Annotated in this window: 40 protein-coding genes and 7 pseudogenes (2 of these 47 cut by a window edge); 19 read left to right on the top strand and 28 right to left on the bottom strand. The window is 61.1% G+C overall.

Features of this window, described 5'->3' with window-relative positions; all coding sequences use genetic code 11:
* On the bottom strand, window positions 1–1,828 hold the 5' portion of the coding sequence (locus RA167_RS12775; RefSeq protein WP_139337171.1) for a hybrid sensor histidine kinase/response regulator. Its footprint begins 632 nt before the window's first position; 1,828 of the gene's 2,460 nt are visible here — the first part of the coding sequence; it begins with the start codon at window positions 1,826–1,828; the stop codon falls past the left edge of the window.
* A 384-nt stretch (window positions 1,829–2,212) separates the two neighbouring features.
* Between RA167_RS12775 and RA167_RS12770 the strand changes: the two are divergent.
* A pseudogene (locus RA167_RS12770) lies at window positions 2,213–2,308 on the top strand (thiosulfate sulfurtransferase); the annotation flags it as partial.
* Between the two features lie 47 nt (window positions 2,309–2,355).
* Here RA167_RS12770 and RA167_RS12765 read toward each other — a convergent pair.
* Window positions 2,356–2,628 carry a hypothetical protein gene (locus tag RA167_RS12765; protein WP_076787990.1) on the bottom strand — a complete coding sequence of 91 codons (273 nt, stop codon included), beginning with the start codon at window positions 2,626–2,628 and terminating at the stop codon, window positions 2,356–2,358.
* 96 nt (window positions 2,629–2,724) lie between these two features.
* Between RA167_RS12765 and RA167_RS12760 the strand changes: the two genes are divergently transcribed.
* Window positions 2,725–3,369: an IMPACT family protein gene (locus RA167_RS12760; protein ID WP_083706157.1), complete on the top strand. Its 645-nt coding sequence runs from the start codon at window positions 2,725–2,727 to the stop codon at window positions 3,367–3,369.
* Window positions 3,370–3,449: 80 nt separating this feature from the next.
* Here RA167_RS12760 and RA167_RS12755 read toward each other — a convergent pair whose 3' ends face one another.
* The 3 genes from RA167_RS12755 to RA167_RS12745 are packed head-to-tail and all read right to left on the bottom strand — an operon-like array spanning window position 3,450 to window position 5,686.
* A complete protein-coding gene (locus RA167_RS12755; RefSeq protein ID WP_076787989.1) occupies window positions 3,450–4,139 on the bottom strand; it encodes an amino acid ABC transporter permease in 690 nt (229 codons plus the stop codon).
* A gap of 2 nt (window positions 4,140–4,141) precedes the next feature.
* On the bottom strand, window positions 4,142–4,870 hold the full coding sequence (locus RA167_RS12750; RefSeq protein ID WP_076787988.1) for an amino acid ABC transporter permease: 729 nt from the start codon (window positions 4,868–4,870) through the stop codon (window positions 4,142–4,144).
* A gap of 3 nt (window positions 4,871–4,873) precedes the next feature.
* Window positions 4,874–5,686 carry an ABC transporter substrate-binding protein gene (locus tag RA167_RS12745; RefSeq protein ID WP_076787987.1) on the bottom strand — a complete coding sequence of 271 codons (813 nt, stop codon included), beginning with the start codon at window positions 5,684–5,686 and terminating at the stop codon, window positions 4,874–4,876.
* Between the two features lie 689 nt (window positions 5,687–6,375).
* On the opposite strand from RA167_RS12745, the gene RA167_RS12735 reads away from it, so the two are divergent.
* Complete coding sequence (locus RA167_RS12735) at window positions 6,376–7,089, top strand: MgtC/SapB family protein (protein ID WP_076788591.1); 714 nt, start codon at window positions 6,376–6,378, stop codon at window positions 7,087–7,089.
* Window positions 7,090–7,375: 286 nt separating this feature from the next.
* On the opposite strand, the gene corA is transcribed toward RA167_RS12735, so the two are convergent.
* Window positions 7,376–8,353, bottom strand: a complete 978-nt coding sequence (gene corA, locus RA167_RS12730) for a magnesium/cobalt transporter CorA (RefSeq protein WP_076788590.1) — start codon at window positions 8,351–8,353, stop codon at window positions 7,376–7,378.
* A 465-nt stretch (window positions 8,354–8,818) separates the two neighbouring features.
* Between corA and RA167_RS12725 the strand changes: the two genes are divergently transcribed.
* From RA167_RS12725 to RA167_RS12710, 4 genes and pseudogenes are all read left to right on the top strand, one after another.
* Window positions 8,819–9,028: a hypothetical protein gene (locus tag RA167_RS12725; protein ID WP_076787985.1), complete on the top strand. Its 210-nt coding sequence runs from the start codon at window positions 8,819–8,821 to the stop codon at window positions 9,026–9,028.
* A 580-nt stretch (window positions 9,029–9,608) separates the two neighbouring features.
* Window positions 9,609–9,734: pseudogene (locus RA167_RS12720) on the top strand (alkylhydroperoxidase); the annotation flags it as partial.
* 266 nt (window positions 9,735–10,000) lie between these two features.
* Window positions 10,001–10,258: an AbrB/MazE/SpoVT family DNA-binding domain-containing protein gene (locus RA167_RS12715; protein WP_076788588.1), complete on the top strand. Its 258-nt coding sequence runs from the start codon at window positions 10,001–10,003 to the stop codon at window positions 10,256–10,258.
* Window positions 10,255–10,656, top strand: coding sequence for a type II toxin-antitoxin system VapC family toxin (locus tag RA167_RS12710; RefSeq protein WP_076787984.1), 402 nt, complete (start codon window positions 10,255–10,257; stop codon window positions 10,654–10,656). Before RA167_RS12715 ends, RA167_RS12710 begins: the two co-directional genes overlap by 4 nt.
* Before the next feature lie 77 nt (window positions 10,657–10,733).
* Here RA167_RS12710 and RA167_RS12705 read toward each other — a convergent pair whose 3' ends face one another.
* From RA167_RS12705 to RA167_RS12685, 5 genes and pseudogenes are all read right to left on the bottom strand, one after another.
* A complete protein-coding gene (locus RA167_RS12705; protein ID WP_076787983.1) occupies window positions 10,734–12,374 on the bottom strand; it encodes an AMP-binding protein in 1,641 nt (546 codons plus the stop codon).
* A 132-nt stretch (window positions 12,375–12,506) separates the two neighbouring features.
* Window positions 12,507–12,788 (bottom strand): annotated as a pseudogene (locus RA167_RS12700) (RidA family protein); the annotation flags it as partial.
* Between the two features lies 1 nt (window position 12,789).
* Window positions 12,790–13,080: pseudogene (locus tag RA167_RS12695) on the bottom strand (enoyl-CoA hydratase); the annotation flags it as partial.
* The gene (locus RA167_RS12690) at window positions 13,073–13,426 is read right to left on the bottom strand and encodes a MarR family winged helix-turn-helix transcriptional regulator (RefSeq protein ID WP_370643019.1); all 354 of its coding nucleotides are present in this window, start codon (window positions 13,424–13,426) and stop codon (window positions 13,073–13,075) included. The pseudogene RA167_RS12695 and the gene RA167_RS12690, both read right to left, overlap by 8 nt.
* Window positions 13,427–13,572: 146 nt before the next feature.
* Window positions 13,573–14,033, bottom strand: a pseudogene (locus RA167_RS12685) (SDR family NAD(P)-dependent oxidoreductase); the annotation flags it as partial.
* 594 nt (window positions 14,034–14,627) lie between these two features.
* Here RA167_RS12685 and RA167_RS12680 point away from each other — a divergent pair.
* Entirely contained in the window at window positions 14,628–15,794 is a 1,167-nt protein-coding gene (locus RA167_RS12680) for a glycosyl hydrolase (protein WP_237574357.1), read from the top strand.
* Between the two features lie 301 nt (window positions 15,795–16,095).
* Here RA167_RS12680 and RA167_RS12675 read toward each other — a convergent pair whose 3' ends face one another.
* From RA167_RS12675 to RA167_RS12645, 6 genes are all read right to left on the bottom strand, one after another.
* A complete protein-coding gene (locus RA167_RS12675) occupies window positions 16,096–16,602 on the bottom strand; it encodes a hypothetical protein (protein ID WP_139337170.1) in 507 nt (168 codons plus the stop codon).
* Between the two features lie 464 nt (window positions 16,603–17,066).
* Complete coding sequence (locus RA167_RS12670; protein WP_076788585.1) at window positions 17,067–17,891, bottom strand: arylamine N-acetyltransferase family protein; 825 nt, start codon at window positions 17,889–17,891, stop codon at window positions 17,067–17,069.
* Between the two features lie 87 nt (window positions 17,892–17,978).
* Entirely contained in the window at window positions 17,979–18,320 is a 342-nt protein-coding gene (locus RA167_RS12665) for a hypothetical protein (RefSeq protein WP_076787978.1), read from the bottom strand.
* Between the two features lie 273 nt (window positions 18,321–18,593).
* The gene (locus RA167_RS12655) at window positions 18,594–19,511 is read right to left on the bottom strand and encodes an alpha/beta fold hydrolase (RefSeq protein WP_083706104.1); all 918 of its coding nucleotides are present in this window, start codon (window positions 19,509–19,511) and stop codon (window positions 18,594–18,596) included.
* Entirely contained in the window at window positions 19,508–19,750 is a 243-nt protein-coding gene (locus RA167_RS12650) for an H-NS family nucleoid-associated regulatory protein (protein WP_076787977.1), read from the bottom strand. The genes RA167_RS12655 and RA167_RS12650 overlap by 4 nt, the downstream gene beginning before the upstream one ends.
* A 141-nt stretch (window positions 19,751–19,891) precedes the next feature.
* The gene (locus RA167_RS12645; protein WP_076787976.1) at window positions 19,892–20,224 is read right to left on the bottom strand and encodes a polysaccharide deacetylase family protein; all 333 of its coding nucleotides are present in this window, start codon (window positions 20,222–20,224) and stop codon (window positions 19,892–19,894) included.
* A gap of 507 nt (window positions 20,225–20,731) precedes the next feature.
* On the opposite strand from RA167_RS12645, the gene RA167_RS12640 reads away from it, so the two are divergent.
* The 4 genes from RA167_RS12640 (at window position 20,732) to RA167_RS12625 (ending at window position 24,309) form a co-directional block, all read left to right on the top strand.
* The gene (locus RA167_RS12640; RefSeq protein ID WP_235091147.1) at window positions 20,732–20,881 is read left to right on the top strand and encodes a hypothetical protein; all 150 of its coding nucleotides are present in this window, start codon (window positions 20,732–20,734) and stop codon (window positions 20,879–20,881) included.
* 4 nt (window positions 20,882–20,885) lie between these two features.
* Window positions 20,886–21,668, top strand: a complete 783-nt coding sequence (locus tag RA167_RS12635; RefSeq protein WP_237574358.1) for a glycosyltransferase family 4 protein — start codon at window positions 20,886–20,888, stop codon at window positions 21,666–21,668.
* Window positions 21,669–21,983: 315 nt separating this feature from the next.
* A complete protein-coding gene (locus RA167_RS12630; RefSeq protein ID WP_076787973.1) occupies window positions 21,984–22,346 on the top strand; it encodes a hypothetical protein in 363 nt (120 codons plus the stop codon).
* A 754-nt stretch (window positions 22,347–23,100) separates the two neighbouring features.
* Window positions 23,101–24,309 carry a hypothetical protein gene (locus RA167_RS12625; protein ID WP_175972473.1) on the top strand — a complete coding sequence of 403 codons (1,209 nt, stop codon included), beginning with the start codon at window positions 23,101–23,103 and terminating at the stop codon, window positions 24,307–24,309.
* 2,029 nt (window positions 24,310–26,338) lie between these two features.
* On the opposite strand, the gene RA167_RS12620 is transcribed toward RA167_RS12625, so the two are convergent.
* From RA167_RS12620 to RA167_RS12605, 4 genes and pseudogenes are all read right to left on the bottom strand, one after another.
* Window positions 26,339–26,413, bottom strand: coding sequence for a hypothetical protein (locus RA167_RS12620; RefSeq protein ID WP_353647135.1), 75 nt, complete (start codon window positions 26,411–26,413; stop codon window positions 26,339–26,341).
* A complete protein-coding gene (locus RA167_RS12615) occupies window positions 26,410–26,595 on the bottom strand; it encodes a hypothetical protein (protein ID WP_217697115.1) in 186 nt (61 codons plus the stop codon). Before RA167_RS12615 ends, RA167_RS12620 begins: the two co-directional genes overlap by 4 nt.
* Window positions 26,596–27,198: 603 nt before the next feature.
* Window positions 27,199–27,343: pseudogene (locus tag RA167_RS12610) on the bottom strand (helix-turn-helix domain-containing protein); the annotation flags it as partial.
* A gap of 115 nt (window positions 27,344–27,458) precedes the next feature.
* Complete coding sequence (locus RA167_RS12605; protein WP_175972467.1) at window positions 27,459–27,623, bottom strand: hypothetical protein; 165 nt, start codon at window positions 27,621–27,623, stop codon at window positions 27,459–27,461.
* A 256-nt stretch (window positions 27,624–27,879) separates the two neighbouring features.
* On the opposite strand from RA167_RS12605, the gene RA167_RS12600 reads away from it, so the two are divergent.
* A complete protein-coding gene (locus RA167_RS12600; protein ID WP_422393166.1) occupies window positions 27,880–30,180 on the top strand; it encodes a patatin-like phospholipase family protein in 2,301 nt (766 codons plus the stop codon).
* Window positions 30,181–30,394: 214 nt separating this feature from the next.
* On the opposite strand, the gene RA167_RS12595 is transcribed toward RA167_RS12600, so the two are convergent.
* Both RA167_RS12595 and RA167_RS12590 read right to left on the bottom strand, forming a co-directional pair.
* Complete coding sequence (locus RA167_RS12595) at window positions 30,395–31,102, bottom strand: response regulator (RefSeq protein WP_076787967.1); 708 nt, start codon at window positions 31,100–31,102, stop codon at window positions 30,395–30,397.
* A gap of 647 nt (window positions 31,103–31,749) precedes the next feature.
* A complete protein-coding gene (locus RA167_RS12590; protein WP_237574360.1) occupies window positions 31,750–32,583 on the bottom strand; it encodes a hypothetical protein in 834 nt (277 codons plus the stop codon).
* Between the two features lie 133 nt (window positions 32,584–32,716).
* On the opposite strand from RA167_RS12590, the gene RA167_RS12585 reads away from it, so the two are divergent.
* Window positions 32,717–32,854, top strand: coding sequence for a hypothetical protein (locus tag RA167_RS12585; RefSeq protein ID WP_237573992.1), 138 nt, complete (start codon window positions 32,717–32,719; stop codon window positions 32,852–32,854).
* A 591-nt stretch (window positions 32,855–33,445) separates the two neighbouring features.
* On the opposite strand, the pseudogene RA167_RS12580 reads toward RA167_RS12585, so the two are convergent.
* A pseudogene (locus RA167_RS12580) lies at window positions 33,446–33,799 on the bottom strand (2-aminoethylphosphonate ABC transporter substrate-binding protein); the annotation flags it as partial.
* A gap of 95 nt (window positions 33,800–33,894) precedes the next feature.
* Here RA167_RS12580 and RA167_RS12575 point away from each other — a divergent pair.
* Window positions 33,895–34,833 carry an NAD-dependent protein deacetylase gene (locus RA167_RS12575; RefSeq protein WP_083706102.1) on the top strand — a complete coding sequence of 313 codons (939 nt, stop codon included), beginning with the start codon at window positions 33,895–33,897 and terminating at the stop codon, window positions 34,831–34,833.
* Window positions 34,834–35,120: 287 nt separating this feature from the next.
* On the opposite strand, the gene RA167_RS12570 is transcribed toward RA167_RS12575, so the two are convergent.
* Complete coding sequence (locus RA167_RS12570) at window positions 35,121–35,597, bottom strand: GNAT family N-acetyltransferase (RefSeq protein ID WP_076788579.1); 477 nt, start codon at window positions 35,595–35,597, stop codon at window positions 35,121–35,123.
* A gap of 305 nt (window positions 35,598–35,902) precedes the next feature.
* Window positions 35,903–37,816: a propionate catabolism operon regulatory protein PrpR gene (gene prpR, locus RA167_RS12565; protein ID WP_076787958.1), complete on the bottom strand. Its 1,914-nt coding sequence runs from the start codon at window positions 37,814–37,816 to the stop codon at window positions 35,903–35,905.
* A 223-nt stretch (window positions 37,817–38,039) separates the two neighbouring features.
* Between prpR and prpB the strand changes: the two genes are divergently transcribed.
* From prpB to prpF, 4 genes are read left to right on the top strand one after another with little or no spacing between them, the layout of a single operon-like run.
* Window positions 38,040–38,936: a methylisocitrate lyase gene (gene prpB, locus RA167_RS12560; RefSeq protein WP_076787956.1), complete on the top strand. Its 897-nt coding sequence runs from the start codon at window positions 38,040–38,042 to the stop codon at window positions 38,934–38,936.
* 23 nt (window positions 38,937–38,959) lie between these two features.
* Entirely contained in the window at window positions 38,960–40,129 is a 1,170-nt protein-coding gene (prpC, locus tag RA167_RS12555; RefSeq protein ID WP_076787954.1) for a bifunctional 2-methylcitrate synthase/citrate synthase, read from the top strand.
* Between the two features lie 5 nt (window positions 40,130–40,134).
* Complete coding sequence (gene acnD / locus RA167_RS12550; protein ID WP_076788578.1) at window positions 40,135–42,732, top strand: Fe/S-dependent 2-methylisocitrate dehydratase AcnD; 2,598 nt, start codon at window positions 40,135–40,137, stop codon at window positions 42,730–42,732.
* A gap of 15 nt (window positions 42,733–42,747) precedes the next feature.
* Complete coding sequence (prpF, locus tag RA167_RS12545) at window positions 42,748–43,944, top strand: 2-methylaconitate cis-trans isomerase PrpF (RefSeq protein WP_076787952.1); 1,197 nt, start codon at window positions 42,748–42,750, stop codon at window positions 43,942–43,944.
* Window positions 43,945–44,193: 249 nt separating this feature from the next.
* Here the strand turns inward: prpF and RA167_RS12540 are convergent, their stop codons facing one another.
* On the bottom strand, window positions 44,194–44,691 hold the full coding sequence (locus RA167_RS12540) for a hypothetical protein (protein WP_076787948.1): 498 nt from the start codon (window positions 44,689–44,691) through the stop codon (window positions 44,194–44,196).
* A gap of 559 nt (window positions 44,692–45,250) precedes the next feature.
* Window positions 45,251–57,671 carry the 3' portion of a non-ribosomal peptide synthetase gene (locus RA167_RS12535; protein WP_076787945.1) on the bottom strand. It continues 4,268 nt past the right edge of the window, so only the last 12,421 of its 16,689 coding nucleotides appear in the window; its start codon lies off the right edge, out of view — the gene reads right to left on this strand; its stop codon occupies window positions 45,251–45,253.

The raw sequence follows: 57,671 nt of genomic DNA, 5'->3' as shown, positions 1-57,671 counted from the left end.
CAGACGTAAACACGATCTTCAACCGTGGTCGCAGGCGCAACGCAACGCGCGCAAGCTCGGGACTGCGGATCGAGCCCGGTATCACCACATCCGACAACAGCACGTCGGCATGCACGCCGCTGCGGATCAATGCCAGTGCCTGATCTGCGTCGTCCGCGCACAGCACCCGGTAGCCGAGTCCCATCAACGTCTCAGCCACGGTAGCCTGCACCGCCTGGTCGTCCTCGACCACCAGGATCGTCTCGTTGCCGCCCTGCGGCGCTACACTCGGCGGCGCCAGCACTGTATCGGCCGTCGCCGTGGAGCGCGGCAGGTAGATGCACACGGTCGTGCCCTGTCCCGGCTCGCTACGGATCAGGATATGCCCACCGCTTTGCTTCACGAAGCCGTACGCCATGCTCAAGCCTAGCCCCGTTCCCTGCCCTTCCGGCTTAGTCGTGAAAAATGGATCAAACGCCCGCTCGATCACGCTGGACGGCATGCCGGTGCCGGTATCCGTGACCGCCAACATCACATACTCACCCGGACGCAAATCCGGAATGCCAGCCACCGGTTGCGGGCCGAGCGCCGCATTGGTCAGCGCCAGCATCAGCCGGCCGCCTTCGAGCATCGCATCGCGGGCGTTGATGGCCAGATTCAGGATCACATTCTCGAGCTGGTGGCTATCTACGAGGGTGTTCCAGAGCCCGTCGGCCACCGTCGTCTCGATATGGATCGTCTCTCCGAGCACGCGTCGCAACAAGTCGTCCATGCCGTGCAGCACACCGCTGAGGTTGACGACCCGGGGCTTGAGTGGCTGCTGACGAGCCAGCGCCAGCAATTGCGCGGCCAGCTTGGCTCCGCGGCTCACCGCGTCAATGGCCTTGGCGAGCCGCTCACGGCTCCACGCATCGCCGCCATGGCGATTCTCGAGCAGTTCGAGGTTGCCACGCAGCACCTGCAGCACATTGTTAAAGTCATGCGCGACACCGCCGGTCAATTTGCCGATCGCCTCCATTTTCTGCGACTGGAACAGCGCGGTACGGGTTTCCTCCAGCGCCTGGGCCGCCTCGCGCCGCTCGGTGATGTCGCGCGTGATCTTGGCAAAGCCGATCAACTCGCCGTCATCGTCGCGAATGGCATCGAGCACCACGTGCGCCCAAAAACGTGAGCCGTCGCGCCGAACGCGCCAACCTTCCGACTCCCAGCGCCCGTCGCGCGCCGCCACGTCGAGGCCGCGTTGCGGCACCCCGGCGGCAGCCTCCTGTGGCGTGTAAAAGCGGGAGAAATGCAAGCCGATAATCTCCTCAGCCTGGTAGCCCTTAATGCGTCGCGCACCCTGGTTCCAGTTCGTGACAATGCCCTGTGGCGACAGCATGAAGATCGCATAGTCAGTCACGCCCTGAACGAGCAGCCGGAAACGCCGCTCGCTCTCCATCGCCACATCGTGCACTTTTTTCTTGTCGCTCATGTCGCGCACAATCTTGCCGAAGCCGAGTAGCTGGCCGTGCGCACCATGCAGTGGCGTCATCACGACGCTGCCCCAGAACGTCGTACCGTCGCGGCGCATGCGCCATCCCTCGCTCTCGTAACGGCCCTCGCGCGCCGCCGTGCGCAGCGCGGCCGCGGGCGCGCCGGCCCGGCGGTCCTGGTCCGGATACAGGTCGCCAAGCATGCGCTGCAGGGCTTGCTCTCGGGTGTACCCGTAGATACGCTCGCCGCCGGCATTCCAGCTCAGTATGCGGCCATCCGGCGACAACGCGAATATCGCGTAATCAGCAATTGTTTTAACCCACAACATCGGCCAGACGGACGTCAGGTTGTCGAGGGCAGGTCCGCGGTTCGTCATCGGCACATGGCTCTTTGCAATAGGCTCGATTACAGCGTGACAAATCGTACATCGAAACCGCGCAACATGGCATCGCGCGCACTGCCCTGCGCGCGGCCGGCGCGTGGCCCATCGCGCGACGGCCAGCAGCCGATGTGGCTCATTCTATCCCAGCGTGACGCCCTTGCATCCGCTCGCGGCGCGTTAGCAGGCCAGCACTTTAAAATCCACCGCTTTACTTATTAAAATCCGCCGCATTAATTGCCTTATTGGAAGCGGTAGATATAAATATCAAACAATGCGCCCCTACAGGGATTGAACGTGTCAGGCGTCGAACTTGTACTGCGCGCGTGCATTGGTGCCGACCCGTCCACGCGCGTCATCGCGGTATGCACGACTGATGTGCAGGCGCGCTATGTGACGCCCGAAGTCGCCGCGCTGACCGGCAAGCCGGTTTCGGTGCTCACCGGCGGCACAGCAGCATGGATCGACGCAGGTCTTGCCACCGAGATCGACAAGGTGCGCACCACCCGGCGCGACGGCGGGCGCTATGTGCCGAACGGGTCGTCCGGACGCGCCACTTCGCCCGCCAGATTGTACTCCGCCCGCATCGCCGCCAGCACCGCGGCAATATCTTTCTCGTAGCCAACCGCATGGCTGAAGTGCCCGAGCGTCCAGTTGCATCCGGATGCGTCGGGCGGTTGCATATGCGGCCGCGGCACGCGGATCTTCACGCCGTCGTCGGCAATGTGATAAAGCCGGTGGAGTCGGCGCTCGAACTCCTGCTGCAGCCGCGTCGCATTCAACGTCTTTCGAATCATGAGCCATTCGGCAGCCGCCGGCGCAAGCCAGTGCGCCAGCGGCTACCGCCTTCGTGGAACTCATCGAGTATGATAGCCGAACGGCAGCCGGCCACGATGTCGCCGGCACGGCTGCTGGCAAACCCTGCCTATCCCCGAAAGTCCTGTCAATTGCCGACCTACACGCTCGCCGCTGCCGTCCACGCGGAACTGGATATTCGCAAGAGTCGCTTTATCAGCGCCGTCGTGCCAGTCGAAAACCGCGATACCGCGATGACCGAAGTCCATCGCCTGCGCACCGTCCATCCGGATGCGACGCACGTTTGCTGGGCGCTGCTCGCCGGCGGCCAGTCTGGCATGTCCGACGACGGCGAGCCGTCCGGCACCGCCGGCCGCCCAATGCTGGAGGTGCTGCGCCATCAAAACCTGGACGGCGTGCTCGCGACGGTGATGCGCTACTACGGCGGCATCAAGCTCGGTGCGGGCGGACTCGTGCGTGCGTACACGGACGCGGTTGCGACGGCGCTGCAGCACGCGCAGCGCATTGAGCGCATCGCCCAGAGGCACTTGACCATTGAGGCCGACTATGCGGATGAGGCACGTATCCGACACTGGATCGCGCAACAGGGCCATGTGCTCGCCGACAGCCAGCATGGCATGCGTGTCACACTGACCATCGTACTGCCGCAGGATGCGCTGGACGCCGCCCAGCAAGCATTGCGCGACCTGACCCACGGGCGTGCCGCGCTCGCGCCGCACTAAAGCGCGCTACGGCATTCGCTCATCGCATTTTGTGCCGTTGTGCCGTTGTGCCGTTGCGCCGTTGCGCCGTTGCGCCGTAATCAGCGTAACGGCCGCGGCGTCGCCACGGCGACCAGCCGCGACGCAATCGCATCGAATGCGGTACAGATTAGTACATAGATGAAGGCGACCAGCGCGAAAATCTGGGCCGGATAGACCATCAACCGGTTGTTGACCTGCGTGGCGAGCAACGACAATTCCGGCACGCCGACGATGTACGCCAGCGACGTGTCCTTGATCAGCGACACCCATTGGTTGATAAACGACGGCGCCATGATCCGCAACGCCTGCGGCAGCACCACGAAGCGCAGTGTCTGCATCTGCGTGAAACCCAGCGACAACCCGGCCTGCAGTTGAGCAGCGCCCACCGCGCGGATACCCGCATGCACCGCATGCGACAGGTATGCGCCGCCGATCAGCGACAGCGCGCAGACGACGGTTAGCTGACCGGGTGCATCGATATGCAGCACGACGGGCAGCAGAAAATATGTCCAGAACATCAGCATCAGCACGGGAATCGCGCGGAAGAACCCGAGCACGGCGAGCAGCGCCATATGAACGGCGCCGTGCGTCACCGCCAATGCAATGCCAGCGGCGAGCCCGAGCACGCCGGAGGCGAAGGCCGACGTCAGCGCGAGCACCAACGTCAACGCCACGCCGCCAAGCGGCCCGTTCGGGAACGTGCCGACCAGCAAGTATGGCAGATTATCCAACAGGATCGAGATGTCCATCGTCACCCCGCGCGGGCAGCCGGGTGACGCCGCTGAACCACGTGCGCGAGCGCCTCGATCACCGCGATCGTGCCGATATACAGCACCGTCGCCACGCCGAATGCGGCAAACGTCTTGAACGTCTCGGTCTCGACTTGGCGAGACGCATACGAGAGCTCGGCTAAGCCGATCGCCATCGTCAACGACGAGTTCTTCACGATGTTCATGTATTGGCCGAATAATGGCGGCATCGCGTTGCGGGCCGCCTGCGGCAGCACGACATGGCAGAACGCCTGCCAACGCGTGAGCCCGAGCGCGGCGGCGGCCTGACGTTGTCCGCCGGACACGCCCCGCAGGCCGGCGCGAAATTCCTCGCTGACGAATGCGCACGAGTAGAACGTCAACCCGAGCCAACCGGCGACGAATTCAAATGGCGGCCAGCGCAGCGACAATGCGCCGGCTTGAATCGTATGTGGCGTGTTCAGCCACTGCATCAGCCCATCGGGCAGCAATGTCGCCGCGCCGAAATACCAAAACATCAATTGCACCAGTAACGGCGAATTGCGAAACACCAGCACGTAGGCCGCGGCAGCGCGACGCACCGGCCACGTATCGGCGCTATGCGCCATCGCCAGCGCGAAGCCGCTCGCAGTGGCGGCGACGATCACCGTCGCGGCCAGCGCTAACGTGACACCGAAACCCTGCAGCAGCCAGCCGACGTACTTCGGCGCCAGGATCCACTCCTGCGGCACAGCTCAGACCTTGTCGCCGATCTTGAACAGGCGCGGCAGCGGCGTGCTCGTGTGCGGGCCAAACCAGCGATTGTAGATTTGTTCGGCCGCGCCACTCTTCTCCAGCCCGCGCAGCGTATCGTTGACGAACGCGATCAGCCGCGTCTCGCCTTTCGGAATACCCACGCCCATATAGTCGTTGGAAATCGTAAAGGCCGGGATTTCGTAGTGCTGCTTGTCGGGCACGTTGGCGAGCAGGCCGACCAACTTTGGACCGTCCTGCGTGATCGCCTGCACGTTGCCGGCCCGAAGCGCGGCGAACGCAAACGGCGTGTCGTCGTACGCGACAATGGTGGCCTGCGGGAATTTCTCGCGCAGCGTGATTTCGTTGATGGTACCCTTGTCCGCGCCGACCCGCAGACCGTTGAGCTGCTCGGCCGACTTGAGCACGCCCTTCTTGGCGAGGAACTGCTGGCCGGATGCAAAATACGGAATACTAAAGTCCACTTGCTTGGCACGCTCCTCGGTAATCGTGAAGTTGGCCAGCACGAGATCGACCTTCCTGGACGTGAGGAACGGAATCCGATTCGCCGGATTAGTCGGCTGCAACTTGAGCTTCACGCCGAGCTTATCGGCTAGCGCTTTAGCGTAATCGACGTCCAAGCCGACGATGTGATGCGTCTTCGCATCGACGAAGCCGAATGGCGGATTGCTGTCGAACGTCGCCACCCGCAACACGCCCGCCTTCTTGATGTCGTCGAGCCGGTCAGCGTGAGCAACGCCGGCCGCGACGATCAGCAAGCCGGCCAGCAGCGTGGAAAACACTGTCGATTTCATATCTTGTGAACTTTTTGATTGAGCGGCGCGTGCACCAGATCAGTGACGCGAGGTCGCTTAACATAGCATTGGTAGGACGATTTTCAAACCAATAAATGTTGCACAGCATAGAACGCCCCGGAATAATGCCTGCATGGGTTTTCAGCCATGCCATGCGGCAATGCAGCACACCGGCCTCGTGCCACACTTTGGCGTATGGCTGTTCTGTGCCGATCAAGTCGCTGCGCCGGAGCCGACCCGGATGTCTACCTTACGGCCGCACACTCGCTTAACGTTGCCCCGACGCAATGCATCGTGGTCGAGGACAGTGCCACGGGCGTCGTCGCGGCATCGTCCGACGGGTTCAACGGGAGACAGACATGACAAGCGTCACGCTGAAGAACACCGCCAAGCACTACGATGATGTACCGGTGCTGCGCAATGTGAAGCGTGGATCGCGGGCATCGCGCCCGTGCTGCTGCGCCGGCAAGCATTACCGGACGCGAACCGGCATCATCGGACACGAATGCGCAGCCGTATCACGGCACCGCCCGGACCGCGACGGGGCGCGTCACGTGAGTCACGTGAATAGCGGCGGTCAACCTATGCATCGCCGGCCAGCACCGCCCCGACTGATTTTCCAGTAATCTTGCGTTTTGGCTGCTGCGTCGGCGACCTACGCCGGCGCGGCCCAACACCGGAAGCATGCAATGAACTGGAATCTGATTGGAATAGCTGGCCCGGTCAGCAACCTAGAGCTGGTCGGGCGGCTGCTGATGGCAGCGGCACTCGGCAGCGTGATCGGCATCGAACGGGAACGGCTACAGTGGGCAGCCGGACTGCGCACCCACATGCTGGTGTGCGTCGGTTCCGCCCTGATCATGATCGTGTCGACCTACGGCTTCACACAGGTGCAAGGTAAGGAAGGCGTGGTGCTGGATCCGTCGCGGGTCGCCGCCCAGGTGGTGTCCGGCATTGGGTTTCTTGGTGCCGGCTCGATCCTGCTGCGCGGGGAAGTCATCCGGGGGCTAACGACCGCGGCGAGCCTGTGGACCGTAGCTGGCGTCGGGCTGGCCGTAGGCGGCGGACTGTACGTTGCGTCCAGCGCCGCAACGGCGATCATCTTGGTGATCTTAGTCGGCGTGAAGCCGCTTGAGCGACGCTTCATCGCGGCCAAGCTCCGCCGCGAAGTGCGGCTCGTCGCCAGCCGCGGTGCGTTGTCGATCGATACCTTGTCCGAGGTGCTTGGCCCGGGCAGCGAACGCATCAAGCGCTTCATCGTACAGCAACAGGAAGACGGCGGCGACATCGATGAGGTGACGATCGCGTTCTCGCGGGTCACCGATCCGGAATTCGCGACCATTGTGCGCCGACTCAAGCAGATGCAGGGCGTGCACCACGTGCGTGAGGTCGTTCCGTCATAGCCCCCGCGCCGATAGTTGCCGCAGCCGGCGCCTTACCTTACGGAGGAAGCGCGACAAAGCTCGGCCCGGACGGTGCATCACCGTGCCGCCGGCAAGCAACGCCGGGCCCTGCATGGCTCGTATCCGGCAATGGGACCGCAAAAGAGGAAAGCGCCGCACGGGACATCACGCCGCCGAAGCGAACCAGGCTTATCCTCGCGAACGCGCGAAACAGCACGCCAGGCCGCAGCCGCAGCGACGCGAGCCGCCCCAAGGTCGGGATGTTCCATCGACCCACGCTGCAGGGTCAAAGCCAGCCTGCCTTCCTAAACCGCCACCACAATACCGCATCGATCGCCAACATGACCGTCAGGCAAACCGGATAGCCATACTGCCAGTGCAGCTCCGGTATGCTCTGGAAATTCATCCCGTAGATTCCCGCAATCATCGTCGGACTGGCGAACAGCGCGGCGAACGCGCCGAGCCGCTTAGTCGTCTCACTTTCAGCCAGCGAGATCATGCCTAGGTTCACCTGAATCGCGGTCGAGATCATCTCTCGGCGACCTTCGATTAGCTTGTCGATGCGCACCAGATGATCATAGACATCACGGAAATACGCCTCCATGCCGGCGCACAGCGCCGGGACGCGGCCACCCTGCAACTTCCCCACCGCCTCCAGCAAAGGCGCGACATGGTGATGCAGCCGCACAAAGCGGCGCTTGAGCGAATACAGGTCCTCGACCACGTCACGCGAGGCCGCAGTGCCCTTCTTCTCGAAGATCCGGTCCTCGACGATCTCCGACTCATCGATCAACGCCTCGACGACGGGAAAATAGCGGTCCACCACGCTGTCGATCAGTGCGTACAGCACGAAAGCCGAGCCGTGCCGCAGCAAATGCACGTCGCGCTCGCAACGGGCACGCACGTCCTGAAAGCCCTGCTGACTGCCGGCGCGAATGGTCAACACATAGTTCGCGCCGACAAAAACCGCCACCTCGCCAACTTCCAATTCTTTGTCTGACGTTTGCTCGACCGTGTGCAGCACAGCGAACAGCGACGCGCCATACTCTTCGATTTTCGGCCGTTGATGGCCATGGCGTGCGTCCTCGACCGCCAGCTCGTGCAAGCCGAACTCATGTGCCATCTGTGCCAATTCTTCGGGATCCGGGTCTTTCAGCGCCACCCAAACAAAACAGTCCGGTTTCGCGACGTATTCGCTAATGTCACCCACCGGGATGTCGCCCATCTTGCGACCATCGTGGTATGCAGCGCAGTTGATCAGCATCGGTGCCTCCGCTTTTTGCAACCGCCGAAGGATAAGCCAGCTGGCGCAAAACGGCGAGTCCCTCTCCGGCAATCCCTGCGGCGTTACGGCCAGTACGCTATGCATCATGAAGCCGCTCAGATTACGCGCCGCTGCCATAGCTCAGGCCTTCAGTTGCCGGCAAATGACTGAGGTTAAATTCAGGGACTGCGGAAACGAGCTTTGCGCAGCGTGCCACAGCCGTCGCGCGCGTGTGGCAACGACGGTTCACCGTTGCGTGGGACATTCCAGGGTTTCGGCGAGCGGTTTTTGCGCAACCCATGGCGGTCGGTGTTTGACGCCAATGCCTGCGCGACGACGCGAGCCTGAGTTCGTGTCGCAACGTGTTGCTTCGTGAACGCCGGACTCCACGCAGTTCAGCATGGCATCGTTGTGCTGCTCGGCGGCTGAAAGTCAGCCCAGCACATCTACTTAAAGGAGAGCGTTATGATGCCTACCATTGGCGGCGGTTTTTTAGATCTGTCTAACCTGCAGTCGCTAGACCCCAAAACTATGTCGGCGGATCAAGGAAAACAGCTTGAGGCACTCAACCAGATTTTCAATGGGCCCCTCGGCGGCGGCGGACCGTTTGGCGCCAAGCTCAAGGAAATGATCGACGCCTACCACTCGGCTCACCCCGACACACAGCAAGCATAACCCCAAGGGCACCGGCCGACCGTGTGAGCGACATGGGTGTTGCTTACACGAGCATGGGCGGCTTGACCGCTCAGTCGGGCCGGTTTTATGCTAGTAAGCAGTCTACCGCCCAATTGCGATTCGCCGGCATCCAAATTTGCCCATAGCACCGTGATGCCGCTTCCAGATAATAGCCGACACGCTACAAGCTTTTGAGTCGCAGGTCTGCATAGTACCCCTATCGGCATGGACTTAGTTTAAGCTAGCTAATGTGAACATGAAATCGAAGCCCTACCCTTGAGCGTTATCGGTTTTCTTCTCGTTCAGCTTAAGCTCTACTCGCCGAGGTCAAGAGCAGCTATCGCCTCACGCACGTCTTGCGAAGATGTGTCGAGGTAGGGAGCCACATGGTACAAGGGCCACTCCACGCACCCGTTGCCCCAATATCCGGATCAAGACAGCCCGCTCACGATGCAGTTTGCGCAGCGAGCGGACCGCCAAAATACGCGTCGCGAATAACGCGGCGGCACGCGCCTGTCGCGGGCGCCTCGCCGCGCTCAGTTCCAGCGGCGCCGAAACCGCCGCGCTGCTCAACAAGCTGATCGACGCGCTTCACGAGGTGGGCCTAACAAAAGCCGAGATACTTGATCTAAGCCACGCGATCGCCATCTTCGCATGGGTTAATCGCCTCATGCTCACTCTCGGAGAGCCCGTGTTTCCCGCCTGATGAGAAACGCATATCGATAGCTGAATCGATTCATTATGCTAGCGGTGTGCACGCATCGCCCCTGGTTACCATAATCGTGGATCGAGCGATTCGGTTAGCAAACTGCACTGGGCTCCACGTGGAGAATTGATTCAGGGTTACGAGTGAGCTGCCCCGAAAGTTGTCATTGATGTTTCGTTTAATTTTTGGCAAAGTGCATCGCTCGCCTTGCCTGTAAGGCATTTTTGCCTTACAATGTAATTGTAACCGTGAACAAGGTAGAGGCCATGATTACTCTCACCGTCACCGCAAAAGGGCAGGTGACATTCAAACAAGAACTTTTGCGCCATCTGGGACTTCGTCCAGGTCAAAAGCTTAACGTCGATACGCTCCCGGATGGCCGGGCTGTCATCCAGGCAGTGCGGGAAGGACGGAGCATTGATGATGCGTTTGGCATTCTCAAGGCAAAAAATAAAGACAATTTCGTTTTATCCATCGAAGAGATGAACGAAATTTCCCGCAAAGGTTGGGCGGGTGAAGAATGAAATTGGCTGTTGATACCAATGTTGTACTGCGCTACTTATTGGCTGATGATATTGAACAGGCAACAATAGCTCACCAAGTGATGCGGGAAGCAACACTGGTCGCTATTGCCTTGCCGGTGTTATGCGAGGTTGCATGGAATCTATCGCGAGGCTATAAATTGGCGGCAGAGGATATAGCCAACGCTATAGCCGTTCTCGTAGAAGCCGACAACGTCGAAGTTGACCGTGGCGGAGTCGATGCTGGTCTGGCGATGTTACGGGCGGGGGGTGATTTTGCCGATGGTGTCATAGCCTATGAAGGCTTGGCCCTCGGCGCAGAGGTTTTTACTACCTTTGATAAAAAAGCAGTCGCCATACTCAAAAAGCATAGCTCTATCAGAACCCGGCTACTATCCTGAATGTATCGTTGGTATCAGCAACCGTTCAAACGAATTTACAACTACATCCCGCCCTATACGGGCCGGCCACTGCGCCGTCATCCTGCCTGGCGTAACGCAACCCGCATCAGCTTGCCGCTCTCGGTACGCGGCAAGTCATCGGTAAACACGATGCTGCGCGGATATTTGTATGGCGCGATCGTCTGTTTTACATGTTCCTGCAATTGCGAAACCAACGCGTCGCTGGGCTCGTACCCCGCTGCCAGAATGACAAACGCCTTAACAATCTGCCCCCGCTCCCCGTCGGGCACGCCGATCACCGCGCACTCGGCCACGGCCGGATGCTTCATCAGTGCCCCCTCGACTTCCGGCCCCGCGATGTTGTAACCGGCCGAGATGATCATGTCGTCGGCCCTTCCCAGATAGAACACGTAGCCATCCTCATCGATCACCACGGTATCACCCGATAGGTTCCAGCCGTTGCGCACGGCTTTCGCCTGCCGTTCGTCGGCGAGGTACTTACAGCCGGTGGGGCCCTTCACGGCGAGCTTGCCCGGCGTACCTGGAGGCACCGGCCGCATCTCGCCGTCCAACGCTTGCACCACGTAGCCGGGTACCGCCTTGCCGATGGCGTTGCGCCGCACTTGCGCGCCGGCGCTGCCAATGAAGATATGGATCATTTCGGTGCTGCCGATACCGTCGATCATCTCCAGCCCGCTCGCCTGTTTCCACGCCTGGCGCGTCGCATCCGGCAGCGCTTCGCCGGCCGACACGCTGCTACGCAGCGATCCGATATCGTACCGAGCAGTCAGCGCTGTCATCTGCCGATAGAAGGTCGGCGCGGTAAAGACCATCGTCGCGCGGAAGCGCTCGATCGTGGCCAGCAACCCGTCCGGCGTCAGCTTCTCGATCAGCACAGTCGATGCGCCAACGCGCAGCGGAAAGCACAGCAGTCCGCCCAGGCCATACGTAAAGGCCAGCGGCGGCGTGCCGCAGAATATGTCGTCGGCTCGCGGCTTGAGCACATGACGGGAGAATAGATCGCACATCGCGAGCACGTCGCGGTGAAAATGCATGCATCCTTTTGGCGCCCCGGTCGTGCCGCTGGTGAAGATAATCAGGCAAACGTCGTCGCTCGCGGTATCGCACGCGTCGAACTCGGGAGCCTTGCAGCGCGCCAGCACGTCAATCGAATCCGGTGCTTCATGATTGAAAAAGCGCACATCCTTCAGCGTCGTGCAGAAGTGCTCATGTCCGGGTGTGCGGCAATACTCGATTTCCTCAGCCAGTCGCACGTCACACAACGCGGCGGCGATCTGCGCCTTGTCGATGATCTGCTTGAGTTCTTTCGCGCGCAGCAGCGGCATCGTTGGCACCGTCACGAGGCCCGCCTTCACTGCGGCGAGCCACATCACCGCCATGTTCAGCGTGTTCGGGCCGCGCAGCAGCACCCGATTACCGGGCACCAACCCCATGTCCTGGACCAATACTCTAGCGGTACGGCTCACCAGCGCCTGCAATTCGCGATAGCTCGTCGCGTGCCGCTCGCCCGCGCGATCCGACCAGATCGCGCAGCGTTCGCCATGGCCCGCCTCGACTGCGCGATCGACCAATTCGACCGCGCAATTAAAACGCGCCGGATAGGCAACATCGGGATTGTCGAGCAGCAATTCGGGCCATTGCTCCGGCGGCGGCAAGTGGTCGCGGGCGAAGGTATCGAGATGAGCAGATTGTTCCATCAATACGGTTTCCTAAAATTCAGGCAGCACGACTGCCCGGCGCAACATTGACATAAGACGCAAGCCGATGGTTCCAACCGACCGCGCTGACTTGCACACGCCTCCCACGAGTCGGCGCCGACAGTTCCCCCGCTAGCGGCACGCGGCTTCGCCCTCGGGGATAACCGCGGTCACCTCGATCTCAACCTTTGCGTCGTCCTCGATCAATGCCACCACCTGGATCGCGCTCATCGCGATGTCGTAGTGGCCGACAATTTCGCGGAACGCCGCCCCCACTTCCTTGGCGGCCGCTAAATACTCGCGCTTGTCGGTTACGTACCAGGTCATGCGCACCAAGTGCTCGCCGCGACCGCCGGCCTGTTCGAGCACGGCCATCAGGTTGGCCAGCGCCTGTCGCGCCTGCCCGGCAAAATCATGTGCGCTGAGTGCCTAGCCGCAGGTCCGATGCCATTGCGACGACCGCGCCGGCGCCCGCGCATACGCCATCGACCGCCTTGACGTCCGTCGCATACGTTAGCGCACGAAATAGATCACGCAGTTCAGCATAGGATGCGAAGGTCAACGGGTTCTTGCGCTCGGGCCGGTTCAGCACGATCGTCGCGACCTTGCCCTCGACCTGCCACAGGAAATGCTGCGCACGGTAGTCCGCGAGCGTCGTCCGGTTGCCGGAGACGAGCGATGCGTCAGCGGTTTTGTCATCATGCATCTCGTTTCAGTGTGTCCAACAGGTGGCTTTTGAGCTTGCCCAGCTTCTGGTGCAATCTCGCCTTTTCGTCTAGTTCCAGTCCGCCGAACAGTTCGGCGATCCATTGCTCGTGCACAGCCGCCATCCGGTCGAACAGCGCGCGCCCTGCCGGCGTCAGCCGGACTGTATACGCGCGGCGATCACTCGGATCCTCCGCACGCGTGACCAGCCCTTCTTTTTCGAGCTGGTCCGTGATGCCCGTGACGTTACCGCCGGTCACCATTAGCCGGCGCGACAACTCGCTCATCTTCAGTCCGTCCGGATGGCGCTCGAGCTGCGCCATCAGGTCAAAACGCGGCAGCGTCATATCGAACTCGGCGCGCAGCCGCTTGCGCAGCGCCGTCTACACTAGGTTGGTCGTGGTCAACCACCGTAGCCACAGACGCAGGCCCATATGGCTGCTGGCGCCACCGCTCAGTTCCAGGTCGACGACATTGTCCAGCCTGCTCAGGTTCACATCACCTCCCCGCCGCTGACAGATAGCATGACCATTGATCGAGCGCGCCCCTGGTGGGCACAGCCACAGCACAGTGTCCGCCACTTCTTCGGGCTCGATTAAACGACGTTGCGGATTAGCGCACATCAGTTCGCGTCGCGCATCCGCCTCGTCACGACCAGTCTTCGACACAATCTGCGCAATCGACTCGCGCAGCAGTGGCGTGTCCGTGTAACCAGGGCAGAGCGCATTTACCGTGACGCCGCGGGTCGCATATTCGAGCGCCAGCGCGTGTGCACCAGTACACGCCGCCCAAGTTTACGTCGAGCATGCGTTGCCACAACGCCGAATCGGTCCGGCTGAATGGCGCGGCTTGCGCGTGCCCGGCGTTGTCCACGAGGATGTCCACTGGACCGAACGCAGCATTGACTGCTGCGAATACGGTGTTGACCGAATCGGCTTGCGTGACGTCCACTGCGGCAGCTTGCGCGCACGGCACCGGCCGTGCATCGGCATCGGGTGTCGACAGCAGCCATTTCTAAATATTTTATTGTCGAGCAAATGTCTGACGCAGCGACTAGGTTGGGTAACGGCGATGCGGTTAAGGCACTTGTCGATCATCCAACAACGCCTGCACGTAGGCACCGCCACGTTTGACATAGATTAACAAGATTGCATTGGCACGTTGCTAAGCTGCGTTCTAACCGCTCGTTGCCTCACATCCGATGTAATCATCTGACATTACCTCGGATGTGACCGATCCAATTCTTGGACGACCGATCGCATCCGACTGGATCAAGCTTTTCACAACGCAAAAACACCGTCACCTCATTGGCGAGCGCGGCAAACCAGCCTACGTCGCCGAACACGGCCTCTTGCAGTTACCCTGTACCACACCGCAGAGTTCCGCCTTCGCCTTTTCCGCTGACTGCTAACCACGCAAAATGTGCCGACCCGCTTGTCCGTTGCTGCGTCAACGGCCCACTATTGGTAATTTGTGGTTTCGCGTACATCGGACCGTTGTCGGCGTACAGTAGCATGTACGATGCGCGTACCATACAAAGGGCATCGAATGAGACGTTATTTTTACTGGTTTGTAAAGATCGCGATTGCAACGTTGGCCGGCGCGGCACTGCAAACGGCCTTTGGCAGCGATCAGACCGGCGGGAACGTCGCATCGCACTTGACTGTCTCGAATGTGGGCGCCACAAAAGTAGCGGCCATCCTGCCGAACCTGGCCGGTGCCGCCGCGAAATCCAGCGGACCGGCGAACACGCCGGCCCCGGCTGCGCCGCCAACGATTCCGTGCGGCAATAGCATTAAAGGGGTGTTCTACGGCATTGGCGGCCACGTCGGGCAAGGAGGCGTGTATGACAAGATCAGCTATGAAGCGCAACTTGATCATGTCAAGGAACTCGGTATGACGATGTACGGACATGATGTTTTTAATTATGCCAGTACGCAAAAAGTCCTTCGGATTGCTAAACTGGCAAAAAAACAATGCATCGGCGTGTTCGCAACACTAACGGCCGACCTAAGCGCCTATGCCAACGAGGATGCAGCCTATCGCGACGGGTTAAAACTGGGGACGATGGTCGCCATGACGCTCAAGGGCGTCGTCCAATATTACCAGGTGGGGAACGAGTACGAGAATGTCAGCATTCGCCGCGGGCATGGCAGTCATCCGGATGACTATGACAACGCCTCTTTTCAGAAGGCTCGTGGTTCGATTCTCGGGATGATTGATGGGATAAAGGCTGCAAACCCCTCCGCCACGATCGTGATGTGCCCGCCAGGATGGCTGCACTTTGGTTTTCTGGACATGTTGTACACCGGCACACAACCCGACGGCTCCCGAGGGCACCGGATCCCGCAATGGGACATCACCGCATGGCATTGGTATTCAGACATGGGGGACATCACCGCCACGCGAGGCGTCAACGTGCTCAGGCACTTGCATGAGACGTACCGCAAGCCGATCTGGATCACCGAACTGGGCGTCCGACCGGGCGCGAGCGAACAAGCATCGGCAGCCTACCTGGTGGGGCCGAACGCGCTCGGCGGCCTAGTGGAGAATGCCAAAAAGTACAATATTCAAAACGTTACACTGTATGAATTGTTCGACGACGAGGCGTACGGTGGCGATGGAAACTACGGTTTGCTAGCTGACGATGGTGTCACCCGCAAGCATCGCTATAACGTAGTCAAGCGGTTCATCGCGGCGCACGCGATGCCGTAGGGCGCGCATACGCACTAAGGCGTGTTCACACTACGAGGACCTTCGACGATCAGCGCGAAATGGATTAAGGTAGTGGACACCGCATGACAATGTCGGCTTTGCCCAGTTTACAAAGGCCGGTTAATGTATCGTGCCAGTGTGAGTCTTCCGCCAACAGCTCGCGCGGTCTTGCCATGTTTAGCCAGAGTGAAGCTCAACGGGGTACCGGGCTCCTTGCATCTTGATGGTCGAACGCCATGGGCGTGGATTCAGCCCATGACGGGGCAACGCCATTCTCACGGTAGCCCTGAACTTGGACAGATTATGGCAAAGGCTTGCCGCTCCATAAAGGTGACGAAGCGAACAGTGGGTTGAACTGCTCCAGGGTCAATGCAGGTTGCTCTTCATACCCACCATGCCAAGCCTCGACACTCGGCAGAGGTGACGATGCGAGCAACGAATTGAGTTGCTCCAAGGTTAATGCAGGTTGCCCATTATGCGGCCCTTGCGCGTCTGTTTTCGACAGCTGCAGACACTCTGTGCTATTGGACACACTCTCCAGCACGCTCTGGCAGGGAGAGAAAGGAGCGGTCAGCAACAGGCGCTTCGGGGCGGGAGGCGTACTGCCATACGCCTGGGCTTTGCGCTTCGCGACGTGGACTGCACTGTTTGGGTGGTTCGCGATTAATGCAGGTTGCCCCTTATGTAGCCCTTGCGCGTCTGTTTTCGACAGCTGCGGACGCTCTGTGCTACTGGGAACGCTCTCCAACACGCTCTCGCTGGGGGTGAAAGGAGCGGTCAGCAACAGGCGCTTCGGGGAGGGAGGCATACTGCCATACGCCTGGGCGTTGCGCTTCGCGACGTGGACTGCGCTGTCTGGTTGGTTCGCGATGACGCCACTCGATGTTCGTGCAAACCGCGCTGCCTTAAGCGCACGGGAATGCTCCCGCAAGACCGACAGCTGGCCTTGCACAGGAGCCTGCCTGGCGTCGATAGACGCCGGTGTTGGCTCCTGTCCTGGTTGCGTCGAAGTAGTACCGATTTGTCCTATACCGCCCCAAAGAGCGGAAGATATATAAATATTATCCATAGTGCCGTCTCTTCTTCATTGATATAGTTTATAAATCATGCACTCCGCTTGCCTATCAAGTAGCGAGGGACTCACTTCATAAACGAAATGAACAACGCGCACGCATAGTGCATGTACGGCAGCGCTCGATTGTAGCGGCACGCGTTTGAAGTAGCGGTCGCACGGCGATGGCGAGCGCGTAACCAGCATCGTGACCGCGCCGATCACGGCTCACGTATTTTTTCGAACAACGCGTCGATATCCATGCCGTCAACATTGATACCGAACGTACCGACCAGGCACTCCGCCAACTCGGCGGCGCTGACCAGTCGCCGCCGTTGATCGCTGCCGTCGCGCAGGTGCAACGTGAGCCGATCGTTGCGCAGCGCAGCACGCGCGTCGCCGACGACGCGGCACACGATCAGCTCGCGAATAAAATGCGAATCGGGATGGGCGCAAGTGTACCAATTGGCCATCTCATGATCGATTCGATACGTGGGCCGTAGCTCGAACCGATAGACCTTCTGCCAGCGCGAACCCAGCGCTACTTCGAGATCGTAGCCCTGTTGCAACGCAGGCTGCCCGATGAGCCGAGCCGGCTCAAACGGCGTCGGCTGAACGGCGCCCGCGTCCAGCCGCAATGGCGCCGTCAGTGTGATGGCACCAAAGCCAACATCGGCAACGAACGGCCCTTCGGGTAGCGCGATATGCAACAACATGTGGGACTTGGCCGTCACGTCGGTACCGTCGCGCGTCCATAAGACGCGCGCAAGCATCGGCGTCACATCGAAGCCTAGCTCGATGAGCACTGCGGCAAACAGTGTGTTGTGCTCGAAGCAATAACCGCCTCGGCCGCCGGTCACGAGTTTTTGCTGGATCCGGTCCAGGTCCAACAGTACGCGCTCGCCGCGTAAAGGATCGAGATTCTCGAATGGAATCGCGCGCGGATGCAGCGCATGCAGCACACTCAGCACCTGGAGCGTCGGCTGCGCCGCCCCGGCATAGCCGATACGCTCGAAATAGGCGGCAAGGTCGACGCGTTCAGCCATCGCAGTGCGCCGTCGCGCGACGCGCGCGCGAACCTGCCCTCGCACGGCAATGCCAACCGCTCCCCGGCGCCGCGTTGCAACGGATCATCATGGCGTACCCGCGCACTGACGCGCTGCGCCCTCGATCCACAGGTTGCCAGGATGGCGCTTGCCTGGGTAGAACCGGAAGCTCGTGCTGCCATCGTCGTCGGTACGGATCTTCACGATGTTGGAGTCGCCGAAATCCAACATTTGGCCCTGGGGAATCGGCGACGCGCGAAATGACGCATGATGCCGACTCGCTGCCTCGGTCATGCACGCGATCACGTCCTCCGTACTGCGCCCAGTCGAGGCAACCTTCTCGGGTTCGCCGGCGTCGGGGTTATGCTGCATCAGCATACAGCCGCTCAAAGCGAGCGCAAAAAACATCGAAACAAAAAGCTTGGTCATCCCATCTCCCGGTTGGGCTCGCTCCTCCCAACAGTAGCACGACCGGTGCCCACAGCACGTCACGCAGCGGACTGCTGCGTCAACGCGAACGAATCGCTGCGCGCAGCCGTCCATCCGTTTTCGTGCAGCGGGTACAGGTAGCGGCCGGCCCTCAAACCTGCCATTATCGTCATGGCAACCGCAGTAGCCCGGCGCAATCTCCCAGAGGATGTCGCAAAGCCAACCGCTACAGGATCGCCAATGCGCTCATCTTTGGCGCGCCGCGCCGGCAGGTCACCACGTCCGTCGTGATGACACCCCATTTCCGGACAACCGCGCCCGGCCATGCGCATTAATAAAGTCTAGTACCGCTCGATTGAATGCGCGCGGGTGCGCCAGGTTCATCCCGTGCGAGGCGCCGGTAATCATCACTTGGCAGGCACCGTCGATGCGCTGGTGCAGCCATCCGATGTTCCGATGAAACATTGAAGGGCTTTTCTCCCCGCCGACCAGCAGAACCGGCACCGTGATTGCGCCGGCCTCGTGCTCGGCAAAGGCCGGCATCCGCTCCGCAATTTGCGGCCGCAGCGTATGGGCGTTGTCGCGCGCCATTGCCTTGAACCCGTCCGGGCTTTGCGCCCATGACCCTGGACGGCTGACCGAGTCGACAAACAAAGCCAGACCAGCGTCCACCTCGCCTTGCTCGATCAGCGTTACGGCACGGGTACGCAGCGTGTTGACCTGACCCGCGGCCGCCGGCGCGTTTGGCGCATCGCTGCCTTGAATGGCGCCGCCCGGGTCGGCCAGCGTCACGCTGCGCAACCGGTCGGGAAAGCGGCGGGCAAGATGAAACGCAAGGTAGGCGCCACGGGAATGCGCGACTACGTGCGCCGGCTCGCGCACCACCTCGTCGATGAACACGGCGATCTGCTGTACATGTGCGTTCCAGCTGAACGGCAGCGCACAATTGAGCTCGCGCGTCGGAAAGTAGTGCCCGAGGCTGAGCGACAGCACGCGATGCGTCGACGCCAGCGGCACGAACTGCGGCTCCCAATACCGGTAGTCGCACAGCGAACCGTGAACCAGCACGATCGGCTCGCCACTGCCCGCCTGCGCGAAAGCAACACTTGCGCCGTCAGCCAGTGTCATGGACTGAGCGTGCAGCATCGCGCGCGTCGGCGTCGCGCGCGGCATCGGGAAGGCGCCGGTCATTGCTTCGGCTCGACCATGAAGTGCTCGGTCGATTGTCCGGCATGCACCGCTCGCTTGAGCCAATCGGGCATGTCTCCCTCACCATCCCATACGTTGCCATACGCATCACGAAACAATATCGGCTTTATTTTCTTTTCCTCTTCAGCGAGTGCTTCGGCCAAGCGCTCAATGGAAATACCGTATTCGTCCATCCGGTGGTGAATATACGCAATGATTCGCTGTCTCTTCTGTTCGTCCATAGGGGGAAGTCATTGTGTCGCGCAAGCTGCACGGCGAACCAGCGAGAGCTCGCCGGCGGCACAGAGGAGGCGTTTACCCCGCTATTTTAACGCTCTTTGCGAAATCCCGATCAGACCGCCGGCTGGCGCCGGCTGCACGGGTCAGAATTGCGGCTTGCGGCCACGCCAGCCGCCGCCGTGCCGCGCATGGCGCAGGAACAATGGAATCCCCGTCAGTTGCGCGATAAACCATGCCAGCGATGAGTCATCGTGGATATCGATGGCACGCAACCTGAACGGATCGGTCGCGTCATCGTTCCAGCCGACGTCGCACGTTCTGGCGGTGCGGTAGCCGGCCGCGCGCAACAGCCGGATCTCCCTTTCCCCATAGTTGCCGTTCGGATATGCAAAATGCTCACAGGACCGGCCGGTCAACCGTTCGATGTCCCGCCGGGAGCCGGTGATCTCCTGCTCGCATTCGGCGTCGCGCAGCAAGTCAGGATCGGATGAAAACGCGTATGGGACTGAAAGTCGACCCGCGCGCGCATTTGCTTGACCTGCCACACGCTAAGCCCGGTCGGCGCGGGCCATCGCGACCCTCGTCTCCGATCGTCGGCTCCTCCGGCTGCCCGTCGCCCGCCAGCACGGGCAAGATTTGCCCCAGCTCCGCACCTTGGTAGCCGCGCTCGCGCAATTGCGCGAGGCGTTCACAGTTTGGCAGCCGCTTTAATCTTTCGATATCTGTACCAGCGGCAGCCGAATGCATCCACCAATGTGCAGCGCGATGCTTGATGACGCCGCTACACAAAAAAATGGTCGGACGCGCCCGATACTTGTCGAACACGGGCAGCAGAGCGGCGTTACCAGCATGCCCATCATCCAACGTAATGACCGCGCGCGGTCAGCCGCGGCCCAGCTGACTTAACGCATCCAACGGCACGATGTCGCAGATCCGCAACGCACGTGTTAGATCGCAAGCCGCGGGGTTTGGAAGAGAATGACATGGACAAACGCTGCAATGTGCTGATCATTAATGATTTCGCCTCTAAAGGTGGCGCCGAGGAAGTGTACCGGACGTCTGCACAGCTGTTGCGCGCCATGCCGGGCGTGAAAGCTGATCACCTGCACAAGTCCGAAAGGCGCGGTGCATGATGCATTGAAAAAGCTTTACTGGCATTCGACCAGGCTGCTGTGTCATCCCGCCCGAGTGTTCGATCTGCTGTTGTGCCCGAGCCGGTACATGGAGCAAGCACTGCACCGCGCCGGCATCATGAACACGTCGCTGCTGCCCAACCCAATTGACGCGGACATGCCCATATGCGCGCCCAAACCGATCCAAGCGCGCCGCATCAACCTCGCATTCGCCGGCCGCATCGCGGCGGAAAAAGGGCTAAACGAGTTCATCGCGCTGGCACGCGCCATGCAATTCGCCTATTTTAATAAGCTGACGATTTTCGGCGACGGGCCGGAACGGGCCGCGCTCGAGCACCGCAACGCCGATTTGATTTGTGCTGGGCAGCTCGAATTTCGCGGCAGGCGTCCCCATCGCGTACTCCTAGCCGAATTGCGCGAGACCGCGCATGCCGTGGTGTTGCCGTCGATCTGCGCAGAAAATGCGCCGCTGTCGATCGTCGAGGCGGCCATGCTCGGATTGCCGGCGCTCGTGCACGACATCGGCAGCCTGTCGACGTTCGGCGACGAAATCGGCAATAAGTTCAAGTATCGCTGCGATACGGCGAGCTACCGCACGGCGCTTGACGCGCTGATACGGCATCTCGGCCAGCCGAATCGCCGCTATGACGTCGGTGAATATCATCCGCAGCGGTACGCGCAGCGACTCGCCACCGTGCTGCGCCTGGAGCGAAGCAATGAACAACCGGAAGTCACGCACGCGGGCAGCGTGGTCGCAGCGGACGGCGGCGCATTCCCTATCGGGTAGGACGACCCGTTTCACAGCCTGTTCAACGGTTGCACATACTGGCCGCCGCTTGCATTTTTGCGATCGCCGCTTGCATGGCAACTGCTGCAATGCAACACCAATCCCACGTCCTGGCGCACCTTAACGCAAGGCGCACCATGCGCCGCGCCATCGTCTTGCTCAACGCTGCATGGGTACATCCGCTGCCGTGCCACGCAGTATAATGCTGCATTGCATCATTGAAACCTTGCCACAAGCCGCCTAAAGTCAATTCAGGCGCACACATGCCGTGTGCCACCCATAACGTGACAAGTTGGATACTTAGAGGAGCAGATCATGCGGCTCACGACTCACCTCTTACGACACGAGAACCACTTCGAGTTGCGACATGCAACGATGCCCACCTATATCGTAAGCTACCTATTCCCCGCGGTGCTGTTGCTCTATGAAATATGGCGGGTCGGCTCATGGGTATCCGGGCACGGCATGAACTTTGCCAACTTCAGTTCAATGGGGTACGAATACACTGTGATGCTCGCCTGGTTCGGACTACAGGTGACAATTGAGATCGTGTTTCTGATCGGTGCGGCGCTCAGCCGCCATCACGACTTCGGGCATCGCATCGCCAATTTGCTGTGTGGCGTGTTTTGCTCTGCCGTCGTCCTGTTGTTTGATTTCGGCCTACAGCACTGGATGTGACCGACGCGGCCGCCCGTCGTCGCGGCTGCGCTAAAAATGCCTGTGTCTTGCGCGCAAGGCATTTAAGCGCTTTAGCAGGGGGAAAGCGGTGCGAGAACTTGAGACCTATAGGCCGAACCTTGAAAGTCAACAACAAGAATAGTTCGTTGATTCGAGCACCGTTTGCCGATTTATCCATCGATTTATTTACGAAGGCATAGTCGCTCACTGTCCAATTTCTTGGGTTCGATTCAAATTTAGTGGACGTAGCCGCCACGCTCAGATCGGTCAGTGCTAGACGCTTATTTCCGCGCGCTGACGTTGAATCGGTGCTGACCGTGGAAGACCATGAGGGAAGGCAGAGCAGAACCGGAATGGGACCGGTAGGAGGAAAGCGCGGGTTGACCACGTGAGAGCATGCCTCACCTTATCGTTTGCCGCCAGAATGGCTCGCATGGCATGCCCTGGCTTCGGTTACTTCTCAGCGCCGTGCGGTGCGTGCCGCAACAATAGCCTCACCTTTCTTGCCATCACAGGCAGCCGCCGCGCGGCTGACAAGCCCATAATGGATACTCGTTATTTGTTTGCTTCCCACACGTCGGATCCGACCTCGCTTCGAACCGAGATGGACAATAGGGCCGAAGCGCCGACACCGCAACCCGTTCAGCGACCAGCTCCGCGCTCGATGAGCGGGCATGCACTACCGATGCTGAGTTGGTCCTCCAGCGATCGGCGTGGACCGCATACGCTGCCGGAGAGCCGCCACGCGTATGGCATGACATGGCACCAGACGGTCCAGGTGGAATCGGCCCACCGCCCCACATCACCTATGGCGTCAACGCCGTCGCAGCGAGCCGAATTGCCATCCGACGCCTCGCCGCCAAGCGTGGCGACCCGAACCGCGCCGGCCGGCCTGGGCAACGCCACCCGTGCCAGAAGTTACACGTTTCGTCCCAATCCCCAGGACGCTGCGCTTCTTCAAGATCTGTCCGCGCGCCTGGCTGCCTATTTTGCCTATTGCGACTCGCGGGATGCGGATAAATCATTGAAAAAGAGTAGTATAGAGCAGCACGTGCATAACCTACCAGGGCTATCGGAATGGCTGATGGAACAGCCTGAGCAAAGCCTAACCAATGTGCTGACACGGCTTGAAGCCGGTCATCTGTCAGATCTCGGCCAAAAGCAATTATTCACTCGGTATCAGGCCAACCCGGTAGGTGGGCACCGCGCCCCATTTGACGCCCGCTCCATCGGCGCCTCAGTCCGGTGGCTACGAAAGTTGCGGGCATGGGAGTGCGAGCAGGCGTTGGACAGCATCGATTTGCCGGGAGTTGCTAAACACCCTGTGCCCGCAGAGATAGATACTCAGGTCAAACAGGAACTGATTGCGTACTGGTTGGCGACGCAATCTTCGACGCAAACCGATGAAAAAGTGCTTCAACAGGCTTCGCATTTGTCGCCAAACAATAAAGTCGTCTTAAGATCATTGGCACGGTGGCTTTCCAAAACATACGATCAAACGAACAAACTGGATTGCATTGCCAAAAATGCAAAGCCGGACATGTTAGATTTAATCATTGAGCATTACAAGTCAAGCACCAGCAAATATTACAAAAACCAAATCAATGCATCAATAAAACGCCTTATTTCAGGAGAAAAAATTGTATTCAACAGAAACCTGGATGCGCAATTGCATACGGACGATAAGCTGGCAATCAACATTATTAAACAACATCAATCTAATTTTCGGACTATTACGGCATTTAAGCAGTTTGCCATTTGGGAAAGAGAGCAGCTGCAGCCGGTGGGCTTGGCACAACTTATTGCAAATCCGGCCTATCAAACTCACTCTGACAGGTTATTGAAAGCATTCGACAATGATAAATATATAAAACTTGTTTATAAAATCTGCGTAAAACGGGAGATCCCCAAGGCCCAAGGAAGCGACGAGTTGAAGCAAGCGTTGAGTAAGCTACTGCCTTGATACAGGAAACGGCCTGCCATCGGTCATCGAGCGATTGACATTGAATTTTAACATCCCAAGTGTCACGCCATTGACAAAGCTTGGCCGTGCAATATCCGATATCCCCTCCTATCTCGTTATTGAGAGCGAAGTTGGCGATCGGGCAAGCCTTAAACAGCGACAACTATGCCGAAACCAAAAACAAACCTGCCGCTGGCATTGCCAAGGGACTAAAGCGCTTGCCCTATCCGCTGCACGGGGGGTGCTGTGGATGTGAGAGGAGTTGGCCCCTGCTAAGTTTGCACATACTTGACCACTAAATGTGTCGCCACCCCGTGCCGTTGCCATTGTCAGCAGCAACTTAGAAGTGGCTCTTCCCCACTTTGTGTGAAGTTTCACGTCACAAGTTAGTAGCAATCTCCAGCACTTCTGCATCACCAGCGTGTGTCCAGATCATCCATCCTACTCTCGGTATACCTGTTCGAGCCTTCGTTCGCGGTGATCTTCGGCCCGCCGCTTTCGCCTCGACCTACTACGCCCTCTGCTCGCCATCCTGCCGCCTCTTGATGTCAGTAGCTGGCACCTTCGCCAGCACGCGAGCGGCTCTCCCCGAGTATGACACCCCCACCTTCACGCTCATGCCTGTCGGATATACGTAACGACGTCGGTGCAAGTTTCGGGCTTCAGTGATTATGGATATCTTACCCAGTCGCCATGCCTCATACCCGCTTCCTGTTCGTCAAGCCAGCGCTTTGTCTCGGGCTTCCTCTAGATTCGCAGTCGCCCGCGACACCCTTGCCTCTGGCTAACACTTCCCCTTGCCGGGCGTGTAGAGGACTTTCGCTTTCTAGTGAGTGCGCCCTGCCGGGCGCACCGCAAAAAAACGCACGGCTCGCAGCCGTGCGTCCATTCGCGGCCCGGAATCGTCTGGCGCGCTCCGTAGCCCGCGTCTCTCAGGTTCCAACTCCACCCTCTCTATCGGGATAGCTATTTGCCGCTAACATCTTAATCTATCAGTGGTTTAACGCACTGTAAAGGGTTAATTTCGGTGTTCCAACCTCACGGCCATCTTGCGAAAAGCGATAATCGAGGCCTCTAGCGTTCACCCTAAAAGCGATTGTCCCCCTTTTGACCGATCTATCGGTAACCTACTGCGACGGCAGTGTCCTGCAAACCGTGCGCCTTCAGAAATGCCCTCCCCCGCCGTCCTAAAAGCAAGATTGATGCTTGTGGTACCGGGACGCCAGATACTCGACTGACCGCTAAATAGCATGGCGACAAAAGATCTGTCGTCATGCGGCCCGTATGCCGACGCTTACCTAAAGACCGAACAAGAACAAATCCAGCTTGGTGTTATTGACCTATACGACCATCAGTACGGCGCGCATCCCAGTTTCCACAACAAAATTCGGGAAAACGATTCGCTCCACCGATTGTGGCACTGTGTAGCATCCCATGGAACACCGGCGGCGGCGCGCCCACACAGGCGGCCTGGCCGTCCAATACCTACCACAGCACATGCATCGGCTGTGTAAAGCACGACAAGTCGTTCTAGCTCCCAACGGTCTGACCCTGCCAACTCAAGCATGCACGAGCGCGCAGCGCAGTGAGCAACCATGACCAAGCAGCGCGATTGGCGCTGAGCCGCAACGCGAATTTTTCATAGACAGACACCCCGCTCGTTGTATGCAGATCGAAATGCCAGCGGACACCGGTATGAGCCTCGGCAAAAACGCTTGCTGCACGTTTGAGCGGCGCCACGCGCCGCGCACATACGTCAGCGACCCGTTGCTACACTAGCTCGATCGGTGCAGTCTCGTCGCTATGGATGCCGTACAACACCAACACGGCGGGAACCACTCCGTCGCTGGGGGAACCGCCCGCAGCGGACGCCATCGTCAGCACTCCATGATCGATCCAGTATCAGCAAATATGAATGGCCAGTCTTTCTTCGCGCTCAACGGGCACTTCTCCCTGCAGCGTCAGCGCAAGCGGATCGGACAGCCACGCCGGCTCAGCGCTGGAAGTCATGGACGGACCCGAGACTGAGTCACTGCGTAAGTTCATTGAGCACGGTGCAGCATTGCGCCAGCAGTTGCGGATCGCCGAGATCGTCAGCGTTCAGACGATCGCGATAGTGCCTCTCGACTCCGCGTTCAGTTGCGCAGACAACTTGTCGTTCCTCCACAGCGATGGCTTCACTTCATCGATCTCTCGCACGGTCAACACGAGCAGGTAAGGCGCTAGCGCGAAAATGGGGACCCTCGCTTGATCGACGGTATCGCGGGTCACTTGGATGCTGGTCATGGCGACTCCTCGATTGCAGTCGAATAAAAACATCTTGGATGGTAGCTAATACAACACCTTTCGCCTACGCGAGCCGTTTTATCAGTTCCCGTAGACGGTCCGGCGCGCCACTTCGCCGGCAGCCCGCCGGATTCGTGGTTAGCGCGTCGCGCCCGTGGCGTCGGCGTCAGAATCACGGATATCGACATTGCACACCAGCGAGGATCGGGAATGTCTGACAGTTTTTCAGTCCGCCATTGCGGAGCAAAGCCACCAATCGTGGCCGACTCCGCCGACGCGAAACCGCGAACGGATCAACGCAAGGCGACTGACACTGCTAAGCGTGCACCCAGCAATGGCCGATTGTCCGGGCTAGGCGCGAAGCCTGCCTACCGATCCGATGCAGCCCGCCGCCCCGAGGCAACCAACCGCGACCGCACCGCGCCCCGGGCGACAGCACCGCGCGTGCCTGTCAACGGTACGCGGACGCCAGGCGAGCCACGCTTCAGTTTCGACATCCAAGACAATCCTTTCTGGCAGGCCAGCGAGAAGGGTCCAAAATGACGGCATAGGGTCCGCCCGCTCTGTCACGCCGTTTTCAGTCGATACCCGGGCCGTTACATTAACGAATGCACGCCACTGCTCACGCAGCGTCACGCCAAACTTTTTGCGATACGCGTTGGCAAAATGAGCAGCCGAAGAGAATCCGTACGCCAGTGCTGATCTGCCGGACTGATTTGCTGGTGCGCTGCAACGAGACCTTTGCCTCGCCAGCCGCTGCAAGCAGTCCAACATCGGCTTGATGTCCGTCAATAAACAGGGCGTCAAAATCAACATCGCCACATGCATCGTGCGGGGCGTGTTGACAGGCATGAGCCCCAGGGTTACTTCAGGCTGCCGGATAGAAATTGTCGCAGCCTTTCGCTTTGTGATCTAACCAGCAAATCCTGCGACGCAGCGAGCAACCACGCGATCACCGCGCGGCCGAACAACTGATGCCCGTCGCTATGCAGGTAGGCGGGCGGATACTGAGTCAGGATCTCGATCATCGCTGGGCCCGTCGCACGCCAATCGAATATCGGCGCTCAAGCCGATGCAGCATCACCAGGTATCGTGACCAGCTTGCCAACAGTGCCGACGACCCGCGCGGCGTCAACACGCAAAGTCCTGTGCATGTCTGTGCGGGCGGGCGAAATCGCGCCTTGTCCTGCACGCGCGACACCCGTGCAGCGATAATAGCTAGTTTTTAAGAACGCAAACAACAGGATGACCCTATCACTGCGGGCCCGCCTCCGCGCATTGGTCATGCGCGTCATGATCGGGCAGAAGGACATGTCACGGCGTGGCCGCCCTGGCCGCCAAGCACTCGCCGTGGCGCTCGCGGCAGCGCTGGCGTTGCTCGCGTCGGCTTCATGCGCAGGGACACTCGCGTGCGCGGCGCACGACCGTGCGCACGGCCGCGCGGCGGTCGGTCTGGTGCTCTCTGGCGGTGGCGCGCGTGGCTATGCACACCTGGGCGTGCTCAAGGTGTTGGAGGAAAACCGCATCCCTGTGGATTGCATCGCCGGCACCAGCATGGGCGCCGTGGTGGGCGGCTTGTACGCGAGCGGCATGAGTGCAACAGACATGCAGAGCCGGCTGGCGGGCGTGAACCTGACGGACATCGCATTCGACGTGCACCAACGCGCCGAGCTGCCGCAGTCGCAACGCGAAGACGAACAATCGTATGCCAGCAACCTGACACTGGGCGTCAGCAGCGACGGACTGAAGTTGCCTCGTGGCCTAGTTCAGGGCAACCGGCTGCAAGCGCTGTTGTCGGACTGGACCTCGACGGTGCCTGGTGACCTGTCGTTCGATAAGCTGCCGATCCCGTATCGAGCGATCGCGACCGAGTTGCGCAGTGGCCAGATGATTGTGCTGGATCATGGCTCGCTGCCGCAGGCGATCCGCGCCAGCATGGCGATGCCCGGGCTGTTCGCGCCGACCGACGTCGACGAGCGTACACTGGTGGACGGGGGCTTGGTCAGCAACCTGCCGGTGGACACCGTACGGGCTATGGGCGCGGACGTCGTGATCGCCGTAGACGTCGGCTCGCCGCTGCGCTCGCTCGATGCACTCGCGACGCCCGCAGACGTGATGCAGCAGATGATCGGCATCCTGATCCGGCAAAACGTCGCGCAACAACGCTCGCGGCTGGTCGCCGGCGACGTGTTAATCCAACCCGATCTCGGTTCCCTAACCTTCACCGATTTCGCGAACGCGGCACAGGCGATTGAGGCCGGCGAGGCGGCGGCCCGCGCGGCTCTGCCGCAACTGCGGCATCTGGCGCTGGCGCCCGCCGACTACGCCGTTTACCGCCGCACACACGCCGCTCCACCACCGCGCCCGATACGCCTGACGCAGATTGATATCGAGTCGGTCGGCACAGTACCAGCCGCGCGGATCCGCAACTATCTGCATGTGCGCCCGGGCGACCTTTACGATCCACACCAGCTGAACAAGGACCTGTTGACCTTATCAAACTCCGGTGACTTCGAGGACGTCACGCAGAAGCTAGTCGAACACGGCGACGAACACCGGCTCGTGATCACGGCGCGGCAGAAGTCATGGGGGCCAAACTTTCTGCTGTTTGGCCTGGGCCTGTCAAGCAGTTCGACCGATGAAGGCGGATTTCGGCTGCATCTGGGCTATCGCCGACCGTGGCTGAGCCCGTCGGGACTCGAAGGACGCGTGGACACCACGCTCGGCAGCGACCTGATCAGTGTGCATGGCGAACTGCGCCAGCCGCTGTCCAGTGCATTCGGCTATTACGTGGCGCCCTATGTCGAGTACGTGGGCCGCTACGCGAACCTCTATAGTGATAACGTCCGCATTACCCGCTTTCATCTGCAAACCAAACGCGCCGGCATCGATTTCGGGCTGCCGCTCGCGCGGCTCGGTGACTTGCGCATCGGGCTCGCGTATGCACACGGCTTCGCATCGCCGCTATACAACCTGCCGCTGGGTGAAAGTGGCACACAGTTGGCGTTCCCGGACGCCTATGGCCGACAGTTGAGCATGCGCGCACGGTTGGTTATCGACCAACTCGACGACTCGCAATTCCCCCGCAGCGGTTACTTTACGGAGATCAAGGCCGAGCGTTCGCTCGCCAGCAGCGAAGACCGCGTCACCGAACTGTACGGCAAGGCAATGGCCGCGGCCTCGTTCGGACGACACAGCATTAACGTCGGCATCGAGGGCGGCAAGGACATCGGCGGCACTAACGCGATCAACCCGCTCGGGTTCACGCTGGGCGGTTTCCGACACTTGTCCGCGTATGCAGCCGATCAATTGGCCGGCACGTCGATGGCCTATGCCCATCTCACGTATATGAACCAGTTGACTTCGTTCAATGCTGGTCCGTTCCGCGGCTTGTTCGCAGGCGTCACGACGGAAATAGGTAACGTCTGGAATGGCTTCAACGACGCGCTGGGCAGCGGGCCGATGAAGCGCAGCGTGTCGCTGTTCACTGGGCTGACCAGCTCATTCGGGCCGGTCTATTTCGGTGTCGCACTCGCGCCAGAGGGACGTCGCAATGTGTATTTCCAGTTCGGACACGTCTATTGAGCCGCGGGCGGTGGCAGTTGGCTATCGACAGTTGGCAGTTGACACCTGGCACAGATTGCGCAGCCATCGACGCGCTCAGACCACCGGCCAACTGAGCTCAAGCTCGCGCCGCCGAGCGACTGCGGGGTCGCCACGACGATACGGCTAGGGTACCTTGCGTTGCCCTGCTCTGTCTTACTCTGCGCTGCGTGCAGAATTGTTGAATTTTGTCGCCTTACTCCCATGCCACCTTGCTGAATTGATATCCTCTGCCACGCACGGTCTTGATCCGTTGCGGGTTGGCCGCATCGTCGTGCAGCTTGCGCCGCAGCTTGGAAATACAGCCGTCCACCGTGCGATCCACACCGTCAAAACCGATGCCGCGCAGCTGACGCATTAAGTCGTCGCGGCTCACGACCTCGCCGGCACAGCGCACCAGCGCCCATAGCAAGTCGAACTCGGCTGAGGTAAGATCGGGCACGCTGCCATCAGGCAGGCGAATGCTGCGCGTGGCGCGGTTAATCTCGAATTTGCCTAAGATGAGGCACTCCGGCTCAACACTCGTCTCGCCGCCGAGCTGCAGCCCGCGGCGCAGCAGCGCCTTGATCCGCGCAAGCAGCACGCGTGGCTCCACCGGCTTGTGCACATAGTCATCGGCACCGAGCTCTAGTCCCAGTACCTCGTCAAGATCCTCATCCCGGGCTGTCACCATGATGATTAGACCATCGAACTGTTTGCGCGCCTCGCGGCATATCTGGAAGCCGTCCTTGCCGGGCAGGTTCACATCAAGGATTACCAGGTCGGGCCGACGCGCGAGAATCGCGTCCAATGCGTCGTTGCCGTGGAGTACGATATGCACGTCATACTCGTGCTTGCGCAGGTAGCTGGCCACCAGCGCAGCCAGGCGACTGTCGTCTTCGATCAGCAGGATGCGTGAAACCATGATGGAGCCGCTCAATGGCATGGATGTTTCGCGCGCATTCTACGATACGACTCGACATTTCTCTGCGCATTTCGAAAGGAATGCCGGTCGTCCAGCCGCCGACAATGCGTCGTTCGCGCGCTCAGTGGCCCTGTGCGAGCGCCTTCAACCTGGCCTCGCCGACAACCTTAGCGGCGCTTTGCGTGGCAAACGCCTTGTTTGACACCCGCAAGCGCCGCACTTCACGCGCTGCGAAGTCCACCAACGTGTTTATCCAAACTCCTATCGCACCGGGTTGCCAACGCAGACCGCATGCTCAATGGGGCGCCGAACTCAGCGCATGCCGCGCCTGCAACGTCCGCACGCGTACCAGCGCAGGCACAGCCCGCGACCGTGCATCGTACAGTTCGCCAGACCGGCCATGAACGCCGTCAGTGCCTATCCATTGCTGCGCGCATCGCTTGAACCGATCCAGTTGGGCCAGCTCTATGTGCGCCACGCAAGACGCTATTGTTGCACAGCCTGCTGGTTGCTCATCGATCTGCCCGCCGTTGTTGTGTTTGCTATGGCCATCACCAGAGAGCCGCTGAGACGGCACACATGGACAGCCATGCGCCCACATTGTAGGAGCCGACCGATCTGCTATTCAGCCGTGGAACGGTGAACATCTATATCGTTCCGGACAATAATTGATTGAAACGATCCGCGTAATCCGTGTCGTCCGAACCTTGCTGTACCGACGTAGGCACCACTTCGGCAGCCAGTCGCTCGAGTGCCTCGACCACGCGAAAGGTGGTCTTCGCCACCTCATGCAACTGCGCGCTCGTGGGCTCCAGAATACTACGCATCCTCGGGACAATTTCGTAGACGGCCAGTGCGTGCAACGCCTGCTCCAGCTGCTCGAGGCGGTCTTGCCGATCGACGTCACGGGCCGCTGCCCGGACAAATGCATCGAGCTCGCCCGGCCGGGCGCCGCGCTCGCCCAAAGCGACCAGGTCCAGGCGCAAATCGAACATCCGGAGCATCCATGGCACAACCATGCGATGCTGGCGCTCGTGCAGCACTTCGGGTGGAAACAGGGCCGCCGCCCCGGACCACGCCAAAATATCACTGTTGTCCGCGACCTCGGCATCGGCGATGCGCAGCGCGACCCACAGTTTATCGCGTTGATCGAGCTGATCGAACACATCGGGCAGCACAGGCACCGCCTGCTGTTCAAGTATCCGACGTTCGAGCACCTTGCGCACAGATTTTTGCTTCTCGTACTGTCTCATCCGTGCGTCGACATCGAACAGCGTTTTCCACGGCTGCGGCGATCCGTGATGAGGACAGGGCAGGGTACGACAGTCAGCAAGATCGGCATGGGCCTCCCGCATCCACATCCTGAGCCGGGCACTCAACGGCGCCGTCGGCCGTTCCTCCAAAATGGCCATTGTGTCGCCCTGCGTGGAGTGGAACGCCTCAAGCGGATTGAAATTCGTGTCGTGAAAGAAATGAGGCAAAACACTGAATATGTCGGCACTTTGCTCGCTAGACGATCGCATAGTCGGGCTAATAGTCAAACTGGTCCGGGAGCGGCGGGGTGCGTGTCCCAGGATGTCTATTGACGGCACACCGCGAAGGATGATATCTCCGTTGGGATGGGCATTCCCATTCGTGTTGTCGGGGCGGGGCCCATGGAGGGTAGACAGCGACGACGCCCTGCTTAGCGACCTGCGCTTGTATTCATCGGATGGACGCTTCACCGGTGTGGACGGACATGTTCTCGAATGAGCAGCGTCTGTCCAACCATGCGATGTCTCCGTATCATCCCGCCCCTGCAAGGTTGGGGTGTCCGTGTGCGACAACTTGCGCGGCTTGCCGTCGCCAGGCGCAGCCGGCATGGCGCCACCATCAAGCTCGGGTCCATCTGGCCTGCCGCGCTCGTCAATCCCGTCGTGTTCTCCGCGCGCATACCGCAGGGAAGCGTCAACGCGCGGTGCGGTAAATGGCGCCTCCCCTGTACGATGCTCGGCCGACGCACTCATGTCGCTGCTCGTCGTGTCGCCGCACCCCGCGGTTACGGCCAACACCATGCCGGCGCCTAACTTTGAAAGCAATCGACTTGTCTGTCGTGTCATTGTGTCCTCGCCATAAAAAATGCAGCTTCTGCATCGGGCTGCGAGCCTGGCATAATCGGAGGGAAGTAGACCGTATAGCGTCGGATAAGCGATCTAAAAAGACCGATGCTCCAGTGCGGCGAGTGCGCGCGGTAGCACTACAGCGCATAAGCGCGCTATGATCGCCCGGTAGTGTTAGATCAGATGTAGGCAGACTACCTTGGCCCGGTCTTCCCAGCGCCGCAATTGCAGTGCATCGGCGGCGAACGGGTTCAGTTGTGCAAAGCCCGCGCTCCCAATCCTTGTGTAACTCGCCGTCGGCCACCACGATCTCGTTACGCGACAGCAGCACGTCGAGGTAGCCAATGCCCTTGGTATGGAACTTCACGTGCTGCTCGAGCTTTCAGGTGTCGAACGCGGCAACCTCGCCCATCAGGGCCGACGTAAGGACGATCACCGCCATCCCGTCAGCCGGCCGTGTCGGGTTCGAGTAGGCCACCTCGCCCGCGTGGGACAGCGCCAGCAAGTCGGCGAAAGTCTTCGGCTCGGTCTTGGCTGTGTCGGGGTTGATCGCGAACGAAATACGGTTTCGTGCCCCATCGCACGCGACGCCGACAGCCGTGCCCAAACCTCGTAGAATCGGTGAGGGAGCGTATCGGCCCGTCGCCGATGCCGTGCTCGGTTGCCGTTATACCACACTGCTTTGTCAGCGAGATGAAAACGTTCATACCCGAAGTTCCGGCCGAACGCCGCAACGGTGCCGATACGGCCGAGCCGCCGCACACGCCGACCGAGCTGGGTGACGTGCAGACGAGCCTGCGCGCATTGGCCGACTTCGTGCTGGCGCATCCTCGCCTATTCGTGCTGACGGGCGCCGGCATCAGTACCGCCTCGGGCATTCCCGACTATCGCGATATAAATGGCGAGCGCAAGGGCCGTGCGCCCATTCTGCTGCAAGAGTTTCTTCGCTCGCCGACGGCACGCCGCCGCTACTGGGCTCGCAGCGCACTCGGCTGGAAGGTGCTGGCCCAGGCCGAGCCAAACGCCGCGCACCATGCGCTGGCGCGGCTTGAGGCGTTGGGTCGCGTCGAGCGGCTCGTCACACAGAATGTCGACGGCCTGCATCGTCGCGCCGGGCAAACCGGCACGATCGAGCTTCACGGCAACATTAGCCGTGCCGTCTGCATGAGCTGCGGCCGCGTGCATGCGCGTGAGGCTATCCAGCAGCGGCTCGAAGCGGACAATCCGGTGCTGCAAACGCTGTCGGCCAACGCAGCGCCCGATGGCGACGCCGATCTCGAATCGATCGACTTCGATACGATCCGGGTACCGGTGTGTGACTATTGTCAGGGCATGCTAAAACCGGACGTGGTGTTCTTCGGCGAGGGCGTGCCGCGCGAGCGTGTCGAGGCAGCACAGGCCGCACTCGCGCACGCCGATGCCTTGCTCGTCGTCGGCTCGTCGCTGGCAGTTTACTCTGGCTATCGTTTCTGCGTGCAAGCGGCGCGAGCCGGCAAGCCGATTGCCGCGATCAACCTCGGGCGCACGCGTGCCGATCCGCTGCTCGCGCTGAAGGTCACGCTGCCATGCGACCAGGCGCTGCTGTCAGTGCTTATCGCCCTGCCGTCTGTCAACCTGCGCGAACCCACGTAATCTGCCAGCCCTCTCGCCGCGTTCGCGACATCTCATCCATCCGATGCCTGCACACGTCCGCTCGATAGGAATTCCAGTTTACCTGGCCCGTGCGCACAGGCCCCTCTTCAAAACTCGCCGAGGCCTCGTCACGCACGTGCGTGCTGCACTGGCACAGCTTGGCGCGTGAATCCGGGCTCCTTGGCGCGTGCGTGGCAACGCCGGGACAGGCCGGGACGCCCGATGCTGCGCCACCGCGGGACGACAAAAGCGCGTAACGGTCACGGATACATCGATCCACGCAACGGTCAGTCACTCAGCGGCTTGGCCATCGCGACGCGCAGATCCATCGGGAACCCCAGCGCCTGTTCATGTGCGAGCACCGCGCGCATCTGCTCGCCCTGCAGCGCGCTCGGCAATTCGGCGAAACCCTCGCTGCAATAGAACGGTGCATTCCAGCGCACGTCCCGCAACGTCGTCAGCAGCGCTTGCCGGTAGCCCTCGGCACGCCCAGCGGCGCACGCATGCCGCAGCAATGCACGGCCATGGCCCCGACGGCCGTAGGCAGGCTCGACGTCCATCTGCCGAATATGGAACCCACCGTCGAGTTCACTGCCGAGCAAATATCCGATCACGGTCCGATCATCGTGCTCCACCACCCATAGCTTGCGTTGCCGCACCCCGTCGGCAAGCTCATCCTGAGTCAATCCATGCGCGGTAAACACTGGGAACGCGACATGCCCGCGCAGCCGCTCGCCGGCGCGGCACTCTATCGACAACAGCATGGGAAAATCCGCTGGGACAGCAAGACGAATCATCGGCAAGCGCCTAAAAAACTCCCACAGCAGCATTCTATAAAGCGTGTCGGTCCGCCACCGCTCCGCGGCCGAAGTCCGAAGTCCGAAGTCCGAAGTCCGAAGTCCGAAGTCCGAAGTCCGAAGTCCGAAGTCCGAAGTCCGAAGTCCGAAGTCCGAAGTCCGAAGTCCGAAGACCAATGACCGACAACCGGCGATCGACGAACAAGCGTGTTCAAACGCGCGAACGGCGCACGCCGATCCGGAGCCGGGCTCACGCCCGCACAGGCAGCACCTTATCGCGCGGCATTGAGCTTACGCCACAGTGTCGTCTTGCTAATGCCCAGCGCCTGGCATGCTGCATTGCGATCGCCATCATGAGCCTCCAACGCGGCACGGATCTCGTCCGCCTCGACGTGGCGGCTACGTTCGCGCAGTGTCAAAACGGGCATGTCGGGGTTAGCCGGCGTGTCGAATAACTCAGGCGCGATCATGCGCAGCACGGCTACGGTCAGCGCGACGTCGTCATCAACCTCGGTATCGGCCAATTCGACCGCAATCCGCTCGATGACGTTCTGCAACTCACGCACGTTGCCGGGCCACCGGTACGCGCACAGCGGCGCGGCCACCGGCGCCAGTATCCGGGTTGCCACGCTGGTATCCGGCACGCGCGCGGCCAGGCGGGACTCGCGTCGCGCCGCCTGCAGCAGCAATTCCGCCGCGAGCAGCATCACATCATCAGGACGCTCACGCAACGATGGCAGCGCAATGCTCAAGATATTCAGTCGATAATACAGATCAGCGCGGAATGTGCCCGACTCGATGCCGTCGGTCAATGCACGGTGCGTGGCGGCGATCACGCGGATATCGACGCGCACCGGCTCAGTCGAGCCCAGACGCACCACTTCGCGTTCCTGGAGCACCCGCAGCAAACGGCTTTGCAACGGCAGCGGCATCTCGCCAATCTCATCCAGGAATAAAGTGCCACGATGCGCGGCTTCGATCAGACCCACCTTGCCCCCCTTGCGCGCGCCGGTGAAGGCGCCCTCTTCGTAGCCGAACAGTTCGCTTTCGAGTAGTGCCTCCGGAAAGGCACCGCAGTTGATAGCCACGAACGCGAAATCGCGCCGCGCACTCAGGCGGTGGATGCTCTGGGCAACCATTTCCTTGCCGGTGCCGCTTTCACCGAGCACGAGCACGGTCGCGTCCGAGCGTGCATAACGACGCACCAGCGCGCGCACGCTCTCGATCGGCGCGCATTCGCCGATCAGGTCGTCCAGATGATAACGGGCGGTAAATTGCTGCGCACGCGGCCGTGACCGCAACGTGCGATCCAGCCGCTCGACCGCGCGCGACTCTTGGAACGTCAGCACGGTGCCGCCCTGCTCGCCGCCGGGGCCGTCGAGCGGGCCGCGATGCACGACGTAGCTCACGCCGCGGATCACGCTGAGCGTATCGCCCTCGGCGTCGGGCAGCGAGTCGGCCAGGTACGGCGCCAGATCCAGCAGCGGGCGCCCCGCTGTGTGCGTGGCGCCGATACCGAGGGCATCGGACAGCCGTTGGTTCATCGCCTCGACGCGCCCTTCGGCATCGAGCGCCACCACCCCGTCGCGCAGGTGCTGCAGCAGGTTGTCCAACCGGGCGCGGCGCAGTGCCTCGGCACGCGTGGCCTGCGCAACTTCCAGCGCGGTATCAAAAGCGGCACGCACGCAGGCGCGAGAGTACAGAAATACCGCCTGCATGCCGGCGCGGGTGGCAAGATCCGCGACCAGGCCGGGCCCGACCACCGCGCCGACGCCACGCTCACGCAAGCCTTGCACGCAGGTCTGCGCATCCTGCACCGACCGATACGAGCCGAGGACCACATCGACGCCGTAGGCGTGCGTGAACTGCCGGACCTCCTCAGGAATATCGCCGTGCGTGACCAGCGCGACCCATGCCGCGTTGCGCCGTGCTTGTGCCAGCGCATGCATCACATCGAAACCGGTGGGATGGATCAGTACGACCGGCACGTTCACACGCCCTTTCAGATACGCGCCGTTTGATCCGCCGGCCACCACCACGTCTGGACGCATCGCGCCGGACACATTGATTTCATGCACCGCATCTTCAAAACCGCGCGAGACCACGCGCAGTTGCGCACGCCCGTCATACTCGCGGGTGATGTCCAGGAACAAGTCTCGCAATCGGCTTATTCCCATGGCCCACATCCGCGGGCGGGCGGCCGCGTCAGGTTGTACGATGCTCAAAGCCCATTACTCCGTTATTGATACCGCATTATGCGCCACATTTCAGAAATGAAATGATGGATTTCAATAATGAAACGAAAGCTGCGATCGCCGAGCCGGCATCGCCCGAAAAATCAAGTCGTTGGCGCTTTTATCGACCATGGCTCGGAACTTGCTTAAACGTCGCGGTTTTCCTGGAGCGACAATGAATCCACCCCCCTCTCAGCCCGCCAACGCGGGTGCCAAGTTTCGCGCTGCCGTTGCCCAAGCCCAGCCGCTGCAAGTGGTCGGCGCGATCACTGCCTACGCGGCGAAGATGGCCGAAGCCGTTGGCTTTAAGGCCGTCTACCTGTCCGGCGGCGGCGTCGCGGCGAATTCACTCGGCTTACCAGACCTGGGCATCAGCACAATGGAAGACGTGCTAATCGATGCCCGCCGCATCACCGATGCAACCTCGCTACCGCTGCTGGTTGACATCGATACCGGCTGGGGCGGCGCGTTCAACATTGCGCGCACCATCCGCTCGTTCATCAAGGCGGGGGTGGCGGCCGTGCACATCGAGGATCAGGTCGGTCAGAAACGCTGCGGTCACCGGCCAGGCAAGGAATGTGTGCCGACCAACGAAATGGTCGACCGCGTGAAGGCGGCAGTTGACGCGCGTAGCGACGAGCAGTTCGTGATCATAGCGCGCACCGATGCCGCCGCTGCCGAGGGCCTGGACGCCGCTATCGAGCGAGCACTCGCCTATGTCGAAGCCGGGGCCGATATGATCTTTCCCGAAGCAATGCGCACGTTGGATGACTACCGCCGCTTCAAGGCCGCCGTCAAGGTGCCGATCCTGGCAAATCTGACTGAGTTCGGCTCGACCCCGCTGTTCACTGTCAACGACCTGCGCGACGCCGACGTGGACATCGCGCTGTACTGCTGCGGCGCCTATCGCGCGATGAACGCAGCGGCGTTGCACTTCTATCAAACCGTGCTGCGCGACGGCACCCAGAAGGCCGCCGTCCCAACCATGCAGACGCGCGTCGATCTGTATCACTACCTGGGCTATCACGCATACGAGCAGAAGCTCGACGCGCTGTTCGCCGCCAACAAATAACGCTTGCGTCCGGAGACGAAACCATGAGCGAAGCAGATAACAACGCGCCGGCAACGCGTGCCTTCAAGCCAAAGAAATCGGTCGCGCTGTCCGGCGTAGCCGCCGGCAATACCGCGCTGTGCACGGTCGGGCGTACCGGCAATGACTTGCACTATCGGGGCTACGATATCTTGGAGTTGGCCGGCGCATGCGAGTTCGAGGAAGTCGCCTACCTACTGGTGCACGGCAAGCTACCGACCGTGGCCGAGTTGGCCGCCTACAAGGTCAAACTCAAGGCACTGCGCGGGCTGCCGGCGAACGTCAAGGCAGTGCTCGAATCCATCCCGGCGTCGGCTCATCCAATGGACGTGATGCGCTCGGGTGTCTCCGTGCTCGGTACCATGTTGCCCGAAAAGGACGATCACAATCTGCCCGGCGCGCGAGACATCGCGGACCGGCTGATGGCCTCGCTTGGCTCGATTCTGCTGTACTGGTACCACTATTCGCACAACGGCAAGCGCATCGACGTCGAAACGGATGACGACTCGATCGGCGGTCATTTCCTGCGCCTGTTGCACGGCAAGGCGCCGACGCGCTCATGGGTTGACGCGATGCACGTGTCGCTGAACCTGTACGCCGAGCATGAGTTCAACGCATCGACGTTTGCCAGCCGTGTGATTACCGGCACGGGCTCAGACATCTACTCGGCGATCACCGGGGCAATCGGTGCGCTGCGTGGCCCGAAACACGGCGGCGCAAACGAAGTCGCGTTCGAGATCCAATCGCGCTATTCCACCCCCGACGAAGCCGAAGCGGACATCCGCCGCCGCGTCGAGAACAAGGAAGTGGTGATCGGCTTTGGCCACCCCGTCTACACGATCTCCGATCCGCGCAACAAAGTGATCAAGGAAGTCGCCAGGAAACTATCAAAGGAAGCGTCCAACACCAAGCTGTTCGACATTGCCGAGCGCTTGGAGAGCGTGATGTGGGACATCAAGAAAATGTTTCCAAACTTGGACTGGTTCAGCGCGGTGTCGTATCACATGATGGGCGTGCCCACCGCGATGTTCACGCCGCTGTTCGTGATCGCGCGCACGTCCGGCTGGGCGGCACACATCATTGAGCAACGCGTGGACAATAAGATTATCCGCCCGAGCGCCAACTATACCGGCCCGGAAAACTTGCCGTTTGTGCCGCTCGAGAAGCGGGGCTGATGTCGATGAATACCGCTTACAGAAAACCGCTGCCAGGCACCGACCTGGACTTTTTCGACGCGCGCGCCGCCGTCGATGCGCTGGCACCGGGCGCCTACGACGAACTGCCGTATACGTCGCGGGTGTTGGCCGAAAACCTGGTGCGCCAGTGCGATCCGGCCATGCTTGACGCGTTTCTATTGCAACTCATCGAGCGCAAGCGCGAACTAGATTTCCCCTGGTACCCGGCACGCGTCGTCTGCCATGACATCCTGGGCCTAACCGCGTTCGTCGATCTCGCCGGGTTGCGCGACGCGATCGCGGCGCGTGGCGGTGATCCGTCATGGGTCAATCCGGTCGTGCCGACCCAGCTGGTGGTCGATCATTCCCTGGCGGTCGAATACGGCGGCAATGACAAGGACGCGTTCGAGAAGAACCGTGCGATCGAGGATCGCCGCAACGAAGACCGCTTCGACTTCATCAATTGGACCAAGAAGGCGTTTCGCAACGTCGACGTGATCCCGCCCGGCAACGGGATCCTGCACCAGATCAACCTGGAGCGCATGAGCCCGGTTGTGCAGGTCAACAATGGCGTCGCCTTCCCCGACACGCTCGTGGGCACCGATTCGCACACGCCGATGGTCGATGCGCTGGGCGTGATCGCCGTTGGGGTGGGCGGGCTGGAGGCGGAAAGCGTGATGCTAGGGCGCGCATCGTGGATGCGTTTGCCGGATATCGTCGGCGTGAAGCTGAGCGGCAAGCCCCGAGCCGGCATCACCGCTACTGATATTGTGCTGGCCCTCACCGAGTTCCTGCGTCAGGAAAAGGTCGTGTCGGCCTACCTCGAGTTCTATGGCCATGGCGCGGCCAGCTTGACACTCGGTGACCGCGCAACGATCTCGAACATGGCGCCCGAGTTCGGCGCCACCGCGGCCATGTTCTACATTGACGAGCAGACGATCAAGTATCTGCGGCTGACCGGGCGCAGCGACGAGCTAGTCGCACTGGTCGAGCAATATGCGAAGCGCGCTGGCCTCTGGGCTGACACGTTGACACACGTGCAATACGAACGTGTGCTCGAGTTCGACCTATCGACCGTGGTACGCAACATCGCCGGTCCGTCCAATCCGCACAAGCGCGTGCCCACCTCGGAGTTGGCCGCGCGTGGCATCAGCGGCAAGGTCGAGCGCATGCCCGGCTGCATGCCTGACGGCGCGGTAATCATCGCGGCCATCACCAGTTGCACCAACACCAACAACCCGCGCAACATGATTACCGCGGGTTTGCTGGCACGCAACGCGAACCGGCGAGGGCTGACCCGTCAGCCGTGGGTGAAAAGCTCGCTGGCTCCCGGCTCGAAGGCCGTCACACTGTACCTGCAGGACGCGCAACTGCTGCCGGAACTGGAGCAATTGGGCTTTGGTGTCGTCGCGTACGCATGCACATCGTGCAACGGCATGTCCGGCGCGCTGGACCCGGCCATCCAACAAGAGATCGTCGAGCGCAACTTGTATGCGACCGCAGTATTGTCCGGCAACCGGAACTTCGACGGGCGGATCCACCCGTATGCAAAGCAGGCGTTTCTCGCCTCACCGCCGCTGGTAGTAGCGTATGCGATCGCCGGTACAATCCGTTTTGATATCGAGCGCGACGTACTCGGCCTCGACCGCGATGGTCACCCCGTCACGCTGCACGACATCTGGCCCGGCGACGATGAGATCGACGCGCTGGTTGCGGCCAGCGTCAAGCCGGAGCTCTTTCGCCAGGTATACGAACCAATGTTCGCGCTCAGCGTTGACGCAGGCCAGCAGACCAACCCGCTGTACAACTGGCGCGAGCGCAGCACCTACATTCGCCGTCCGCCGTACTGGGAGGGTGCACTCGCCGGGGAGCGTACGTTGCGCGGCATGCGTCCGCTCGCAGTGCTCGGCGACAACATCACCACCGATCACCTGTCGCCCTCCAACGCGATTCTGGCTGACAGCGCCGCCGGCGAGTATCTCGCCAGGATGGGCGTACCGGAAGACGACTTCAACTCGTACGCGACCCACCGCGGCGACCACCTGACCGCCCAGCGCGCAACGTTCGCGAACCCGACGCTGAAAAACGAGATGGTCTTGGAAAACGGCGCGGTTAAGACGGGTTCGCTTGCTCGCGTCGAGCCGGAGGGCAAGGTCATGCGCATGTGGGAGGCCATCGAAACCTACATGGCGTGCAAGCAACCGTTGATCGTCATTGCCGGCGCGGACTACGGGCAAGGCTCGTCGCGCGATTGGGCCGCCAAGGGCGTGCGGCTGGCCGGCGTCGAGGCCATTGTCGCGGAAGGCTTCGAGCGCATCCACCGCACCAACCTGGTCGGTATGGGCGTGCTGCCGCTAGAGTTCAAGTCCGATGTCAACCGCATCACGCTGGGTATCGACGGTACCGAGACCTTCGATGTGATCGGCGAGCGCAAGCCGAGCGCCGCTCTCACGCTGGTGATCCATCGCCGTGACGGCGGGCGTACTGACGTCCCGGTTACCTGCCGGCTCGATACGGCCGAGGAGGTCTCGATCTACGAAGCAGGTGGCGTGCTGCAGCGTTTTGCGCAGGACTTCCTCGAATCGGCGAAACCGGCCGCGTGACGGAGCGATACGCTGATGGTTCACTCATCCCAAATCAAGATCCCCGCCACCTACATGCGCGGCGGGACCAGCAAGGGCATATTCTTCCGGCTACAGGACCTGCCCGGCGCCGCGCAGCAGCCCGGTGCGGTGCGTGACGCGTTGCTGCTGCGCGTGATCGGCAGTCCCGACCCGTACGGCAAGCAGATCGACGGCATGGGCGGGGCCACGTCGAGCACCAGCAAGACCGTGATTCTGTCCCGCAGTGAGCGCCCCGACCATGACGTGGACTATTTGTTCGGACAAGTAGCAATCGACCGCCCGTTCGTCGACTGGAGCGGCAACTGCGGCAACCTGTCGGCAGCCGTCGGACCGTTTGCAATCAGCAACGGCCTGGTCGACGCGTTGCGCATCCCGCGCGACGGTATCGCCACCGTACGGATTTGGCAGGCAAATATTGGCAAGACCATCATCGCGCATGTGCCAATCGTAAACGGCGCGGTGCAGGAGACCGGTGACTTCGAACTGGATGGCGTAACCTTCCCGGCCGCGGAAGTGCCGCTCGAGTTCATGGACCCATCCGCCGGCGACGAAGACGGCGGCTCGATGTTTCCAACCGGCAACCTCGTGGACAAACTGGACATTCCGGGTATCGGCATACTGCAAGCAACGATGATCAATGCCGGCATCCCGACGATCTTTGTCGAGGCCGAGGCGCTCGGCTACCACGGCACGGAGTTGCAAGACGTGATCAACGACGACGCAGACGCGTTGACCAGGCTCGAGACCGTCCGCGCCCATGGCGCACTGCACATGGGGCTCATCTCGTCTATTGACGAGATCGCGACGCAACAGCACACGCCGAAGCTGGCGTTCGTGGCTCGACCAGCCGACTACGTCGCGTCCAATGGCAAGCCGGTCGCGGCGTCTGACATCGACCTGCTGGTGCGCGCGATGTCGATGGGCAAGCTGCATCACGCGATGATGGGCACTGCTGCCGTCGCGATCGGCGCGGCGGCAGCCGTGCCCGGCACGCTGGTCAACCGCGCGGCAGGCGGCGGCGAGCGCCACGCGGTGCGCTTCGGGCATCCGTCCGGCACGCTGCGCGTTGGCGCCGAAGCGAGCTGCGTCAACGGCGAATGGGTCGTAACTAAGGCGTTGATGAGCCGCAGCGCACGCGTGCTCATGGAAGGCTCGGTGCGCGTACCGGCCGATACGCTGCTGCTGCGCTAGTGCGGCGCAGGCCTGTCCGGATCATGCGCCGGTGGGCTGCCAGGCGGCACGGGCTCCTGATCGCTCTGCGGCGCTCGACGAAGGCCGACGCGGCACCCGTAGGCAAGCCGCGCTCGAATAATTGGGTTAACGACACTGGCCATGCCGCTCGCGCTGGCAGCGGTGATCGCTGGCAGCGGCGGTATCACGCCGCGCCGGCGCGCGCTGAATGCCAGCCCGGATGTCAACCTGCCGGCGGCTCGGGATACGTCAACGTTGCGCGTCGCAGAAGATCGCCGTCACGAATGGACCGACATGGTGGACGATCGCCGGACTGCCAGCGTGTTCGACACGGGTCTTGACCCGCTGGGTGGCCCCCATTACCACGACGCCATAGGCTGAGTCGCCAATGGGTTTGCTCCGGCCTTGCCGGAACAAGGGATCGTCCTTCTGGTAGCCGACGACTGCGATCACCGAAAACCCGAAAGCGCGCAAGTCCGCGCCGCGTACCGGAAAAAACGCATTGACCGAGTTGTCTTCGACGCGTGATGCCTTTGGGCCGATCAAGCCCTCGTCCACCAACGGCGCAATGAAATCATGGGCACGCAACTGGCACGCTAGCGCATCATCGAGCGAGCGGCTGGCCATGCGCGTGCCATCGGCCGCGTCCGCGCAAGCCTGTCCACACAACGCGGCGAAGGCCATGCCGGCGAATATGATGCGATAGCCGAGTAAGCGCATGATTCCGATCAGTGAAGTAGTGCGCATGCCACGCGTCCATAAAGGTGTGCAGTTTACTCGAACCAATACCTTACCGCATCGCGCCCGCCAGTGTAGCGACACAACGCACCGAAGCAGGTTCACAGCGGCGCGTCGTAGACGTACGGGGTCGTGTCCGGCCCCCATGCACCGGCACGAGCCACTACGCGCTGCTGCACGGGTTCACTGACTGCCACACCTCGCAGCGGGCCCCCTTGAGCCGAACGAGCGAGGCTATTCTCGCCACACGCTCCGGCAAGCGGAGAAACGCAAAATCGATCTCGCTGCTCCAAACGCTGGCCTGCCCTTGTCTCACGCAAAGTCATTCTCACGCAAAGTCATTTTGACTTACCCTGGTTGAAACCGGTTGCTTGCAAAAACGCGCCGGGGGACAGCACCGCCTTACAACCTGCCCGACGTTCAAGTGTACCGCCATTCGCAGTTTCGCTACGCCTGGGACCATTTGTGTCGGATGCACGTATGCACGGCAAAGTCGCGGTCGCTCCTCTGTGTGAGCGACACGACACGCACCTTGACCAATTTCACCGCCTCGGCTTTAAGTGCGTTGCTAAACCGCTTTATCTTCTTTATTCACTCCTTGGGCTTGCTGGCTCTCCCATTTGTCTAGCTTACAAGCTAGGATGGAAGCAATCGCGGCCGTGGGCTCTGGCTTAAGCATTTCTCCATGACTACAGTGAACGTCATGAACCTCTATCTTCCCTAGCACATACGGTTTCCACTCGTCAAGCGTGACGAGCGGTTCATATCCAGCCTCTGCTACCGTGGCTCGGAACAATAGCGCATCCCCGCCATACTGTGATGGAGAATAATCTCTTACGATACGCACATTATTCTTTGCGATTTCCTCAGTGTTTTCCAATAAACGCTCATCCATCGCCGAAACTAATTCGTTGCCATAGTGGGCGGCGAGCACCTCTCTCACCATCGCCTGGTCAAATTGATTTCCTTGCTCTTCGAAAGCTTTGCCCGCAAAAGGGGAGCTATCTAGTAACGCCAGCAACGCCACTTTTCCGCCTTGGTGTTCGAGTCGAACAGCCATGCTATGCGCCACATTGCCGCCGAGGCTCCATCCTAATAAGCAGTAAGGCCCTTTGGGCTGAACACGGCGCATTTGCTCAAGATAGTCTGACACCATCTCGTCAAGAGTAGACGCAATCGGGCTTGTTCCATCGAACCCGCGAGCCTGCAAGCCATAAAGAGGCTGATCCGGGGGAAGGTAACTGGACAGACCCATATAGCTCCAGCTCAGACCCAATCCGGGATGAATGCAGAAAAGAGCAGGACGGCTGCCTGTGGGCTTAAGAGGAAGTAGAACGGAAAACGAGTCTCCTTGCATCCCGTCATGCTGAACTAAATGACGTGCTAAGCCTGCGAGGGTGGGTGCCTCAAACAGCGTACGAATAGCAAGGTCAACCCCTAACGCTGTGCGTACACGACTGATCAGGCGCATGGCCAGCAGCGAGTGGCCCCCGAGTGCAAAGAAGCTGTCGTGCCGACCCACACGTTCGACACTCAATAGCTCGGCCCAGATCGCCGCGAGCGTCGCCTCAAGCTCGCCTTGTGGTGCTTCATACGCTTGATACGCCAGCGCCTCGTCATCCGGTGCAGGCAGCGCACGCCGATCAAGCTTGCCGTTGGGCGTCAGCGGCCATGCGTCGAGCCGCACAAACGCACTGGGCACCATGTACTCCGGCAACGCCGCACTCACATGCGCACGCAAGGTGCCCACTAAAGCTTCGTTGGGCTCGGCCACTACATACGCCACCAACCGTTTGTCTTGTCCTCCGCCTGTTGTCACCACCACCGTATCACGCACCTGCGGGTGCGCCGTTAAGCACGCTGCGATCTCGCCCGGTTCAATCCGAAAGCCGCGGATCTTCACTTGCTCATCGTTGCGACCCACAAACTCCAGATTGCCGTCCGGTCGGTAACGTGCCAAATCTCCGGTCTTATACAGCCGTGCACCCGCTTCATCGGAGAACGGATCGGGCACAAAGCGCTCAGCAGTCAACTCCGGGCGGTTCAGGTAGCCCCGTGCTACCCCCGCGCCACCAATATACAATTCGCCGACCGCACCCAGTGGCACCGGCTGGCCGTGCGCGTCAAGTAAATAAACGCGTGTGTTCGCAATCGGCCGGCCAATCGGGATGCTGGCGTTTGTTTCCGGCACGGACGTGATCTTGTAAGTCGTCGCAAACGTGGTGCTCTCGGTCGGACCATAACCGTTGATCAGCTGCTCAGGAGGTGACTCGCGCATCACTTGCGCAACCCACCTCGCATCCAACACGTCTCCTCCAACAATCAATGCCTTCAGTTGAGAGAAGGCCGTGTCCACTTGTGTGACCATCTGATTGAACAAGCCAACGGTGAGCCACAAGATGCTGATGCGCTGTTCGCGCAAAGTGTGCGCAAACGCAGCGGGCATCAGCACCGTGTCATGATCGATCACCACAACGGTGGCGCCATTTAACAGCGGTGCCCATACTTCAAACGTGCTCGCATCGAAAGCCGGGTTCGCTGCGAACGCCACACGATCACCAGCGCTAATGTCAACATAGCCATTGTTGATGACCAGTCGCGCAATCGCATGATGCGGCACCATCACGCCCTTGGGCGTGCCGGTCGAGCCCGACGTATAGATCACATACGCCAGATGCCGAGCCGTCAGTCCCGCCACCGACGGATTCGTGTCCGGTAACGCCGGCAGGGTCGCTGGATCGAGCACCGTACACTCGGCCAGCGCCGCCTCGCCCAACGCAGCGCGCCCGGCTGCATCCGCCAGCACAATGCTGGGTGCCGCATCGGCAAGAATGTGCGCCAAGCGCTCGCCTGGGTAGCTCGGGTCCAGCGGCACATACGCACCCCCGGCCTTTAAAATCGCCAGCAGCCCCACGACCAGCGCGGCACTGCGCTGCACGCAGATCGCTACCCGGGTCTCTGGCCTGACACCCCACTCAATCAGCTGGTGTGCCAAACGATTGGCTTGTGCGTTTAGCTGTGCATAGCTCAGTGTCTGCGCTTCAAACACCAGCGCCGGCGCCTCGGGCGTGCGCTCGACCTGCGCTTCAAATAGCTGGTGCACACACCAGTGCGACGGATATGCCTGCTGCGTTGCATTCCACGTGTCAAGCAGCAACTGACGCTCGTCCGGTGACAGCAACTCAAGCGTGGCCACCGGCTGCTGCGGACAAGCCACCATGGCACGCAACATCGTCTGTAAATACCCGACGTGCCACTCAATTGTGGATCGCTCGAACAGCGCCGTCGCATATCCTAAGCTGCCGATGATCTCGTCACCTACCTCAGATAAGTTCAGCTCAAGATCGAACTTGGCTATGTCATACTCCAGCTCAGCTGGCGTGGCCGTGAGCCCGGGTAGACGCCACTCGCCTGGTTCATTGTTCTGCCACGCGAACATCACTTGAAACAACGGCGTATGATTCAATCGACGCGGCGGCTGCACAACTTCGACCACTTGCTCGAACGGCAGATCTTGATGCGCTTGCGCGTCCAACGTCGTGCGCCGCACGCGCGCGAGCAGCTCTGCGATATCAGGTTCGCCCGACAAATCCACGCGCAACGCCAGCGTATTAACAAAAAAACCAATCAACGGCTCGATCTGGCGATGGTTACGATTAGCACTCGGTGTGCCGATGACCACGTCGTGCTGGCCTGACAGGCGCGCGAGTACCGCACTCCATGCGGCAAGCACCGTCATAAATAGCGTCGTGCCATACTCCGCGCTTAAGCGCTTGAGCGCGCGCGTCGTGGCCGCATCAATGTGCACTGGCACCTGCGCGCCGGCAAACGACTGTTGTGCCGGGCGCGGCCGGTCGGTCGGCAGTGCCAGCAGCACAGGTGCGTCGGCCAGCGTCGCGCGCCAATAGTCGCTTTGCGCCTGCAGCCGCTCGCCCGTGAGCCACTGCCGTTGCCACGCTGCATAGTCCGGATACTGAACCGCCAGCGGCGGCAACGGATCGGCTTGCGCCCCGACGCTCGCCGCGTACAGTGCACTCAACTCGCGCGCGAACACCCCGATTGACCAGCCATCCGACACAATATGGTGCTGTGTGAGCAGCATCACGTACTCGTCATCGGCCACTTGAATGCCGCACGCGTGGATCAACGGGCCGCGCGCCAGATCGAACGGCGCGTGCGCGACTTCGTGACGCAAGCGGGCCAGTTTCGCCGGCGCGTTTGGTACGCCGCGCAGATCATGCCAGCGCAGCGGCACGCCCGTGTCTGCCGGCAGCAATTGCACCTGCGGCTGACCGTCAACGCTCACAAACGTCGAGCGCAGCGCTTCATGACGCGCGAACAGCGCATCCAATGCCTGTTGCCAGGCCGCTCGATCAAGCGACCCGCGCACATGCAGCGCCAGCGGAATATGATACGTGTCACTAACCCCATCGAGCTGCGCGAGGAACCACAGCCGCTGCTGCGCGAACGACAGCGGCAAACCGCCTTCGCGCGACACCGGCGTGATATCGGGCAGTGCATCGGTGCCTTGCTGCAAGTGGGCGTCGAGCGCCGCGGCAAACGCCGCCAACGTTGGCGTCGCGAACAAGGTCGCCAGCGGCACGTCGGCACCGAGCATTCTCACCCGGTTCATCAACCGCACCGCGAGCAGCGAGTGGCCCCCGAGCGCAAAGAAGCTGTCGTGCCGACCGACCTGCTTCACACCCAATAGCTCGGCCCAGATCGCCGCGAGTGTCGTCTCGAGCTCACCTTGGGGCGCTTCATACGCTTGATGCGCGAGCGCCGCATCATCCGGTGCGGGCAACGCTCGGCGATCGAGCTTGCCGTTCGGTGTCAGCGGAAACGCATCGAGCCGCACGAACGCACTGGGCACCATATACTCAGGCAGGCCCGCCGCCACCTGCGCGCGCAGTGTGCTCGCGAGTTGCTCGTCCGCTTCGGCCTGCACATACGCCACCAGCCGCTTATCCGTGCCCTCACCGGTTGCTACCACCACCGCATCACGCACCTGCGGGTGCGCCGTTAAGCACGTTGCGATCTCGCCCGGTTCAATCCGAAAGCCGCGGACCTTCACTTGGTCATCGTTGCGACCCACAAACTCCAGATTGCCGTCCGGTCGGTAACGTGCCAAATCTCCGGTCTTATACAGCCGTGCACCCGCTTCATCGGAGAACGGATCGGGCACAAAGCGCTCAGCGGTCAACTCCGGGCGGTTCAGATAGCCCCGAGCGACGCCTGCGCCACCAATATACAATTCGCCGACCGCACCCAGTGGCACCGGCTGGCCGTGCGCGTCAAGTAAATAAACGCGTGTGTTCGCAATCGGCCGGCCAATCGGGATGCTGGCGTTTGTTTCCGGAACGGATGTGATCTTGTAAGTCGTCGCAAACGTAGTGCTTTCGGTCGGACCATAACCGTTGATCAGCTGCTCAGGAGGTGACCCGCGCATCACTTGCGCAACCCACCTCGCATCCAACACGTCTCCTCCGACAATTAATGCCTTCAGTTGAGAGAAGGCCGTGCCTACCTGTGCGGCCATCTGGTTGAACAAGCCAACGGTGAACCACAAGATGCTAATGCGCTGTTCGCGCAAAGTGTGCGCAAACGCAGCGGGCATCAGCACCGTGTCATGATCGATCACCACAACGGTGGCGCCATTTAACAGCGGTGCCCACACTTCAAACGTGCTCGCGTCGAACGCCGGGTTCGCTGCGAATGCCACACGATCATCGGTGCGAATGTCAACAAAGTCACTATTAATGACCAGCCGCGCAATCGCATGATGTGGCACCATCACGCCCTTCGGGGTGCCGGTTGAGCCCGACGTATAAATCACATACGCCAAATGCCGGGCCGTCAGTCCCACCACCGATGGATTGGTGTCCGGTAATGCCGGCAGGGTGGCCGGATCAAGCACCGTGCAGGACGCGAGTGCCGCCTCGCCCAACGCAGCGCGCCCGGTCGCATCGGCGAGCACAATGCTCGGTACCGCATCGGCGAGGATGTGCGCCAAGCGCTCACTCGGATACGCCGGATCCAGCGGCACATACGCACCGCCAGCCTTTAAGATCGCCAGCATGCCCACAACCAGCGCCGGCGAGAGCTCGACGCAGATTGCCACCCGTGCATCGGGCTTGACGCCCAACTCGATCAACTGGTGCGCGAGGCGATTAGCTTGTGAATTGAGCTGCGCATAACTGAACGTTTGGTTCTCAAACACCAGCGCCGTCGCCTCAGGCGTGCGCTCGACCTGCGCCTCGAATAGCTGGTGCACGCACCAGTTCGACGGATACGCCTGCTGCGTCGCGTTCCACGTGTTAAGCAGCAACTCGCGCTCCGCCTCGGGCAGCACCTGCAGCTGCTGCACTGCGGTGTCGGGTGCCGCTTCGAGCGCGTCGGCCAAGCTGTGCAGCGCCTGCTGCATATACACGCATACTCGCTCCGGCTCCAGCGACGGCACACTCTGGGCCGTTAGCCCCAACGACTGCCCATCATCGTCCACTAACAGCCCGATGGGGTAATTAGTGCGCTCCTGCGCGCTCAACAGTTCCACACCCGGTAGCCTGCTGCACTCATCCGAGCCCATTGCATTGTGCCGGTAATTAAGCAGCGCACTAAAAAGCGGTGTACCGGCCGGCACGCCGCTGCAGCGCTGCGCGAGCGCCAGCGACGCATGCTCATGTTCCAACAGTGCGGCCAAGCGCGCGTGCGTGCTCCGCACACACGCCTGCACACTGCCGTCTAGGTCTACACGCAGCGGCAGCGTATTAATAAAGAGCCCCATCGCGCAATCGGCACCCTCACCCGCCTGCATCCGCCCGAACAGCACGGTGCCAAACACTACACGTTGTTGGCCACTCGCGCGGGCAAGCACCTGCGCCCATGCCAGATGGCATAGGCTCGCTAAGCTCACGCCTAGCCGCTTTGCCTGTACACGCAGCCGATCGTTCAACGCCGACGGCAACATCCGGTGTGCCTCGCTCACGTCACGACCGTCATGCTGTACCTGCGCGAGCCCAAACGGCAAGGTCGGCTCCTCAATGTCCGCAAGCTGCCCAGTGAAGAAGCGCTCGTGCTCAGCTTGACTCACGCCTAGCCTGGCTTGCGCGACCAGATGGCGAAACGGCTGCGCCGGCGGCAGCATGTCGCCTCGTCCGTCGATGAATGCGCGCACCTGCGCGTGCATCACCTCCAGCGTTGAGTGATCGATAATCAGATGGTGCAGCCGCTGCATGAGCAGCCAGCGGCCCTCATTGTCTTGTGCGATCGCACAGTGCAGCAGCGGCGCTTGCGTCAGATCCAGCCGCGTGTGGCGCGGATCAAAGCGCCGCGCCAATTGCTCGGCAACCGGCCCGTCCGCAGCGTCCAACGTCAGCTCGGTGACCGGCAACCGTGCGTGGCGCCACACCACTTGCGCGGGCATGGACACGCCTTCCCACACGAACGCGGTGCGCAAAATATCGTGGCGATCGATCACCTGCTGCAGCGCGTGCAGATACTGGTCAAGCCGCTCACGACTGTCGAAAGCCAGCTGCGCCATCAGCAGATACGGATCGCCGTCGCGCGCGAGTAGATGGTGAAACAGCAGGCCATCTTGCAGCGGCGACAGGGCATAGATGTCCTGGATATTGGCTACGCCACCGGGCACCTGCTTGACAATCTTGTCAATGTCCGCTTGCGTCAGCTCAATGAGCGACAGCATCGATGGCGTAATTTCAGTCGTGTCGGGCGTGATCACGTTGGGCGGCACCACCACGTCACAATGCTGACCCAACGACTGGGCCAGCGCGCTAAGCACCGGCGTGTCGAATAGCGCGCGCACGGATAACCCGACTCCCCGACGCCGCAGACGCTCGATCAACCGCACCGCCAGCAGCGAGTGGCCCCCGAGCGCAAAGAAGCTGTCGTGCCGGCCCACACATTCGACACCCAATAGCTCGGCCCAGATCGACGCCAGCGTCGTCTCGAGCTCGCCTTGCGGCGCTTCATACGCTTGATGCGCCAGCGAGTCGTCATCCGGTGCGGGCAGCACACGCCGATCAAGCTTGCCGTTGGACGTCAAGGGCCACGCATCGAGTCGCACAAACGCGCTGGGCACCATATACTCAGGCAGCCTCGCCGCCACCTGCGCGCGCAGCGTGCTCGCTAACGCGTCATAGGGATCGGCCACCACATACGCGACCAGCCGTTTATCCTGACCTTCGCCCAACGCCAGCACCACCGCATCACGCACTTGCGGGTGCGCCGTTAAGCACGCTTCAATCTCACCCGGTTCAATCCGAAAGCCGCGGATCTTCACTTGCTCATCGTTACGGCCCAAGAACTCCAGATTGCCGTCCGGTCGATAACGCGCCACATCCCCGGTCTTATATAGCCGTGCACCCGCGTCCTCTGAGAACGGATCCGGTACAAAGCGCTCAGCGGTCAGCTCCGGACGGTTTAGATAGCCCCGTGCGACGCCTGCGCCACCAATATACAGCTCGCCGACCGCACCCAGCGGCACCGGCTGCCCATGCGCGTCCAGCAGATAGATCGTCAGGTCCGGAATCCGTATGCCCACCGGACTGCCCGCTTGTTCGCTGTCTTGCTGCCGAAGCGGCCGATACGTCACATGCACGGTCGCTTCGGTAATCCCATACATGTTGACCAATTGCGGATGACGCTCGTCGTGCGCCGCATACCACGCCTGTAAGAGCGTCGGCTCCAGCGCCTCCCCGCCCAAGATCACATAGCGCAATTGATCTGACAAGGCGCGGTGTGCGAGGCTGGCCATCAACGCCTTAAACGCACTGGGGGTCTGATTTAAGACGGTGACACCCTGCTCACAGATCAACTGGTAAAAAGCGTCGGCAGAGCGAGCAATGGAATGAGGCACGATGACCAGTTTGCCGCCATAACGCAGTGCACCCCACAGCTCCCAGACCGAGAAATCGAACGCAAACGAGTGAAACAGGCACCAAGTATCATGTTCGTTAAAGTCATACCATGGTTGCGTCGCCTCGAACAGCCGCACCACTTGCGCATGTTCGACCATCACGCCCTTGGGCGTGCCGGTCGAGCCCGACGTATAAATCACATACGCCAGATGCCGGGCCGTCAGCGCGGCCACCGACGGATTCGTGTCTGGCAACGCCGGCACGGTGGCCGGATCGAGCACCGTGCACTCGGCCAGCGCCGCCTCACCCAACGCAGCACGCCCAGCCGCATCCGCCAGCACCATGTTCGGTGCCGCATCCGCCAGAATGTGCGTCAAGCGCTCGCCTGGGTAACTCGGATCCAGCGGCACATAAACGCCGCCAGCCTTTAAGATCGCCAGCAGCCCCATGACCAGCGCTGGCGAGCGCTCGACGCAGATTGCCACGCGCGCATCGGGCTTGACGCCTAACCCGATCAACTGGTGCGCAAGGCGGTTGGCCTGTGCGTTCAGCTGCGCATAACTGAACGTTTGGCCCTCAAACACCAGCGCCGTCGCCTCAGGCGTGCGCTCAACCTGCGCCTCGAATAGCTGATGCACGCACCAGTTCGACGGATACGCCTGCTGCGTCGCGTTCCACGTGTTAAGCAGCAACTCGCGCTCCGCCTCGGGCAGCACCTGCAACTGCTGCACTGCGGTGTCGGGCGTCGTCTCGAGCGCGTCGGCCAAGCTGTGCAGCGCCTGCTGCATATACGCGCACACTCGCTCAGGCTCCAGCGACGGCACGCTTTGGGCCGTTAGCCCCAACGACTGCCCATCGTCGTCCACCGACAGTGTCAGCGGGTAATGGGTGCGCTCCTGCGCGCTCAACAGTTCCACACCCGGTAGCCCCCTGCGCTCATCCGAGTCCATCGCATTGTGCCGGTAATTGAGCAGCGCACTAAAAAGCGGCGTGTCCGCCGGCACGCCACTGCAGCGCTGCGCGAGCGCCAGCGATGCATGCTCATGTTCCAACAGCGCGGCCAAGCGCGCGTGCGTGCTCCGCACACACGTCCGCACACTGCCGTCTAGGTCTACACGCAGCGGCAGCGTATTAATAAAGAGCCCCATCGCACGATCAGCACCCTCACCCGCCTGCATGCGTCCAAACAGCACGGTGCCCAACACCACGCGTTGTTGCCCACTCGCGCGGGCGAGCACCTGTGCCCACGCCAGATGGCATAGGCTCGCCAAACTCACGCCTAGGCGCCGCGCGTGCGCACGCAGCCGATCGTTCAACGCTTGAGGCAGCATCCGGTGTGACTCGCTCACGTCACTGCCGTCGTGCTGTACCTGCGCGAGCCCAAACGGCAAGGTCGGCTCCACGTCCGCGAGCAGCTCAGTGAAAAAGCGCGTATGCTCGGCTTCACTCACGCCTAGCCTGGCTTGCGCGACCAGATGGCGGAACGGCTGCGCCGGCGGCAAGGTGTCGCCTCGCCCCTCGATGAATGCGCGCACCTCCGCGTGCATCACCTCCAGCGTTGAGTGATCGCCAATCAAATGGTGCAGCCGCTGCGTGAGCAGCCAGCGACCCTTGCGATCCTGGGCGATCGCACAGTGCAGCAGCGGCGCTTGCGTCAGATCCAAGCGCGTGTGACGCGGATCAAAGCGCCACGCTAATTGCTCCGCGATTGGCCCGTCCGCAGCGTCCAACGTCAACTCGGTGACCGGCAGCCGAGCGTGGCGCCACACCACTTGCGCGGGCATCGACACGCCTTCCCACACGAACGCGGTACGCAAAATATCGTGGCGATCGATCACCTGCTGCAGCGCGTGCAGATACTGGTCAAGCCGCTCACGACTGTCGAAAGCCAGCTGCACCATCAGCAGATATGGATCGCCGTCGCGCGCGAGTAGATGGTGAAACAGCAGGCCGTCTTGCAGCGGCGACAGTGCATAAATGTCTTGGATATTGGCTACGCCACCGGGCACCTGCTTGGCGATCCGATCAATGTCCGCTTGCGTCAGCTCAATGAGCGGCAACATCGACGGCGTAATCGCAGTGGTGTCGGGTGTGATCACGTTGGGCACCACCACCACTTCGCAATGCTGGCCCAACAACTGGGCCAGCGCGCTGAGCACCGGCGTGTCGAACAGCGCCCGCACGGATAACCCGACTCCCCGACACCGCAGGCGCTCAATGAGCTGCACCGCGAGCAGCGAGTGGCCCCCGAGCGCAAAGAAGCTGTCGTGCCGGCCCACACGTTCGACACCCAATAGCTCCGCCCAGATCGTCGCGAGCGTTGTCTCGAGCTCGCCTTGCGGCGCTTCATACGCTTGATGCGCCAGCGAGTCGTCATCCGGTGCGGGCAGTGCACGCCGATCAAGCTTGCCATTGGGCGTCAGCGGCCACGCGTCGAGCCGCACGAACGCACTGGGAATCATATACTCAGGCAGGCGAGCCAAGACGTGTGCCCGCAAGGTACTGACTAAGGCTTCATCGGGTTGGGCCACCACATATGCGACCAGACGTTTATCCTGACCTTCGCCTGTTGCCAACACCACCGCATCGCGCACCCGCGGGTGCGCCGTTAAGCACGCTTCGATCTCTCCCGGTTCAATCCGAAAGCCGCGGATCTTCACTTGCTTATCGTTGCGTCCCAAAAACGCCAGATTGCCGTCCGGTAAATACCGCGCCACATCTCCGGTCTTATACAGCCGCGCACCCGCTTCATCTGAGAACGGATCCGGCACAAAGCGCTCAGCGGTCAGCGCCGGGCGGTTTAGATAGCCACGGGCCACCCCCGCGCCACCAATATACAACTCACCGACCGCACCCAGTGGCACTGGCTGGCCATGCGCGTCAAGCAGATAAACGCGCGTGTTCGCTATCGGCCGGCCGATGCTCTCAATCCATGTCTCACCACGCTGCATCGGCCGCCACGTCGAATAGGTAGTGCTCTCCGAAGGTCCATAAAGGTTACAGAGACGCTGGATGGGCGTTTGCTCGAAGATTTGCTCAATGAAGCGCGCTGTCAGCGGCTCACCTGCTAGGTTCATCGTGGTGGCCGAAGATAAGTTAGCCCGATGCGCCAGCAGGGACTGCAACGCAGAAGGCACCGTATTAATCAGTGACACAGGCTGCGTCTGATGCATTAGCGCCAATGCGTCCTTGACCAAGTGAACGGTCGAGCCTTGCGCGAGCGGCACAAAGCACTCATAGACGGACAAATCAAAACTGATTGAGGTAGCAAATAGCGTATGCTGCGTCTCCAAGGGCGTAAAGGTTTGCACTGCCCAGCACAAGAAATTGACGGTTTGGGCATGTTCGACCATCACGCCCTTTGGGGTGCCGGTCGAGCCCGACGTGTAGATCACATACGCCAGATGCCGGGCCGTCAGACCCGCCACCGACGGATTCGTGTCCGGCAACGCCGGCAGCGTAGTCGGATCGAGCACTGTGCACTCGGCCAGCGCCGCCTCGCCCAACGCAGCGCGCCCGGCCGCATCCGCCAGCACAATGCTCGGTGCCGCGTCGGCAAGAATGTGCGCCAAGCGCTCGCCTGGGTAACTCGGATCGAGCGGCACATACGCGCCACCCGCTTTCAAAATCGCCAGCAGCCCCACGACCAGCGCGGCACTGCGCTGCACGCAGATCGCTACCCGGGTCTCTGGCCTGACACCCCACTCAATCAGCTGGTGTGCCAAACGATTGGCTTGTGCGTTTAGCTGTGCATAGCTCAGTGTCTGCGCTTCAAACACCAGCGCCGGCGCCTCGGGCGTGCGCTCGACCTGCGCTTCGAATAGCTGGTGCACACACCGATGTGCCGGATACGCCTGCTGCGTCGCGTTCCACGTGTTAAGCAGCAACTGGCGCTCGGCCGGGGACAACAATTCAAGCGTTGCGACCAGCTGCTGGGGGCAAGCCACCATGGCGCGTAACATCGTCTGCAGATATCCAACGTGCCGCTCAATCGTGGATCGCTCGAACAGCGCCGTCGCATACCCTAAGCGGCCGATGATTTCGTCACCTGCCTCAGATAAGTTCAGCTCAAGATCGAACTTGGCTATGTCATACTCCAGCTCAGCTGGCGTG

The sequence above is a fragment of the Mycetohabitans endofungorum genome (assembly GCF_037477895.1).
Classification (GTDB): domain Bacteria; phylum Pseudomonadota; class Gammaproteobacteria; order Burkholderiales; family Burkholderiaceae; genus Mycetohabitans.
The sequence above is the reverse complement of the archived record's forward strand: the minus strand, read 5'-3'. Positions and strand labels throughout refer to the sequence as shown.

Coding starts and splice junctions, on each gene's coding strand:
- RA167_RS12765 (WP_076787990.1), bottom strand. CDS start 2,628: ATGATTCGAAAGACGTTGAATGCGACGCGGCTGCAGCAGGAGTTCGAG.
- RA167_RS12760 (WP_083706157.1), top strand. CDS start 2,725: ATGTCGCCGGCACGGCTGCTGGCAAACCCTGCCTATCCCCGAAAGTCC.
- RA167_RS12755 (WP_076787989.1), bottom strand. CDS start 4,139: ATGGACATCTCGATCCTGTTGGATAATCTGCCATACTTGCTGGTCGGC.
- RA167_RS12745 (WP_076787987.1), bottom strand. CDS start 5,686: ATGAAATCGACAGTGTTTTCCACGCTGCTGGCCGGCTTGCTGATCGTC.
- RA167_RS12735 (WP_076788591.1), top strand. CDS start 6,376: ATGAACTGGAATCTGATTGGAATAGCTGGCCCGGTCAGCAACCTAGAG.
- corA (WP_076788590.1), bottom strand. CDS start 8,353: ATGCTGATCAACTGCGCTGCATACCACGATGGTCGCAAGATGGGCGAC.
- RA167_RS12725 (WP_076787985.1), top strand. CDS start 8,819: ATGATGCCTACCATTGGCGGCGGTTTTTTAGATCTGTCTAACCTGCAG.
- RA167_RS12715 (WP_076788588.1), top strand. CDS start 10,001: ATGATTACTCTCACCGTCACCGCAAAAGGGCAGGTGACATTCAAACAA.
- RA167_RS12710 (WP_076787984.1), top strand. CDS start 10,255: ATGAAATTGGCTGTTGATACCAATGTTGTACTGCGCTACTTATTGGCT.
- RA167_RS12705 (WP_076787983.1), bottom strand. CDS start 12,374: ATGGAACAATCTGCTCATCTCGATACCTTCGCCCGCGACCACTTGCCG.
- RA167_RS12690 (WP_370643019.1), bottom strand. CDS start 13,426: ATGACGCTGCCGCGTTTTGACCTGATGGCGCAGCTCGAGCGCCATCCG.
- RA167_RS12680 (WP_237574357.1), top strand. CDS start 14,628: ATGAGACGTTATTTTTACTGGTTTGTAAAGATCGCGATTGCAACGTTG.
- RA167_RS12675 (WP_139337170.1), bottom strand. CDS start 16,602: ATGCCTCCCTCCCCGAAGCGCCTGTTGCTGACCGCTCCTTTCACCCCC.
- RA167_RS12670 (WP_076788585.1), bottom strand. CDS start 17,891: ATGGCTGAACGCGTCGACCTTGCCGCCTATTTCGAGCGTATCGGCTAT.
- RA167_RS12665 (WP_076787978.1), bottom strand. CDS start 18,320: ATGACCAAGCTTTTTGTTTCGATGTTTTTTGCGCTCGCTTTGAGCGGC.
- RA167_RS12655 (WP_083706104.1), bottom strand. CDS start 19,511: ATGACCGGCGCCTTCCCGATGCCGCGCGCGACGCCGACGCGCGCGATG.
- RA167_RS12650 (WP_076787977.1), bottom strand. CDS start 19,750: ATGGACGAACAGAAGAGACAGCGAATCATTGCGTATATTCACCACCGG.
- RA167_RS12640 (WP_235091147.1), top strand. CDS start 20,732: ATGGACAAACGCTGCAATGTGCTGATCATTAATGATTTCGCCTCTAAA.
- RA167_RS12630 (WP_076787973.1), top strand. CDS start 21,984: ATGCGGCTCACGACTCACCTCTTACGACACGAGAACCACTTCGAGTTG.
- RA167_RS12625 (WP_175972473.1), top strand. CDS start 23,101: ATGACATGGCACCAGACGGTCCAGGTGGAATCGGCCCACCGCCCCACA.
- RA167_RS12615 (WP_217697115.1), bottom strand. CDS start 26,595: ATGACCAGCATCCAAGTGACCCGCGATACCGTCGATCAAGCGAGGGTC.
- RA167_RS12605 (WP_175972467.1), bottom strand. CDS start 27,623: ATGATCGAGATCCTGACTCAGTATCCGCCCGCCTACCTGCATAGCGAC.
- RA167_RS12600 (WP_422393166.1), top strand. CDS start 27,880: ATGCGCGTCATGATCGGGCAGAAGGACATGTCACGGCGTGGCCGCCCT.
- RA167_RS12595 (WP_076787967.1), bottom strand. CDS start 31,102: ATGGTTTCACGCATCCTGCTGATCGAAGACGACAGTCGCCTGGCTGCG.
- RA167_RS12575 (WP_083706102.1), top strand. CDS start 33,895: ATGAAAACGTTCATACCCGAAGTTCCGGCCGAACGCCGCAACGGTGCC.
- RA167_RS12570 (WP_076788579.1), bottom strand. CDS start 35,597: ATGCTGTTGTCGATAGAGTGCCGCGCCGGCGAGCGGCTGCGCGGGCAT.
- prpR (WP_076787958.1), bottom strand. CDS start 37,816: ATGTGGGCCATGGGAATAAGCCGATTGCGAGACTTGTTCCTGGACATC.
- prpB (WP_076787956.1), top strand. CDS start 38,040: ATGAATCCACCCCCCTCTCAGCCCGCCAACGCGGGTGCCAAGTTTCGC.
- prpC (WP_076787954.1), top strand. CDS start 38,960: ATGAGCGAAGCAGATAACAACGCGCCGGCAACGCGTGCCTTCAAGCCA.
- acnD (WP_076788578.1), top strand. CDS start 40,135: ATGAATACCGCTTACAGAAAACCGCTGCCAGGCACCGACCTGGACTTT.
- prpF (WP_076787952.1), top strand. CDS start 42,748: ATGGTTCACTCATCCCAAATCAAGATCCCCGCCACCTACATGCGCGGC.
- RA167_RS12540 (WP_076787948.1), bottom strand. CDS start 44,691: ATGCGCACTACTTCACTGATCGGAATCATGCGCTTACTCGGCTATCGC.